The organism is Agromyces mediolanus, assembly GCF_014648575.1.
GTDB lineage: Bacteria > Actinomycetota > Actinomycetes > Actinomycetales > Microbacteriaceae > Agromyces > Agromyces mediolanus.
Window position 1 is genome coordinate 1 of the sequence record NZ_BMRJ01000007.1, and the last position, 56,246, is coordinate 56,246.

Here is a 56,246-nt window from a genome sequence, read left to right on the forward strand (position 1 = left end):
GGACCCTGTGGGAGAGTAGGACACCGCCGGACACCCATTCACGAAAGGCCACCCCGAACCCCGGGGTGGCCTTTCGGCATTTCACCACTGATTTGAGCCCGCCCGATAGCCTCGAGGCGGATGAGACTTCAAGAGACGGCAGGCTGAGCGTGAGCGATTCCAGGAACGATGGGGAGCGGAGCTCCGACGACCGGGGACGCTCAGAACGCCCGAAGCGCGAGTATGGCTCGCGCGACGGAGGCCAGCGTCGCGATGGCGGCGCACCTCGCGGGGATCGCAGCAGCGGCCCGCGCGGTGGCGACCGACGCCCGTCCGAGCGCAAGCCGTGGGACAAGGACCGCGCGTCCGGTCCGCGCTGCGACGGCGCTCGCAAGCCGTGGGAGCGTGACGGTGAGCGTTCCGGCGCTCCGCGCCGTGACGGTGACCGTAAGCCGTGGGAGAAGGACCGCGCGTCCGGTCCGCGTCGTGACGGTGACCGCAAGCCGTGGGAGCGCGACGGCGGTCGCGGCGGTGAGCGTTCCGGCGGCCCGCGTCGCGATGGCGAGCGGAAGTCGTGGGAGCGCGGCGGCGAGCGTTCTGGTGCTCCGCGTCGCGACGGTGACCGTAAGCCGTGGGAGAAGGACCGCGCGTCCGGTCCGCGTCGTGACAGTGACCGCAAGCCGTGGGAGCGCGACGGCGGTCGCGGCGGTGAGCGCGCCGGTGCTCCGCGCCGCGACGGTGACCGCAAGCCCTGGGAACGCGGTGGGGAGCGCTCCGGCGCTCCGCGTCGCGACGGTGACCGCAAGCCGTGGGACAACGATCGTTCCGGCGGCCCGCGTCGTGATGGGGACCGCAAACCGTGGGAGCGCGATGGTGCTCGCACCGGCGGCCCGCGCCGTGATGGCGACCGCGGGCCTCGCAAGCCGTGGGAGCAGCGCGACGATCGGGACCGCGGCGGCCGGCCCGAGGCCGATCGGCCCCGCCCGGATTCGCACGGCGCCTCGATGCGTCAGATCCGCCCGCGTCACGACGATCCGATCGTGCCGGAGCACATTCGCCCGGCGTCGCTCGAGAAGAGCGCTCGCGCCGAGCTGCGCACGCTGACGAAGGAGAACGCCGACTGGGTGGCCGTGCACCTGGCCGCCGCGGCCGAGTTCCTCGACACCGATCCGGAGCTCGCGCACCGGCATGCCCTCTCGGCATCCCGTCGTGGTGGCCGGATCGGCGTCGTCCGCGAAACGCTCGCGATCACGGCGTACGCGACCGGCGACTTCGCGCTGGCGCTGCGCGAGCTGCGCACCTATCGCCGCATCACCGGCAGCGACGAGCAGCTGCCGCTCATGGTCGACAGCGAACGCGGGGTGGGTCGTCCCGACCGCGCGCTGGAGCTCGGACGTTCGGTGGACCGCTCGACGCTGCCGGCGGGAGTGCAGGTCTCGCTCGCGATCGCGATGTCCGGTGCACGGCTCGACCGGGGTGAGACGGAGCTGGCGCTCGCGGAGCTCGAGATCCCGCAGCTCGATCCGGATCGTGCCTTCTCCTACAGCCCCTCGCTGTTCCTGGCGTACGCCGAGGTACTCGACGAGTTGGGCCGTGAGGCGGATGCCGCGGACTGGCGCGCTCGCGCGCTGCGTGCCGAGGCGGCCCTGGCCGGCCCGGCCGAGTCCGAGGTCTTCGAAGTGTTCGTGCTCGACGAGGACGAGGACGAGGACGAGGGCGACGTGCACGTGGAGCCGGGGCCGGCGGAGGAGGAAGCTGCGCCTGAGGCCGGTGCTGAAGCCGAGGTTGGTGCTGAAGCCGATGCCGATGCCAGTGCAGAGGCCGAGGCCGGCGCTGAGCCCGAGAGCACCGAGGTCGAAGGGGAGTCGGACGCCGATGGCGCTCTTCCGCGCGAAGACTGAGCCCGCCACGCCGCTCGACGGCGTGGACGCGGTCTTCGCGGACCTGGACGGTGTCGTCTACCAGGGGCACGGAGCGATCCCGTACGCCGTGGAGAGCCTCAACCTCGCCAAGCACGGCAGCGCCGTCGGCTACCTCACGAACAACGCGTCCCGAAGCGACGTCTCGGTCGCCGCGCACCTGGCCGAGCTGGGCCTGGACGTCGTCCCGAGCGAGGTCGTCACCTCGCCGCAGGCGGCGATGCACCTGCTCGGCGAGCAGGTCGAGCCCGGCGCCCTCGTCCTCGTCGTCGGAGGCGAGGGGATCATCACGGAACTCGAGCGTCGCGGCTACCGGGTCACCCGTTCGGCCGACGACGCGCCGGCGGCCGTGGTGCAGGGATTCGCGCCCGACGTCGGCTGGACGCAGCTCGCCGAGGCCGCGTTCGCGCTGAACGCGCACGGCGGCCCGGACGTCCCCGGGGGGATCCCCTGGATCGCGACGAACATGGATTGGACGATCCCCGTCGCCCGTGGCATCGCGCCCGGCAACGGGACGCTCGTGTCCGCCGTGCACACCGCCGTCGGGCGCTTCCCGCTCGTCGCGGGCAAGCCGGAGCGGGCCATCTTCGACGAAGCCGTCCGCCGATTCGGCGCGTCGGCGCCGCTCATGGTGGGGGACCGGCTCGACACGGACATCCTCGGTGCGCGCCGCGCCGGGATCCGCTCGGCCGTGGTGCTCACCGGCATCGATCGGGCCAAGCAGCTGCTCGCCGCGAAGGCCGACAGTCGGCCCGACTACATTCTCGAGGACCTCCGCGGGCTGCACGAGCCGTACCCGGAGACCGAGGAACGTCGCGGGGGAGTCCTGCGCGTCGGCCGCGCCGCCGTGAAGGTCGACGGTGGGCGCGTCGTCGTGGTCGACGAGGGCGACGGCGGCATCGACCTGCTGCGCGCCGCCTGCGCGGCGATCTGGGGATCGGGGCTGCCGATCCACGCCCTCGACGTTCCCGAGCGGCTGTACGCCTGAGGCGTCTCCTTCGACGGGCTCCCTTCGACGGGCTCAGGGGACCACGGGATGGTTCGCTGAGCCTGTCGAAGCGTTCGGATCCCTTCGACAGGCTCCCTTCGACAGGCTCAGGGAGCCACGGGATGGTTCGCTGAGCTCGTCGAAGCGTTCGGATTCCTTCGACGGGCTCCCTTCGACAGGCTCCCTTCGACAAGCTCAGGGGACCACGGGATGGTTCGCTGAGCTTGTCGAAGCGTTCGGCTCCCTTCGACGGGCTCCCTTCGACAAGCTCCCTTCCACAAGCTCAGGGAACCAGCGGGGATGCGACGGGCTCAGGGAGCCGGCTGGGGGAAACCACGGCCCGTTCGTCGTCGGGTGCCGGTAGCGTTGAGGTCGTGAGCGACGCATCGAACTCCGAGCCCCGAGACCTGAGCGAGGCCACCCGGGCGGCGCTCGACGAGCTCGAGTCGGCCCCGCTCTCCGAGCGCGCCGCCGGGTACCGCCAGCTCGCCGACGCCCTCCGTTCGGAGCTCGAGCAGTCCGACCCGAGCCGCAGCGCGGGGTGAGCATGCCCGATTCCCGCCTCGACGCCGCCCTCGCCGAGCGCGGACTCGCGCGATCCCGCACCCACGCGGCCGCCCTCATCGCCGCCGGTGCGGTCACCGTCGACGGTCGCCCGGTCGTCAAAGCCTCGACGCGGGTCGCCGCGGAGTCCGAGCTCGCCGTCGCGTCCGCCGACCACTACGTGAGCCGGGCGGCCCACAAGCTGCTCGCGGCGCTCGACGAGTTCTCCGTCGGCGTCGACGGACGCCTCGCGCTCGACGCCGGCGCGTCGACCGGCGGCTTCACCCAGGTGCTGCTCGAGCGGGGGGCACGACGTGTGCTCGCGGTCGACGTCGGCCACGGGCAGCTCGCGCCCGAGCTCCTCGGCCATGAGCGCATCGTGCTCGTCGAGGGCTGCAACGTCCGCACCCTCGACGCGGAGGGGCTCGCCGCGCTGACCGGGGTCGCCGAACGCCCCGACCTCGTCACCGCCGACCTCTCGTTCATCTCGCTCACGACGGTGCTGCCGGCGCTCGTCGCCACCGCGGCGCCCGAGGCCGATTTCGTGCTGCTCGTGAAGCCGCAGTTCGAGGTCGGCCGGGGCGGCACCCGTGAGGGCATCGTGCGTGACCCGGCGCGCCGCGCCGACGCCGTGAACGACGTGCTCTGGGCCGCGCACGATCTCGGCCTGCGCACCGCGGGCGTCGCGGCGTCGCCGATCGCCGGAGGGCAGGGCAACCAGGAGTTCCTGGTGCATCTGACGGCGATGCGGGGCTCCGATCCGTCAGAATGGTCGAGTCGCATCGAACGGCTGGCGAGAGGGGGCGCGGCATGAGCGCAGCACGGCACTTCCTCGTCGTCTCCCACACCGGGCGCGCCGCCGCGCTCGAGGCGACGGTCGAGGTCTGCCAGCGGCTGCTCGCCGAGGGGGCGGTGCCGGTCATCGCCGCCGAGCACTGGGACGACGTGCAGGAGGTCGTCCCCGAACTCGACGGCCGGGCGCTCCGCCTCGAGGCGGTCGATCCCGCGGTCATCGAACTCGTCATCGTCCTCGGCGGCGACGGCACGATCCTCCGCGCGGCCGAGCTGATCCGCCCGCACCCGGCGCCGCTGCTCGGCGTCAATCTCGGTCACGTCGGCTTCCTCGCCGAGAGCGAGCGCGACGACCTCGGCCTCACGATCACCAGGGCGCTCGCCCGCGACTACGCCGTCGAGGAGCGCATGACGCTCTCCGTGCGGGCCAAGGTCGGCGCCGAGGTCGTGTACGAGAGCTGGGCGCTGAACGAGGTCACCGTCGAGAAGGCCGAGCGCGAGCGCATGCTCGAGGTCGTGATCGAGGTCGATCGGCGTCCGCTGTCCTCGTTCGGCTGCGACGGCGTCGTGATGTCGACGCCGACGGGCTCAACCGCGTACGCGTTCTCCGCGGGCGGCCCGGTCGTCTGGCCGAGCCTCGAAGCGCTGCTGCTCGTGCCGCTGTCCGCGCACGCGCTCTTCGCACGGCCCCTCGTCGTCGGGCCCGAGTCCTCGCTCGCGGTCGAGATCCTGCAGCGCACCGAGACCAGCGCCGTGATCTGGTGCGACGGCCGGCGCACCTTCGACCTTCCCGCCGGTTCCCGGGTGATCGTGCGGCGGTCCGCGGTGCCGGTCCGGCTCGCGAGGCTCCACGAGGCGCCCTTCACCGATCGGCTCGTGAACAAGTTCCAACTCCCGGTGACCGGCTGGCGGGGGCCGAGCGGCCGTGACTGAGCGCGAACGGAGGCGCACGTGATCGAAGAACTCGGCATCCGCGACCTCGGCGTCATCGCCGAGGCGACGCTGCCGCTCGGACCGGGCTTCACCGCGGTGACCGGCGAGACCGGTGCGGGCAAGACGATGGTGGTGACCGCGCTCGGACTGCTGCTGGGCGCGCGCTCCGACGCCGCGGCCGTGCGGGCGGGAGCGAAGCAGGCCTGGGTCGAGGGGCGCTGGCTGCTCGCCGACCCCGAGGCCGTGGCCGATCGTGTCGCGGAGACCGGCGGCGAGATCGAGGCCGGCGAGCTGCTGCTCGGCCGCTCGGTGTCCGCGGAGGGGCGCAGTCGGGCGGTCGTCGGCGGGCGCAGCGCGCCGGTCGGCGTCCTCGCCGAACTCGGCGAGGAGCTCGTCGTCGTGCACGGTCAGGCCGATCAGCAACGGCTCCGCTCCGCCACCGCGCAGCGCGAGGCCCTCGACCGCTTCGGCGGGGCGCCGCTCGCGGCAGCGCTCGACGCCTACCGTTCCGGATTCGAGGCCTGGCGGGCGGATGTCGCTGAGCTCGCCACACTCCGGTCGGACCATGACGCCCGGGTCCGCGAGGCCGAGGAGCTCCGCGAGGCGCTCGACGAGCTCGAGACCATCGACCCGCAGCCCGGCGAGGACGAGGAGCTGCACGAGCGCTCCGAGCGGCTGACGAACCTCGAGGAGCTGCGGCTCGCCGCCGCCCAGGCCCGCGAGCTGGTGTCCGCCGAGGAGGCCGTCGACGGCACGGCCGACGCCGTCGGACTCGTCGAGGGCGCCCGGCGCCAGCTCGAACGGGTCGCCGGCTTCGATGCGGCGCTCGCTCCGATCGCCGAGGTGCTCACGAACGCGGGCTTCCTGCTCGCGGATGCCGCGGCCGAGCTCTCGGGCTACCTCGCCTCGCTCGACGCCGACGGCGCCCGCGAGCTCGAACTCGTGCAGGAGCGCCGGGCGCTGCTCGCGGGGCTCGTGCGTCGGCACGGCTCCCTCGACGAGGCGATCGAGTTCCGCCGGACGGGCGGGCTGCGGCTCGTCGAGCTCGACGGCGACGACGACCGCATCGCGCTGCTCGAGGCATCCGTCGAGCGTCTCCGCGACGAGCTCGACCGGCTCGCCGACGAGCTCACGGCGCTGCGCAGCTCCGCGGCCGAGCGTCTCGCCTCGGCCGTCACGGCCGAGCTCGCGGCGCTCGCCATGCCCGACGCGGTGCTGAGCGTGTCGGTCGAGCCGCTCGAGGAGCCGGGGGCGCACGGCCGCGACCAGGTGCAGATCCTGCTGCGCCCGCACCCCGGGGCCGAGCCGCGGTCGGTGTCGAAGGGGGCGTCGGGCGGCGAACTCTCGCGGGTGATGCTCGCGATCGAGGTCGTCATCGGCGCGGTCGATCCGGTGCCGACGTTCGTGTTCGACGAGGTCGACGCCGGGGTCGGGGGAGCGGCGGCCATCGAGATCGGCCGACGGCTCGCGAAGCTCGCCGAGCGCTCCCAGGTCATCGTCGTGACCCACCTCGCCCAGGTCGCGGCGTTCGCCGGCAACCACCTGAGCGTCGTGAAGGGCACCGACGGCCAGGTGACGAGTTCGAGCGTGCGCCAGTTGCTCGGGGCCGAGCGGGAGGCCGAGATGGCGCGCCTGCTGTCGGGCCTCACCGACTCCGAGATCGGTCTCGCGCACGCGCGCGAACTGCTCGAGATCGCCGCCGAGCGGGCGGCATGAAGGACGAAGGGGGAGCCATGGGACGGCATGTCGGGCACTCGGAGTCCGAGCGTGGGTTAGACTATAAGCCCGTGGTGGATGAACGCGGCGCACAGCACTCGAATACTGACTTTTCCGACGACACGACCAAGCACATCTTCGTGACTGGTGGTGTCGTTTCCTCATTGGGCAAGGGCCTGACGGCGGCCAGTCTCGGCAACCTGCTCACGGCTCGCGGGCTGCGGGTGGTGATGCAGAAGCTCGACCCGTACCTGAACGTCGACCCGGGCACGATGAACCCCTTCCAGCACGGCGAGGTGTTCGTCACCGACGACGGGGCCGAGACCGACCTCGACATCGGCCACTACGAGCGCTTCCTCGACATCGAGCTCTCCCAGGCGGCCAACGTCACGACCGGCCAGATCTACTCGACCGTCATCGCCAAGGAGCGCCGCGGCGAGTACCTCGGCGACACGGTGCAGGTCATCCCGCACATCACCGACGAGATCAAGCGCCGCATGCGGCTGCAGGCCTCGGAATCGCCCAAGCCCGACGTGATCATCACCGAGATCGGCGGCACGGTCGGCGACATCGAGTCGCAGCCCTTCATCGAGTCCGCACGCCAGGTGCGCCACGAGCTCGGCCGCAAGAACGTCTTCTTCGTGCACGTCTCGCTCGTGCCGTTCATGGGCGCCTCCGGTGAGCAGAAGACGAAGCCGACGCAGCACTCGGTCGCCGCGCTCCGTTCGATCGGCATCCAGCCCGACGCGCTCGTGCTGCGCAGCGACCGGCCCGTCACGGAGTCGAACAAGCGCAAGATCGCGCTCATGTGCGATGTCGACGAGGCCGCCGTGGTGAACGCGGTCGACGTGCCCTCGATCTACGACATCCCGACCTTGCTGAACACGCAGGGCCTCGACGCGTACATCGTCGACGCGCTCGGGCTCGACCGCAAGGCCGGCGAGGTCGACTGGTCGGGCTGGGCGGAGCTGCTGAAGGTCGTGCACGACCCGAAGCACGAGGTCACCATCGGCCTCGTCGGCAAGTACATCGACCTGCCCGACGCCTACCTCTCGGTCACCGAGGCGCTCCGCGCGGGCGGCTTCGGCAACGACGCGAAGGTCCGCATCGAGTGGATCCCCTCCGACGAGTGCGAGACGCCCGAGGGCGCCCAGAAGCACCTCGCGCACCTCGACGGCATCTGCGTGCCCGGCGGCTTCGGCGTGCGCGGCATCGAGGGCAAGCTCGGGGCGCTCCGCTTCGCGCGGGAGAACGGCATTCCCGCACTCGGCCTCTGCCTCGGCCTGCAGTGCATGGTCATCGAGTACGCGCGGAACGTCGCCGGCCTCCCCGGCGCGTCGTCGAGCGAGTTCGACCCCGACACCGAGTTCCCGGTCATCGCGACCATGGAGGAGCAGGTCGAGATCATCTCGGGCGGCGACCTGGGCGGCACGATGCGGCTCGGCCTCTACCCGGCGGCCCTCGCCGAGGGCTCGATCGTCGCCGAGCTGTACGGCTCGACCGAGGTCTCCGAGCGGCACCGGCACCGCTACGAGGTGAACAACGCCTACCGCGACCGGATCGCCGAGGCGGGACTGTCGTTCTCGGGGCTCTCGCCCGACCGCAACCTCGTCGAGTACGTCGAGCTGCCGCGCGAGGTCCACCCGTTCTACGTGGCCACGCAGGCCCACCCGGAGCTGCGCAGCCGGCCGAACTCGCCGCACCCCCTGTTCCGCGGCCTCGTGGCCGCCGCGCTCGAGCGCCAGGCGGCGTCGAAGCTGTTCGACGACGACGTGGACAATGGCTGAGCCCTTCGGCGAGCCGACGGTCGGCGGGACTCCCGTCGGTCCGTCGCTCGCCGACGAGCGAGCCGAGTCGCTGATCCTCAGCTCGGAGCTCGCGTTCGAGGGACGCGTGTGGGACATCCGTCGCGAGACCTTCGAGTTCGCCGGCGCCCCGGTGACCCGGGACTTCATGGACCATCCGGGCGCCGTCGGCGTGCTTGCGCTCGATCGCGACGACCGCGCGCTGCTCATCCGCCAGTACCGGCACCCGGTCCGCCTGAACGACTGGGAGATCCCGGCGGGCCTGCTCGATGTCGTCGGCGAGGACCCGCTCCTCGCGGCGCAGCGCGAGCTCGCCGAGGAGGCCGACCTCGAGGCGGCCGAGTGGGCGGTGCTCGCCGACATCCACACCTCGCCCGGGGGCAGCGACGAGGCCATCCGCATCTACCTCGCGCGCGAGCTGCGCGGCACGCCCGTGCGCTACGAGCGCACCGAGGAGGAGGCGGAGCTCGTGACCGCCTGGGTGGCCCTCGACGACTGCGTCGATGCGGTGCTCGACCGGCGGGTGTCGAACGCCCCGCTCACGGTCGCCGTGCTCGCCGCGGCGGCCTCGCGGGCGCGCGGCTGGGCCAGTCTCGCCCCCGCGGATGCACCGTGGGACTCGAAGCCCGGGCGCGAGGCAGCCGGGGCGTGAGTTCCCGCGAGATCGACGGCTACCTGCGACACCTCGCGGTGGAGCGGGGGCTCGCGCGGAACACCGTCGCCTCGTACCGGCGCGACCTCCGGATCTACGGCGGATGGCTCGAGCAGGCCGGTCACGCCGGCCCCGCGTCCGTCGGAGCCGCGGAGCTCGCCGCCTTCCAGCGCTACCTCAGCGCCGAGCGGCAGCCCGCCCTCGCGAACTCCTCGGTCGCCCGGGTGCTGTCCACGGTGCGCGGCCTGCACCGCTTCCTCGCCGAGGAGGGCCTGACCGAGACCGACGCGGCGCGCGAGCTGAAGCCGCCGAAGCTCCCGGCGCGCTTGCCGAAGGCGATCCCGATCGAAGCGGTCGAGCGGCTGCTCGCGGCGACCGACGGCGACGAGCCGCTGCGGGTGCGCGACAAAGCGCTGCTCGAGCTGCTCTACGCGACCGGTGCGCGCGTGTCGGAGGCGGTCGGGCTGAACGTCGACGACCTCGTCGACGCCGAGGTCGTGCGCCTGTTCGGCAAGGGCGGCAAGGAGCGGATCGTGCCCGTCGGCAGCTACGCCAGGGCCGCGATCGAGGCGTACCTCGTGCGGGTGCGGCCGCAGCTCTCGAGCCGCGGCACGGCGACCCCGGCGCTCTTCCTCGGTGCCCGGGGCGGGCGTCTCAGCCGGCAGGCGGCGTGGGTCGCGATCACGGAGGCCGCGGACCGCGCCGAACTCGGCCTGGAGGTGTCGCCGCACACGCTGCGCCACTCCTTCGCGACCCATCTGCTCTCCGGCGGAGCCGACGTGCGCGTCGTCCAGGAGCTGCTCGGCCACTCCTCGGTGGCGACGACGCAGATCTACACCCTCGTCACGGCCGATACACTCCGGGAGATGTACACGACCGCCCACCCGCGCGCTCGCTAGAATCGACCAAGCATCGCTCGACCCGACGGGCGCCCGCTGAGGAGGAGAGACCACGTGACCGACCAGAAGCGCGACCCCGCGAGCACCACGGCGCCGCAGGAGTCGAAGCTCGGTCCGACCGGTCGACCGCTGCGCGAGTTCCCCACGCCGCCGGCGCTGCGCGAGCACGGCCCCGCCCGGATCATCGCGCTCTGCAACCAGAAGGGCGGCGTCGGCAAGACGACGACGACCATCAACCTCGGTGCGACGCTCGCCGAGTACGGCCGCCGGGTGCTCGCGATCGACTTCGACCCGCAGGGCGCGCTGTCCGCCGGGCTCGGCGTGCAGACCCACGACGTGCCGACGATCTACGACCTGCTGCTCTCCCGCGGCATCGAGCCGGCCGACGCCATCCAGCACACCGCGGTCGCGAACTTCGACGTCATCCCGGCGAACATCGACCTCTCCGCCGCCGAGGTGCATCTCGTCACCGAGGTGGCGCGCGAGCAGATCCTCGCCGGCGTGCTGCGCAAGGTCTCGGCCGACTACGACGTCATCCTCATCGACTGCCAGCCGTCGCTCGGCCTGCTGACGGTGAACGCGCTCACCGCGAGCCACGGCGTGGTCATCCCGCTCGAGTGCGAGTACTTCGCGCTGCGCGGGGTCGCGCTGCTCATCGAGACGATCGACAAGGTGCGCGACCGACTGAACCCCGCCATCACGCTCGACGGCATCCTCGCGACGATGTACGACTCCCGCACGCTGCACTCGCGCGAGGTCCTCGAGCGCGTCGTCGACGCCTTCGGCGACCGGGTGCTCGAGACCGTCATCACGCGCACGGTGAAGTTCCCCGACGCCACCGTCGCGGCGACGCCCATCACGGAGTTCGCGCCCGAGCACCAGGCGTCGAAGGCCTACCGGCAGCTCGCCCGCGAGCTGGTGTTCCGTGGCGCGGTCGCCTGAGGCAGCCGCCCCGGCCGACGCGCAGCCCCCGGCGGAGGGCGCGGCAGAGGGCGACCCGGGATTCCGGGTCGCGCTGACGAACTTCGAGGGGCCGTTCGACCTGCTCCTCTCGCTCATCACGAAGCACGAGCTCGACATCACCGAGGTCTCGCTGTCCAAGGTCACGGACGAGTTCATCTCCTACCTGCGCGGGCTCGACTCCGAGGAGGAGCTCGACCGGGCCAGCGAGTTCCTCGTCGTCGCGGCGACGCTGCTCGACCTGAAGATCGCGGGGCTGCTGCCGCAGGGCGAGCTCGTCGACGCGGAGGACGTGGCGCTCCTCGAGGCCCGGGATCTGCTCTTCGCCCGGCTGCTGCAGTACCGGGCGTTCAAGGAGGCCGCGCGCTGGTTCCAGGCCGGGCTCGAGCGCGAGGGCACGCGGCACGCCCGCACGGTGCGGCTCGAGGAACGGTTCCGCCAGCCCGCCCCGGAGCTGCGCTGGACCCTGTCGGCCGAGGACTTCGCCGCGCTCGCGGTGCTCGCGCTCACGCCGCGCGAGATCCCCGTGGTCGGGCTCGACCACCTGCACGCGCCCGTCGTCTCCATCCGGGAGCAGGCGGCGCACGTCGTGGCCGTGCTGAGGCGCGGCGAGCCCGTCACCTTCCGCCAGCTGATCGCCGGCGTCGACCGGCAAGGCGTCGTCGTGGCGCGCTTCATCGCCGTGCTCGAGCTCTACCGGCACGCGGCGATCGGCTTCGAACAACTGGAGCCGCTCGGCGAGCTGACGCTGCGCTGGGCGACCGACACGTGGAGCGACGACAAGCTCGAGAGCCTGGGAGCCGACTATGACGACTGAGACCGAGCAGACCGAGCAGAGCGAGGGCGTGCAGGATCCGGCCGGGCAAGAGGTCACGACGACGGATGCCTCGGCCGAGGCATCCGCGATCGAGGCATCCGCGATCGAGGCATCCGCGATCGAGGCATCCGGAACGGAGGCGTCCGCCGACGAGGCGCCGGAGCTCTCCGTCGCGACGCCCCTCGACGTGCCCGGCCAGCACCGGCTCGACCTCGACCGCGCCATCGAGGCGATCCTGTTCATCTCCGACGAGCCGCTCGGCGTCGTCCAGCTCGCGGCGACGGTCGCGCGGCCCGTCGCCGAGGTGCGCGCCGCGATCGCCCGCCTCGTCGCCGACTACGACGGCACCGGCACCTCGGGGGAGCCCCGCACCGACGTGGCCGAGGCGCCCGCCCTCGTCGGCGGCGGCCGGCGCGCCTTCGAGCTGCGCGAGGTCGGCGGCGGCTGGCGCTTCTACGTGCGCCAGGAGTACGACGCGCTCGTCGCCGGCTTCGTGCTGACGCAGACCTCGACCAAGCTCTCCCAGGCGGCGCTCGAGACGCTCGCCGTGATCGCGTACAAGCAGCCGATCTCCCGCTCGCAGGTCGCCTCGATCCGCGCCGTGAACGTCGACTCGGTGGTGCGCACCCTGCTCGGCCGCGGCCTCGTGACCGAGGTCGACACCGACCCCGAGACGGGTGCGATCCTCTACGGCACGACCGAGCAGCTCCTCGTCCACCTCGGCATCAACTCGCTCGACGAACTACCGCACATCTCGCCGCTCCTCGACGACGGCCAGGAAGGATTCGATCTCGATGGCTGAGCCCGTCACCCCCACAGAGCCCGCAGCGGGCGGCCCGCAGCGCCTGCAGAAGGTGCTGTCCGCCGCCGGCGTCGCCTCGCGCCGGGTCATCGAGGACTACCTCGTGCAGGGTCGCATCGAGGTGAACGGGAAGGTCGTGACCGAGCTCGGCACCCGGGTCGACCCCGCGATCGACCAGGTGTCCGTCGACGGCGTCGCCGTGCAGCTCGACACGGCGAAGCGCTACTACGTGCTGAACAAACCGACGGGCGTCGTGTCGTCGATGAAGGACGAGCAGGGCCGCCCCGACCTCCGCCGCTTCACCGACGAACTCGACGACCGCGTCTACAACGTCGGCCGCCTCGACGCGGAGACGAGCGGCCTGCTGCTCCTCACGAACGACGGCGAGCTCGCCCACGTGCTCGCCCACCCGTCGTTCGGGGTCGAGAAGACCTACATCGCGAAGGTGCGCGGCCGCGTGACCCCGCAGACGCTGCAGCGCCTGAAGCAGGGGGTCGAGCTCGACGACGGACCCATCCGGGCCGATCGGGCGAAGCTCCTGCAGGCGCAGGGCGACGCGCGGCACAGCATCGTCGAGCTCACCCTGCACTCCGGCCGCAACCGCATCGTGCGCCGCATGCTGAAGGAGGTGGGGCACCCCGTCGTCGAGCTCGTGCGCCGCCAGTTCGGGCCGCTGCACCTTGGTACACTCAGGTCCGGTCAGCTCCGGGAGCTGACGAAGGCCGAGCGCGGCGCACTGCTGACCATCGCCCGTCAGGCCGAGGCGGCGCGCGGAACCGCCGGCGCGAAGGAGGACTGACGTGGTCGAGTCACGACTGACCGGCCCGGTCCGGATCGTCGGCGCGGGCCTGCTCGGCACGAGCGTCGCGCTGGGGCTCCGCTCGCGCGGCATCGAGGTGATCCTCGACGACGCCTCGCCGACGCACGTGGCGATCGCGGCGGACCTCGGCGCCGGCCGCCCCGCCGCGCCGGGCGACGCCCCGCAGCTCGTCGTCGTCGCGGTGCCGCCGGACGTCACCGCCCGCGTCGTCGCGGCCGAGCTCGAGGCGTACCCCGACGCGATCGTCACCGACGTCGCGAGCGTGAAGGCCGGAATCCTGGCCGAGCTCGTCGCGCAGGGCGCCGACGTCTCCCGGTACATCGGCTCGCACCCGCTCGCCGGTCGCGAGCGCGGCGGCCCGCTGTCGGCCCGCGCCGACCTCTTCGTCGGCCGGCCGTGGGTCGTGGCCGCCCACGACGCGATCAGCTACCAGCGTGCGGGCGCCATCGACGACCTCATCCTCGACCTGGGGGCGACCCTCGTCGAGATGACTCCGGAGGAGCACGACCGCGGCGTCGCGCTCATCTCGCACGTGCCGCAGGTGGTGTCGAGCGTCATGGCGCGGCGGTTCATCGACGCGCCGAACGCCGCGCTCGGCCTGGCCGGGCAGGGCGTGCGCGACGTCACCCGCATCGCGGCCAGCGACCCCGACCTGTGGGTGCAGATCCTCGGTGCGAACGCCGAGCCGGTGCACGACATCCTCGTGGCCGTGCGCGACGACCTCGACCGCTTCATCGAGGCGCTCGAGGCCCCGCAGGCGCCCGGGGCGCGGCGCCGCGTCGCCGAGGAGCTCGCCGCGGGCAATACGGGCGTCTCGCGCCTGCCCGGCAAGCACGGCACCGACAAGCGCTTCACGACCGTCATCGTCATGGTCGACGACCGTGCGGGCGAGCTCGCGCGCCTGCTCGCCGAGATCGGCGAGATCGGCGTCAACCTCGAGGACCTGCGCCTCGAGCACTCGCCGGGCCGCCAGGTCGGCCTCGCCGAGGTGCAGGTGGTGCCCGAGGCCGCCGAGCGCCTGAGCGAGGAGCTCGCCGCCCGCGGTTGGCGCATCGCCGGCTGACCCCCGGCCAGGCGTCCGCGCCACCGACCGTTCCCGATCGCACCCGAACCCTGGAGGCATCCCCGTGCAGCACCCCCTCGTCGTCGCCGTCGACGGTCCCGCCGGCAGCGGCAAGTCGAGCGTCTCGAAGGCGGTCGCGCGCCGTCTCGGCTACGGCTTCCTCGACACCGGTGCCGCGTACCGGGCGCTCGCCTGGCATGTAGCCCACTCGGGCGTCGACCCGGAGGACACGGCGGCGGTCGTGGCTTCCCTCGACGCCTTCGACTACGGCATCGGCACCGACCCCGACGGCTACCGGGTCCGGGTCGGCGAGCACGACGTCACCGAGGCGATCCGGGAGCCGCGGATCTCCGGCATCGTGAGCGCCGTGGCGCGCGTGCCCGAGGTGCGGGCGCACCTGATCGGCCTGTTCCGCGCCATCATCGCGGCGGAGCTCCGCCCCGGGATCGTCGTCGAGGGTCGCGACATCACGACGGTCGTCGCGCCCGACGCGCAGGTGCGGATCCTCCTCACCGCGAGCGAGGAGGTGCGGATGTCGCGACGGGCCGCCGAGCTCGCCGGGCACGACGCCGCGGCGACCGGGGCGCAGCTCCGGGCCCGCGACCGGGCCGACTCGAAGGTCGTCGACTTCCTGAACGCCGCCGAGGGCGTCACCCTCGTCGACTCGACCGAGCTGGACTTCGGCCAGACGATCGACGCCGTGATCTCGGTGATCCGCGCGGCCGACGATCGCTAGAGGAACTGCTCGAACAGCCCGAGCTCCGAGGCGGCGCTGCGGGCGAGGATGAAGCCGACGATGCCGACGATCCACGCCGTGTTCTCGCTCGCCGTGCGCTCGAGCCAGGCGGCGAGCCGCTCCAATGGCGCCTTCACGAGCGGCGCCGCGACGATCCGCAGCACGAGCAGCACGAGGGCGGGGGCGATCATCAGCAGGCAGTATCCGGCCAGCGCGCCGAAGCGCAGGGGCATGCTGAGCTCTGCCTCGGCGAGCATGCCCATCGCCACGAGGTAGGGCAGCATCGTCGCGACCTCGATGAGCCCGGCGCCGAGCGCGACGGCCATGACGGTGAGGGGCGACGTGCCGTCGGCGAGCAGCCGGTCGCGCCAGCGGGCGATCCGGCCGCCCGGGGCGGGGTCGACCGCGGCCGGCGTCGCGTCCGAGGCATCCGCCGCCCCTGCGGCAGCGTCCGGCAGCGCGCCGCCGCGCGCCGCGCTCGCCACGCGCTCGGCCGCTGCGGCCTCCCGCTTCTTCTTCGCCTGCTCGTTCGTGGGCATCGCGAAGGCGACGACGAGCAGTCCCGCCCCGAGCAGGAGCCGGATCCACAGCCCCGTCGTCGAGCTCAGGAAGCTCTGCGCCACGTCGACGAGATTCACGAGGCCGAGCATGAAGAGGATGCCGACGAGCAGGTAGAAGACGGCGATCGTCACGAGGTAGAGCAGCACCCGACTGCCGCGCAGGCGCGGCGCGAGCAGCAGGAACACCGGGATGAGCAGCGTGCCGATGCTCAGGCCGTCGACGAGGGCGAGCACCGCGAGGGTGATGGCGAGCGGTGCATCGGTCAGGAGGTCCATGCGACCAGGCTCGCGCGATCTCCGGGCGCGCGGATCGGGCGGAGGACGGAGACGCGCCGATCCGCGCCTCGTCCTTTCGGAGGAGGAGCGGCCGGCCGCGGCATGCTTCGATGGAGGCATGCAGGAGAACGACGACGGCACGGCGCTGCGCTGGGTGCGCCGGCACCGCCCGCTCGTCGACGCCGTCGGCATCGCGGCGATCAGCGCGATCGCGGCCGCCATGGGGCTGAACCAGGTCTGGGACGCGCTCAGCGTGCTCCCGGAGCCGGTCTCCCCGTGGTGGGGCTTCGCCCTGTCGATCCCCGCGTTCATCGCGGTGGCGCTCAAGCAGCGGATGCCGCGCACGGGACTCGCCGTCGCCGCCACGATCAGCGTGATCTCCCTGTTCACGGTCGGCGGCATCGGTGGCCTGATCGCCCTGCTCGACCTGCTCTGGCTCGTTACGGTGCGCGCGACGCCGGCGGCCAGACGGCGCATCCTGATCGGCTGCGGCGTCGTGATCGCGGCGTTCACCGTGCTCACGCTCGTCGTGACCGGCGAGGTGCGCATGGCCGTGCTCGTCGGCCTGCAGCTCGGCGCGCTGCTCGGCACCGACTACTGGTGGGCGACGGCGGTGGCGCAGGCGAACGAGCTCGCCGAGCTCCACCGGCGAGAGGCCGCCGAGCTCGTGCGGCACGCCGAGCGCGACCGTGACACTGCGCTGCAGCACGAGCGCGACGCGATGGCGCGCGAGCTGCACGACCTCGTCGCCGGTCACGTCTCGGCCATGGCGATCCGCGCCGAGGCGGCCCTGTCGGGTCCCCAGGACGGCGAGGGGGATCGGGCGGCGCTCCAGGCCGTGCGGGATTCGAGCCTCGAAGCGCACGAGGCCCTCCGCTCGATGATCGCCGTGCTCCGGGCAGGCGGGGGCGAGCTCGTCGTCCCACCGCGGCTCGACCGGGTGGCCGACTACGTCGATGCCGCGCGTCGCGCGGGACTCGAGGTGCGCTTCGACGGCCCCGCCGCGACCGAGCTGCCCGCGCCCGTCGAACAGCTCGCCGCACGGGTGGTGCAGGAGAGCCTCGCCAACTGCGTACGCCACGCCGCCGGGGGGCGGGTCGCCGTGTCGATCGAGACCGATGCGGGCGGACTGCTCGTGCGGGTCGACTCCCGCGACGGCCGCCCGCTGGAACGGCCGAGCCTGCCGGGCAACGGCTCCGGCCTCGCGATGCTCGCCGAGCGGGTGCGGGCGCTCGGCGGGCGCTTCGACGCGGGTCCCGTCGGCGCCGGCTGGTCGGTGCGCGCCGCGCTTCCGCTGGAGCCCGCCGCATGAGCGCGCCGCGGGTGCTCCTCGTCGACGACCACGGCGCCATCCGGGAGGCGCTGCGGATCATGCTCGAGTCGCACGGCCTCGTCGTCGTGGGCGAGGCGGCCGACGGCGAGACCGCCGTGCGGAACGCGAGCGCGCTGCGGCCGGACGTCGTGCTGATGGACCTCCGCATGCCAGGCATGGGCGGGGTCGCCGCGACCCGCGAGATCCACGAGCAGGGGCTCGCCGACGTGCTCGTGCTCACGAGCTTCGACGAGGACGAGCTCGTGTTCGGTGCGATCCGCGCCGGCGCGGCCGGCTTCCTGCTGAAGACGGCGGATGCCGCGACCCTCGTCGACGCGGTGCACCGGGTCGCGGCGGGGGAGGGTCTGCTCGATCCGCGAGTCACCAGGCGTGCGCTCGCCGCACTCGCCGGAGCGGGCGAGGGGCCGGTCGGCCTCGGCCGGGCGCGGGCCGGGGAACGCGGCGAGCCGGGGGCGCCGGCCCGGGCCGTCCCCGACGCCGCCGGACTGACCGGCCGGGAGCGTGACGTGCTCGACGGCATGGCGCTCGGCCGCTCGAACGCCGAGCTCGCCGAGGCGCTCGGCATCTCGCTGCCGACCGTGAAGACGCATGTCTCGAACGTGCTGGCGAAGCTCGGCGCCCGCAGCCGGAGTCACGCCGTCGCCATTGCGCGGGGGCTCGACGCCGGTCGCTGAGACGGTTCCATGCGGCCAGCAGGCCCCCTCGGGACGGGGTTCTGCGGGGACATCCGGCCTTCCCAGCTCGGGTACGGCAGACTAGAGGGCGCGCGATCGCGCCCACGACGTTTCCAGGAGACCCCATGAGCGACCACGACGACGAGTTCGAGGCCCACGACGACGACCTCGCCGAGCGCCTCGCCGACGTCGACGACGACCTTGCCGAGCAGCGGGCGGCCGCGCTCCGCAGCGGCCTCGACGAGTACGAACTCGACGACGAGGACCTCGACCTGCTCGAGCTCTCCGAGGAGGGCGAGGAGGGCATCCAGTACCTTCCGGCCCTGCCGGTCATCGCCATCGTCGGCCGTCCGAACGTCGGCAAGTCGGCGCTCGTGAACCGCATCCTCGGCCGCCGCGAGGCCGTCGTCGAGGACACGCCCGGCGTCACCCGCGACCGCGTCTCGTACAAGGGCGAGTGGCTCGACCGCCGCTTCACCCTCGTCGACACCGGTGGCTGGGAGCCCGACGCCAAGGGCATCGACGCCTCCGTCGCCGCGCAGGCCGAGGTCGCGATCGACCTCAGCGACGTGGTGCTCTTCGTCGTCGACGCGACCGTCGGCGCCACCTCGACCGACGAGCACGTCGTCCGTCTGCTGCGCAAGACGAAGAAGCCCGTCTTCCTCGTCGCGAACAAGGTCGACGACGCTCGCCAGGAGCCCGAGGCCGCCGCGCTGTGGAACCTCGGCCTCGGCGAGCCGCACCCCGTCTCCGCGCTGCACGGCCGCGGCGTCGCCGACCTCCTCGAGTCGGTCTTCAAGGTGCTGCCCGTGGTCTCGGCCGTCGCGAAGCAGGAGATCGGCGGGCCCCGTCGCGTCGCCATCGTCGGCCGCCCGAACGTCGGCAAGTCGAGCCTGCTGAACAAGACCGCCCGCGAGGAGCGCGTCGTCGTGAACGAGCTCGCCGGCACCACGCGCGACCCGGTCGACGAGCAGATCGAGCTCGCCGGCAAGGTGTGGCGCTTCGTCGACACCGCGGGCATCCGCCGCCGCGTGCACCTGCAGCAGGGCGCCGACTTCTACGCCTCCCTGCGCACGCAGGCGGCGCTCGAGAAGGCCGAGGTCGCGATCGTCGTGCTCGACGTCTCGCAGCCGATCTCGGAGCAGGACGTGCGCATCATCGACCTCGTGCTCGAGTCGGGCCGCGCGCTCGTGCTCGCCTACAACAAGTGGGACCTGCTCGACGACGACCGCCGCCGCTACCTCGAGCGCGAGATCGAGCAGGACATGCACCACGTCGCGTGGGCGCCCCGGGTGAACATCTCGGCGCGCACCGGCCGGCACCTCGAGAAGCTCGTGCCCGCGCTCGAGACCGCGCTCGAGTCGTGGGACACCCGCATCCCGACGGGCAAGTTCAACGCCTTCCTCACCGAGCTCACGCAGGAGCACCCGCACCCCGTGCGCGGCGGCAAGCAGCCCCGCATCCTGTTCGGCACCCAGGTCTCGACCCGGCCGCCGACCTTCGTGCTGTTCACGACCGGATTCCTCGACCCGGGGTACCGCCGCTTCATCCAGCGGCGCCTGCGCGAGATCTACGGCTTCGAGGGCAGCCCGATCGTCGTGAACATGCGCGTGCGGGAGAAGCGGCAGCGCCGCTGAGCCGGTGCGCCGTTCCCCGTCGCCGCCGCGTCGTCGCTGAGTGCGCCCGCGCATGGAGCTCACGGTCCGGGTGAAGCCCGGCAGCCGCAAGGGCCCGCTCGTGGAGCCGTCGCCGGATGATCCGGCGGCGGCGCTCACGGTCTTCGTGCGCGAGCGCGCGGTGGATGGCGCGGCGAACGCCGGGGTGATCCAGGCGCTCGCCGCGCACTTCGAGGTGCCGCGCCGCGATGTGGTGATCGTGCGCGGCGAGACGTCGCGCATCAAGCGGGTGCGGATCGAGGGGCGCTGACACCGGGTGCCCGCTGGCGTCGCCCGCGCCTGCCCGTCAGAACTCGAGCTGCATGACCGCGCGGCTCGGCGAGGGGCGACCCGCCTCGGTGAAGCCGGCTCCCGCGAACATCGACACCGTGCCGTGGAAGAGCTCGGCGGCCGACACCGTGCTCTTCGCGCTCGGGTCGACGGCGTAGGCCTCCAGCACTCGGGCGCCGTGCTCGCGCGCATAGGTGACGGCCGCCTCGGCGAGGGCGGCCCCGACGCCGCGGCGGCGGTACGCGCGGGGGACCACGAAGCAGCTGACGGCCCACACGCGCTCGTCGTCGAGCTCGGGCTGGGCCGAACCGGTGCGCACGATCGTGCTGCGGGCCACGCGCGAGAGGGCCGGGCGCGGTTCGACGGCGCACCAGCCGACGGGGGTCTCGCCGTCGTAGGCGAGGAGCCCGGGCCCCGGGCCGTCGGCCGCGAGCTGTGCCTCGAGCCGGTCGTGGAGCGTCTCTGCGCCGACCTCGCGCCAGTCGCGGCCGGGGATCTTGTACCACTGGCACCAGCAGGTGGCCGGGTCGCCCTTGGTGCCGAACACCGCCTCGACGTCGGCGAAGGGCGCTTCGTCGGCGGGGATGACGGTGAGGCTCGGATGCGTCGTCGGAATCACGGTGGCCATGTCGTCACGCTAGCGGGTGGGGCCGACAGCACGAATATCGTGAAGTGAGGTAATGATGTAGTAACATCACAGTATGGACGTCACGATTCTCGACCGGCTGCTGCAGATCGGCGAGCTGTTCCAGCACGACATGGCCCGTGCCTTCGCCGGCACCGGCCTCACGAGCGCCCGCGTGCGCGTGCTCTGGGTGCTGCAGCACGGCGGCCCCATGACGCAGCAGGCGCTCGCCGCAGCGCTCGAGGTCAGTCCGAGGAACGTCACCGGTCTCGTCGATGCGCTCGAGGCATCCGGCCATGTCCGTCGAACGCCGCACCCGAGCGACCGGCGGGCCGTGCTGGTCGAGCTCAGCGAGACCGCTCGGCGGACGATGGCGCAGATGCAGCGCGATCACGCCGAGCTGTCGGCGACGCTGCTCGACGCCGTCGAGCCGGGGGAGCGGGCCGCCGTGGAGCGCGGCGTCGCCGCGATCGCCGACCGGCTCGCCGTGCTCGTCGCCGAGGCGCGAGAGGCCGAGTCGTGAGCGGGGCGAGCTCCGGTGGCTCGAGCTCCGGCGGCCGGGTCGCCCGTCTCGGAGGGGTGCTGAAGCGCGCGCTCGTGATGGAGCTGCGCGTCTACGAGAGCCTCTGGCGCTTCGTCGCGCGGCGCCCGGCTGTCGCGCCCGGCGCCGTCGGCATCGGCTACCACAAGCCCGTGCTGACGGTGCTCTGGATCTTCATCGTGCTCTCGGCCGTCGAGATCCCGATCATCGACCTCATCGTGCATCGCTGGCCGCCGGTGCGCATCGCGATGCTCGTGCTCGGCATCTGGGGCGTGACGTGGATGCTCGGCCTGCTCTGCGCGATGCTGACCCGCCCGCACGCCGTCGGGCCGGAGGGGATCCGGGTGCGCCAGGGGCTCGAACTCGACGTGCCGCTCAGCTGGGACGACATCGCCTCCGTCGCGATCACGAAGCACGTCGACGAGCCGAAGTCGCCGCGGGTCGCCGGCGGCGTGCTCGCCGTGCGGCAGCAGGACGAGACCAACGTCGAGCTCGTGCTCGAGCGGCCGACCGCCGTCAGGCTGCCGGGCCGGGCGCCCCGTGGTGGTGCGCACGAGGTCGAGGTCGTGCGGTTCTGGGCCGACGAGCCGCGAGCGCTGCTGGACGCTGCGCGAGCGTTCCTCGTGGGGGAGCCGGCCGCGCGGCGCGACTGAGTCGCCCCGGCTCGCGCCCGCTCCGGATGCCTCGGCCGGGTGTGCACGAAGGGCCCTCCGGAACCCGCTATGATGGTCAAGTTGCCTCGGCGGAATCGCCGGAGCATCGGGCTGTGGCGCAGCTTGGTAGCGCACTTGACTGGGGGTCAAGGGGTCGCAGGTTCAAATCCTGTCAGCCCGACCGAGAAGCCCTGGTGGAATGAGTCGGTTCCGCCAGGGCTTCAGTCGTGTTCGAGTGGTCGGTCGCGACTCTCGCTGAGCCCCACGACTACGATGGACCTCCATGGCCGAAGACGACGTGCCCGCCGCCTACGGCGCGCGAGCAGCCGAGTACGTGGAGCTGTTCGGCAGCATCGACGCGGCCGCGGAAGCCGATCGAGACGCCCTTCTCGAGTGGTCGAGGACGGTGGCCGGGCCCGTTATCGACGTCGGCTGCGGGCCGGGCCAGTGGACCGCGTTCCTCGCCGAGCACGGGCTCGACATCGAGGGCATCGACCCCACGCCGGAGTTCGTCGCCGCGGCGCAGCAGCACTACCCGGCCCATCTGTTCCGGCTCGGCCGGGCCGAGGCGCTCGACGTCGGCGACGGTGCGCTCGGCGGCATCCTCTCGTGGTTCTCGCTCATCCACACCGAACCGGCCCGGATCGATCTCGCCTTCGCCGAGTTCGCGCGGGCGCTGCGGCCGGGCGGTGCGCTCGCGCTGGGCTTCTTCGAGGGGCCGCGGCTCGAACCCTTCCCGCACGCCGTCACGACCGCGTACTACTGGCCGATCGCGGAGCTCGCCGCCCGTGTCGAGCGAGCGGGGTTCACGATCGCGGACACCCGTGCCCGCACCGACCCGGGCGTCCGCCGGCAGGCGTTGATCCTCGCCGAGCGCCGGCACAGCACGCCCTGACCAGCGCGAACAAGGTGCACCGGCGCGGTCAGTGCGACCCCGCCGGCACCGTTCCGACGCCGAACTCGTTGCCGTCGGGGTCGATGAACACGGCTTTCCGCGTGCCTCCGCCGTAGTCCTCGATCTCGGTGGGCTCGACGCCCCGACCCGCCGCGGACGCCAGGAAGGCGTCGAGGTCGTCGACGAGGATGGCGGTGAGGGCGCCGCCGACGACCTCGCGCCCGATCTTCAGATAGACGAAGACGTGCTCGTCGAGCTGCCACACCGCCTCGGTGTCGTCCGGGCGGAACGAGACGTCGCGGCCGAGCAGTCGCCGGTACCAGTCGACGGACGGCTCGAGCTTGCGAACGGGGATGCCGGAGAAGAGGTCCACGGTCATGCCCGGCAGTCTAATGAGGAAGCTCCAACCGCATCCGCCCCGACGCCACGAGCGCGAACACCTCCGCGGCGCTCGCCTCGGCATCCATCCGCGTGGTGTCGACTGTGTGGCCCTGCAGCTCGCCGAGCTCGGCGAACTGGTCCCAGAGACCGAGGATCGGCTCGGCGTCCACGAGCGCGTCGGGCGCGGTGCGCTGCTGCGCTCGCCGCAGCGCGGTCTCGCGATCCGGGCGCAGCACGAGGTAGTGCACGGCGACGCCGGGATGCCGCGCCGCCTCGCGGCGGTAGTGGGGGAGCATCCAGGGGCCGACGACGCCGTCCACGATCGTCGGGAAGCCGCCCGCGGCGTACTCGAACGCCGCGGCCGCGATCGCCGCGACCACGGTCTGGTTCTGCGCGTCGGACTCCGACAGGTAGGCGGGGATCGCGCCGCGCACGATGACGTGCCAGAAGTCGTCGGTGTGCAGGTGTACGCAGCGCTCGTACCGTTCGGCGAGGAGCCTCGCCACGGTCGACTTGCCCGAGCCGGGCGAGCCGCTCAGGATGATGAGCTCAGTCATGCGTGCTCCGTTCGTTCGCGGCGGCGTCGAGTGGCTGCAGGTGTTCGAGCAAATCGAGGGCGGCCTGCATGTAGCCGCTGATCCAGCGGTCGTGGATGCGCTTGATCGGCAGGGGAGCGAGCGCGAGGTGGCGCTCCCGCCCGATCCTGCGGCCGGTCACGAGCTCGGCCTCCTCGAGCACGCGCAGGTGCTGCAACACGGTGGTGCGGTCGAGCTCGGGGAAGCGGGCGCAGAGCGCCCCGGTCGTGAGCGAGGACTCGCGCAGGGCGTCGAGCATCCGTCGCCGCACGGGCGCGGCGAGCGCCTTGAAGACGGCGTCGTCGTCCTCAGTGGGGGTGCCGGCATCCTGAGACATGTGATAAAACTACAACATGACTGAGGATGCCGCGCTGCAACGACTCGCCTTCACCGTGTCCGGCCGGGTCGCGAGACCCTGCGCCGAGGTCTACGAGGCCGTCGCCGACCCCGCCCGGCTCTCCCGCTACTTCACGACCGGCGGCGCCCGCGGCCGGCTCGACGCCGGCGCCGAGGTCAGCTGGGACTTCGCGGACTTCCCGGGCCGCTTCCCGGTCCGCGTGATCGAAGCCGAGCCGCCGCGACGCATCGTGATCGAGTGGGATGCCGCGCCGGGCACGGCCGACGGTGACGCCGCCGCGACGCGCACGACCTTCGAGTTCGAACCCGTCGACGACGACACCCGCACGCTCGTGACGATCACCGAGTCGGCGTGGAAGCTCACCGAGGGCGGCGCGAAGCACGCGTTCGGCAACTGCGAGGGGTGGACCGGCATGCTCGCGGCCCTGAAGGCCTGGGTCGAGCACGGCATCAACCTCCGCGAGGGCTTCTACCGCTGACACGGCGAACGCCCCGGCGGATCGTCGATCCGCCGGGGCGCCCGTGCTGCGAGGTCAGGCCGTCTGGCCGGCGTGGGTGCCCTCGCCGATCTCCTCGACGACCTTCGCGTTGAAGGCGGGCAGGTCGTCGGGGGTCCGGCTCGACACCAGGCCCTGATCGACGACGACCTCCTCGTCGACCCAGTTCGCGCCGGCGTTCTTGAGGTCGGTGGCGAGGCTCGGGTAGCTCGTGATCGTGCGGCCGTCGACGACGCCCGCCTCGATGAGGATCCAGGCGCCGTGGCAGATCACGCCGACGGGCTTGTGCTGCTCGAAGAAGGCGCGCGCGAAGCCGATCGAGTCGCGGTCGAGCCGCAGATGGTCGGCGTTCACCACGCCGCCCGGCAGCACGAGCGCGTCGAAGTCCTCGGCGCTCGCGGCGCCGGCCCGCAGGTCGACGCGCTGCACGTGCCCCTTCTTGCCGGTGATCTCCGAGGCATCCGGCGCGACCATCGTCGCGGTCGCCCCGGCGGCCGTCACCGCCTCCCACGGGCTCGTCAGCTCGCTGTCCTCGAATCCGTCGGTGGCCAGGAAGGCCACGCGCTGTCCGCTGAGGTGCGTCATCCGTCCGTCCTTTCGTCGGTGGTGGTCAGGGAATCCCCGGCGATCGTGTCGCGGGGACCATTCCACCCTCCGACGTCGGCGGCGCCGCGTCGAGGGGGTGGCCGATGCGGGCCGAGGATGCTACGCGCGCGCTGGCCGCCGAGGCTCAGGCGGCAGGGGCCGCCGCTGCGCGGATGACGCCGCCCAACGTTGCAGCCGCCGCGCGAATCGGCTCCTCGTGCGAGGCGACGATCGAGGCCGCGTCGCGCAGCCGCCCGTCGTCGCCGTAGCCGTCGCGGGGGATCGTCAGCTCGACGTTCGACCCGGCCAGCCGCAGCCCGATGAACTCGAGCACACCGCGTAGCTGGGCGCCGGAGAGCCCGCCGCCGTGCCCGCCATAGCTCACGATCAGCGCCGGCTTGCCGCGCCACTCCTGGAAGAGGAAATCGATCGCGTTCTTCAGCGACGCCGGGTAGCCGCCGTTGTATTGCGGCGTGACGAAGACGACGGCGTCGCTCTCGGCGACGATCCGGCTCCAGGCCTTCGTGTGCTCGCGCTGGTAGTCGCCCATCGCGGGCATGCGCGGCTCGTCGAGGAGCGGGAGGCCGAGCTCGGCGAGGTCGACGAGCTCGACTCGGGCGTCCGCCGACTCGGCGACGATCGGGGCGAGCGCCTCGGCGAGCTGGTCGCCGACGCGGATCGGGCGCACGCTCCCGACGATGAGGCGGACGAGCGGGCGTTCGGGGGATGCGGGCATCGGAGTTCCTTCGAGAGTGAGGTGGTCAGGCGGGCTCGGTCGCGGGGCGACGCACGAAGAAGGCGCCGACGACGACGAGCAGGGACAGCACGGCGCCGATGAGGAAGGCGGTCTGGATGCCGCCCGCCTCCGCCGTGACGGCGTCGGCGCCGGCGGAGCTGAGCTCGACCGTGCGCGCCGACAGGATCGTCACGAACAGCGCCGTCCCCGCGGCGCCGGCGACCTGCTGCACGGCGCCGACCGCCGCCGAGCCGTACGAGTACAGTGCGGGGGTCAGGGAGCCGAGCGCCGAGGTGAACAAGGGCGTGAACATCAGTGCGAGCCCGCTCGAGAGCAGCACGTGCGCGACGACGATGAGCCACGGCGGCGTCTCCGGGGTGAGCGTCGCGAGCGCCCAGAGCGCGGCGCTCACGACGATGCTGCCCGGCACGACGAGCGGTCGCGGACCGTAGCGGTCGAACAGCCGCCCGATCGTCGGCGCGACGAGCCCCATCACGAGGCCGCCGGGGAGCATCAGCATGCCCGTGACGACCGGCTCCAGCCCGAGCACGTTCTGGAGGTAGATCGGCAGCAGGATGAGGGTGCCGAACATCGCGGCCATCATCATCGTCATCAGCGAGATCGCGATGGTGAAGGTGCGCGAGCGGAAGATCCGCAGATCGAGCAGCGCGGCGTCGCGGCGCTGCAGCACGAGCTGGCGCCAGACGAACGCGCCGATGCTGACGGCCCCGACGCCGAGTGCCACCCACATCTGCGCGCCCGTCGCGCCGCCACTGCCGGCGGCCCCGATGAGGCTGAGGCCGTAGACGAGGCCGCCGAAGCCGAGCGCGGACAGCACGACGGAGGTGAGGTCGATGGGTGCCCGGCGCGTCTCGCCGACATTGCGGATCCGTCTCGCACCGATCACGAGCATGACGACGGCGATCGGCAGCACGAGCCAGAACAGGAAGCGCCACGAGGCGAGACTCAGGATCGCACCGGAGATCGTCGGCCCGAGGGCGGGCGCCACCGACATCACGATCGAGATGCGACCCATGAAACGCCCGCGCGAATTCGCGGGGACGAGCGTGAGGATCGTCGTCATGAGCAGCGGCATCATCATGGCGGTGCCGCCCGCCTGCACGATGCGTCCCGCGAGGAGCAGCTCGAAGCCAGGCGCGAGGCCGGCCACCAGGGTGCCGATGGAGAACAAGGTCATCGCGGCGATGAAGATCTGCCGCGTCGTGAAGCGCTGGATCAGGAAGCCCGTGATCGGAATGATGACGGCCATCGTCAGCATGAACGCGGTGGTGAGCCACTGCGCCGCGGCGATCGTGATGCCGAGGTCGACGACGAGCTGGGGGATCGCGACGCCCATGATCGTCTCGTTGAGGATCACCACGAAGGCGGCGCCGAGCATCAGCCAGATGACGCGCAGCTGCGTCGGCTCGGCCGCGGCCGTGGTCGCGGGGCCGTCGACGGCGTCGGTCGTGCTCATCCGAACACCAGCCAGCCGATGCCGACCAGGAGGGCCGCGATGCCGAGCGGCAGGCTCGGCAGGACAGGCTCGTGCCGGCGCGCGTGCAGCCGCACCGCGACCGCCATCATGATGGCGAGGCCGAAGGCCGCGACGGGGGTGAGCCACGGGGCGATGCCGGTCGCGGCGGGGAGGATCATGCCGATCGCGCCGAGCACCTCGAGCGCGCCGATGGTCTTCAGCTGCGGGGCGGTGACCTCCTCGACCCACGCCATGCGCTCGTGGACGCGCTCGCGAGGGGTCACCACCTTCATGGCTCCGGCCATGGCGAAGAGGGCGGCGAGCAGGCCGGTGACGACCCAGAGTGCGATGATCATGCGGAGGACTCCTAATAGTTACTGTGCGTGTGTAACGCACGATCTGTTACTGTATTCCGAGGAGTCCCGGCACTTCCTGGTGCGTCACGCACCCCGGTGTGCGTAACAGCGCGCGGGCGTGTCGCCACGGCGGCACCGCGCGGGGACGCCCCGAGGAGGGAGTCGGCATGACCACCGAACAGTCCGCGCGCCCGGCGTTGCGCCTGCCGCCGCTGCACCCCGACGGCGAGGGCGCCGCCTCGTGCAGCACCGACAACCCGGCCAGCCGGGTCATCCGCGAGATCCTCTCCCGCGTCGGCGACAAGTGGAGCCTGCTCGTCATCGGACTGCTGCACGACGGGCCGCTGCGCTTCACCGAGATCCAGCGTCGGGTCGACGGCATCTCCCACCGCATGCTCACGCAGACGCTCCGCAGCCTCCAGCGCGACGGGCTCGTCTCGCGCACGAGCTACGCCGAGATCCCGCCGCGCGTCGAGTACGCGGTCACCCCGCTCGGACGCTCGCTCTCCGAACCCGCGATCGCCCTGGCCGCGTGGGCGGCCGAGCACCACCGCACCATCCTCGACGCGCGCGCCGAGTTCGACGGCGACGAGGCCTGAGCCCCGCCGCCGCCCGGTTCAGGCGATGATCCGGAGCGGATGCTCCAGCAGTCGCGTGAGCGTCGCGAGGAACTCCGCGGCCAGGGCTCCGTCGATGATGCGGTGGTCCGAGGTGAGCGTGTACCGCAGTCGGCGTCGCTCGACCGGGCGCCCCTCGACGAGTGCGAGCTCGGGACGCGCCGCGCCGACGGCGAGGATCGCGCCCTGCGGCGGGTTGATGATCGCCGTGAAGTGCTCCACGCCGTACATGCCGAGGTTGCTGATCGTGAAGGTGCCGTCGGCGAGCTCGTCCGGTGCGAGCGTGCGGGCTGCGGCGCGACGACCGAGCTCGCGCGTCGACGCCGCGATGCTGCGCACGGCGAGGCGATCGGCGTCGCGGACCACGGGCACCACGAGGCCGGCGGGGGAGGCGACGGCGATCCCGAGGTGGATCGCGTCGTGCCGCACCGTCGCGCCGCCGCCCTCGGCGGAGTACGAGGCGTTCACGCCCGGATGGGTGCGCAGCGCCAGCGCCACGGCGCGCACGAGCAGGTCGTTGACGCTGATCCGCGGCTCCTCCTCGTCCGCCGCCTCGTTCAAGCGGGCGCGGAGCCCGAGCAGGTCCTCGACGTCGGCCGAGGCCGTCGCGGTGAAGCTCGGCACCGTCGTCGCGCTCTCGGTGAGGCGGGCGGCGATCGTGCGGCGGATGGCGTCGAAGGGGACCGTGGCGGGCGAGGGAGGCTGGGGTGGCGGGGTTCCCTTCGACGGGCTCAGGGGACCAGGGGTCCTCGGGGGACCAGCGGTTCCCTTCGACGGGCTCAGGGAACCAGTGGGGCTCGGGGAGCCAGGGGTTCCCTTCGACGGGCTCAGGGAACCAGTGGGGCTCGGGGAGCCAGGGGTTCCCTTCGACGGGCTCAGGGAACCAGGCGGGCTCAGGGGGCCAGGGGTTCCCTTCGACGGGCTCAGGGGACCAGTCGGGCTCGGGGAGCCGGCGGGGTCGAGGTCGGCGCGGACGATGCGGCCGCCCGGGCCCGAGCCGCGGACCGCTGCCAGATCGAGGCCGCGCTCGCGGGCGATGCGGCGCACGAGCGGGCTCGCCGCCCGGCGCGCGGCGTCGGGCTGGGGCGCCGGGTCGGCGGGCTCCCGGCCGTCGTCGAGGCGCGCGATCGGCGTGCCGATCGGCACGTTCTCGCCGACCTGCACGAGGATCTCCGCGAGCGTGCCGGCCTCGTAGGCCTCCTGCTCCATGAGGGCCTTGTCGGTCTCGATCTCGACGAGCAGCTCACCGGGCGAGACGGCGTCGCCGGGCTGCTTGTGCCAGGCGGCGATGGCGCCCTCGGTCATCGTGTCCGAGAGGCGGGGCATGAGGATGTCGATCATGGCGGTCTTCCTGCTCAGCGGCGCCGGGCCACGGCGTCGACGGTCTCGCGGATGGCGGCGGCCGCGTCCTCGGCCGAGGGGAGGGCGGCGAGCTCGAGGCTCTTGGCGTAGGGCATCGGCACCTCGGCCATCGCGACGCGGCGCACCGGGGCATCCAGCCAGTCGAACGCGCCGTCGCTGATGGTGGCGGCGATCTCCGCCCCGATGCCGTAGGTGAGCCAGTCGTCCTCGAGCACGACGGCGCAGTTCGTCTTTTGCACCGAGGCGACGATGGTGTCCCGGTCGAGGGGGCGCAGGCTCCGCAGGTCGACGACTTCGACGTCGATGCCCTCCGCGGCGAGGCGCTCGGCGACGTCGAGGGCGACGACCGCCATCCGCGAGTAGGCGACGACGGTCACGTCGCGCCCCGTCCTGGTGACGGCGGCCCGGCCGATCTCGGCGGGCTCGAGGTCCTCGGGCACCTCGCCGCTCGTGTTGTAGAGCGCGAGGTTCTCGAGCACCAGCACGGGGTCGTCGTCGCGGATCGCGGCGAGCATCAGGGCCTTCGCGTCGGCCGGCGTGGCCGGGGCGACGACCTTGAGCCCCGGCACGAAGGCGTAGTACAGCTCGATGTTCTGCGAGTGCGTCGCGCCGAGCTGCTGTCCACCGCCACCGGGGGTGCGGATGACGAGCGGCACCTTCGCCTGGCCGCCGAACATGCCGTAGATCTTCGCCGCGTGGTTCACGATCTGGTCGATCGCGAGCAGCGAGAAGTTGATGGTCATGATCTCGACCACGGGGCGCAGCCCGAGCATCGCGGCGCCGACGGCCGCGCCGGTGAAGCCCTCCTCGGCGATCGGGGTGTCGCGGACGCGCTTCGCGCCGAACTCGGCGAGGAGCCCGGCGGTGATCTTGTACGAGCCCTCGAAGCGGCCGATCTCCTCGCCCATGAGCAGCACGTCCTCGTCGCGGAGGAGCTCTTCGCGGAGGGCGTCGTGCAGGGCCTGGCGGTAGCTGATGACGGTCACGCGGCGGCTCCGTTCGTGGACGGGGCGGTCGACACCGCTGGCATCGTGGGGAAGAGCGGCTCGCCCGGCCGTCGCCGCGAGTCGTTCGGCACGGGCGTCGCGTAGGTGTAGTCGAACAGGGTGTCCGGGTCCGGATGCGGGCTGGCCTCGGCGAAGGCGACGGCGGCCGCGACGGTGCGATCGGCATCCCGCTCGGCGTCCTCGATCTGCTGCTCGCTCAGGCGGCCGGCCTCGAGGAGCCGGGCCGCGTAGCCGGCGATGGGGTCGGCGGCCCGCGCGGCCTCGACCTCTTCGCGGCTGCGGTAGCGCGCGGGATCCACGACCGAGTGGCCTTTCAGACGGCCGGACACCGCCTCGAGGAGGAACGGCGCTCCGGCCCGCGCGCTCGCGAGGGCCGCCGCGGCGGCGGCGCGGACCGCGACGGGGTCGTTGCCGTCGACCCGGGCCGACGCCATCCGGTAGGCGGCCGCGCGTCGATGCAGCTCGGGCTCCGCCGAGGCCTCCTCGACCGTGGTGCCCATGCCGAGTCCGTTGTTCACGATCACGTAGACGATGGGGAGCTTCCAGATCGCCGCCAGGTTCAGCGACTCGTGGAACGCGCCGATGTTGGTGGTGCCGTCGCCCATCAGGCAGACCACGGCCTCGTCGCCGCCGCGGGAGTCGATCGCGAGGGCGGCGCCGGTCGCGAGCGGGAGCTGCCCGCCGACGATGCCGTAGCCGCCCATGAAGCGGGCCGCGAGGTCGAACAGGTGCATCGAGCCGCCCCAGCCCTTCGAGACGCCGTCGGCGCGGCCGTAGAGCTCGGCCATGATCCGCTCGGGGGCGATGCCGCGGGCGAGGGCGTAGCCGTGCTCGCGGTAGTTCGTGAAGACGTAGTCCTCAGCGCGGAGGGCGGACATGAGCCCGGTGACGGTGGCCTCCTCGCCGAGGTTGAGGTGGCAGTAGCCGCCGATCCGCGCCTCGGAGTAGGCCCGGGCCGCGCGTTCCTCGAAGCGCCGGATGAGCACCATCTGGCGATAGAACGCGAGCTCCTGCGCCTCGCTCGGCGTATCGCTCGGTGCCGCCGCCGTGGGCTTCGATCGGGGGCGAGCGCGGCTCGTCGTGGTCCGGGGCATGGGGGTTCTCCTTCTCGCCCGAGCGCGGGCCGCGCACGCCGAGGTGTCGGCGGCGGTCCCGCGGATGAATGATACGAACTTCGGATCATTATAGGATGGTGGCATGAGACGCAACGACGGCAGACGCGGATGACGGGGGAGCCCACGACCGCTCCCCGCAAACGCGGGCGGCCGACCGAGTCCGAGCGCGCCCAGCGCCGCGACGACATCCTCGACGCCGCCGTGCGGCTGTTCGTCGCGCGCGGATTCGCGCAGGTGAGCCTCGACGACCTCGCCGCCGAGGCCCGGGTCACCAAGCGCACCATCTACGCCTACTTCGGCGATCGGACCGAGATCTTCCTCGCCGCGGTCGCACGCCTGCGCGAGCGCGCCCTGCGGCGCCCGACGAGCGAGCAGGGACTGGCCGCGCTCGCCGCGGACATCGTCGCCGTGCTGCACTCCGACGAGGCGGTCGGCCTGCACCGGCTCATGATCACCGAGGCCGGTGCGTTCCCCGAGCTCGCCGCAGGGTTCTACCGGGACGGCCCCGAGGCGTACATCGACGCCCTCCGCGGGCGGCTCGACTCGAGCGGGCTGCCCGAGGAGCTCGCCGAGCCGCTGTTCGCCCTCCTCCTCGGCGAGCCGCACCGACAGCGGCTGCTCGCCCTCCGCCCGGCGCCCCATCGCGAGGCCGCTGCGGCGCACGCCCAGCGCGCGCTCACGGCGCTCGGGCTCACGGCCTGACGGGGCCGGCGTGACCGCTCAGTCGTTCCAGGCGTCGGAGATCGGGATCGCCCGGCCGAGCACCCGCTCGGCGGCACGATGGCCGGAGTACATCGCCGCAGGGACGGTGGCCGGATCGTCCGTCCACGTCGCCTCGCCCGCGAGGTGCAGCACGCCGCCGACCGGCGTGGCGAGCAGGTCGTGGTCCGCGGTCGTCGACCCGAGCGTCATGTACGCGTACGAGCCCCGGGCGAAGGGATCGTCCTGCCAGGCCGTGCGGTGCAGCCGAGTGGGCTGTTCGACCCGCTCGCCGTAGAGCCGCCGCAACTGCGCGAGCACCGATTCGACGAGCTCTTCATCCGTCCAGGACCGCGTCGCCACGGCCGCCGGGCCCGCGGCGAACGTCAGCAGCGTCGGCACGCCGTGCAGCCCGGTGAGGTCGTACCAGGAGTGCCACCAGCGGCTCTCGGGACCCTGCTGCCGCACCGCGTAGACGCCCTCGTCCCAGAACCGCGACGGGAAGCTCAGGAAGACCTTCTCGAAGGCGTTCATCTCGAGCCGGCCGAGCGCGCCGGCGACCGGCTCGGGCAGCGGCGGCTCGATTCGGAACGCGTCGGACTTCAGCACGCCGACCGGCACGGTCACGATGGCCGTGCCCGCCGCGAAGCTCGCGTCGCCGCACCGCACCACGACCCCGCCCTCGCTCCATTCGACGTGCGTCACCACATGCTCGAGACGCACATCGAGTCCCTCCGCCAGACGGGCCGGCAGCACGTCGTAGCCGTCGGGGAAGACGACCTCGTCGCCGTCGATCGCATCGTCGTCGAGGCCGTGCGCCGCGAGATCCTCGATCCACGCGCCGTACTGCTCCTCGCTGCGGTGCTCGAGGTACTCGCGCACCCGCTGGCTCCGTTCCGGCCCCCAGCCCTGCGCGGCGAGGGCGGCCTCAGTGACGTCGCGGTACGAGGCCTCCGCCGCCGAGTCGGCGATCGCCTGCACAAGGGCTGCGTCGACCGTGCGGACGTCGTCGGCGAACGCCCGGGCGGCGGGCTCGTCGAGGCGGCGCCCGTCCGGCCCGTAGTAGGCGATGGGGCGGCTGTCGGGCTGGTACCCGCCGACGGTGAACTCCACGGTGCGCATGCCGAACGCCTCCGCCGCCTCGGCGACGGCGCTCCCGGTCACGCCGTGGATCCACGAGGCCCCGAGATCGGTGCTCACGCCGTCGCCGCGCTCGGTGCGGACCCGCCCGCCGACGCGGTCTCGCGCCTCGAGCACGAGCACCCGCGCTCCCGCGCGGGCGAGCAGCCGCGCCGCGGTCAGGCCCGAGACTCCGGCCCCGATCACGATCGTGTCGATGTGCTCCATCGCTGTGCTCCTCGCCGCGCGTGCTCTGGCGCGCGATCCGACGCTACCGGCATCCGCGCGCCCACGGCGACTCGGAGGCGTCGGGAGACGGGGCCGTCGGGGACGGGATGCCTCGCGCGCTGGAGTCGCGCGAGGCATCCCCGGTCCGGCGCCTACTCCTCAGAGCGCCGGACGCTGCGGCGCCGACGGAGCGGCAGCAGCAGTGCGCCGGCCGCGAGCAGGAACGCCGCGAGCACGCCGGCGCCGAGCGAGACGCCCGTCGCGGGCAGCCCGCCCACGACGACCGTGGTCTCGTCCGAGGTACGCGGAGGAGTCAGCGAGCCCGGCGGCGTGCCCGTCGCGCTCGCGGCATTGTGCACGCGGCCGCGCTCGACGTCGGCGGCCGTCAGCCGATAGCTGGCCGTCGCGGTCGCCGACTCGCCCGGAGCCAGCACACCCGGCGCCGAGTCATCCGGCCAGTCGAAGCGCAGCGTCGACAGCCCGGGCAGAGGGTCGTCGATCGCCACCTCGCGGAGGGTGACCGTGCCCGTGTTGGTGACGAGGAAGCGGAACTCCACGAGCTCGCCCGTCCGGTCGCCGCTTGCCCGGCCAGTCTTCTCCAGCGCGACCGTCGCGCGTTGCTCCGCGGGCGTGCTCGTGCCGTCCTCGTCGGTGACGAGCGGCGTGCCGTCGCCCGGCGGGGTGCCGGTGACCGTCGCCGTATTGCGTACGGAGCCGGCATCGACGTCGGCCTGCGTGAGCGTGTACGACGCGCTCGCCGTGGCCGTCTGCCCGACCTCGAGCACGCCCGGCGCCCCGGGGTCGGGCCATGCGTAGCTGAGCTCGCCGAGCCCGGGGAGGGGATCGCGGAGCACGACATCGTCGAGCCGCGTGCCGCCGGTGTTCGTGATCGTGAAGGTATAGTCGATCACGTCGCCGGCGACGCCGGACCCGGCGAGCTCGGCGCGCTTGGCCAGCTCGATTGCCGGGATCGGATGGCTCGTCGAACGCTCCCCGGACTCGATCCGCGGCCCGCCGGGCGGCGTCGCCGTCGACGTGGCGGTGTTGCGGAGGCGGCCCGCCGCCTCGTCGGAGACGGTCACGGTGTACGTGATCTCGACGCGCTGCCCCGGCTCGAGGGCGCCGGTCCAGCGCAGCAGCTCGCCCTCGACGACGGGGGCCGGAGCCGGGGCCCCGTCGATCGTCGCTTCCGGCGCGGCCGCGAGCGCCGCGTTCGCCAGGACCCCGGCGAGCTCGTCGCGGATCTCGACGGGGTCGAGCAGGGTCTCGCCGGTGTTCACCCCGCTCAGGGTGTAGCGCAGCTGCTCGCCGCGGGAGACCACCGAGCCGTCGGCCGGGCTCGCCGTCTTCTCGAAGCGGTAGCCCGACACGGGGACCTCGTGCGTGGTCGCGACCTCCGGAGCCTCGAGCACCGGCCCGCCGGGCGGGGTCGCGGTGCCGCTCGCCGAGTTGCGCAGCGTCACCCCGGCCGCGGACTCGTCGACGACCACGGTGTAGCGGATCGTGACGGTCTCGTTCGGGCGGAGCGCGCCCGACCACCGCAGCACCGTGCCGTCGAGCGTCGGCGTCGCAGCGGGCGAACCGTCGATGCTCGCCGTCGCCGCTCCGCGCAGCGCGGCGTGCGCGAGCACCTCGGCGAGCTCGTCTCGGATCTCCACCGGGTCAAGCACCGTCTCGCCCGTGTTCGTGCCCGTGAGGGTGTACTCGATCGACTGCCCCGGGTGGACGGTGCTGCCGGGCGCGGGGTCGGCGGACTTCGCCAGGCTGAAGCCGGGCACCGGCACGGCGTGGACCGTCTCGTGTCGACCGCCGTCGAGCGCCTGCCCGGTGCCCGGGGGCTGCGCGGCGCCCGTCGCGACGTTGCGGAGCCGCTCGCCCGCGGCGTCGTCGGCGACCGCGACCGTGTAGCTGAGCGTCACGGCCTGGCCGACCGCCAGGGTGCCGGTCCAGCGGAGCGTGGAGCCGTCGAGCACGGGAGCGGGCGCGGGCTCGCCGTCGATCGTCGCGGTCGGGGCGTCGACGAGCTCGGCGTGGTCGAGCACTCCCGAGAGCTCGTCGGCGATGGTCACCGGGTCGAGCGGCGTCGCTCCGGTGTTCCGGCCGACGACCGTGTAGCTCACGCGCTCGCCCGGGTTCACCGTCGTCCCGGAGGCGGGCTCGGCGGCCTTCGCGAGGGCGAAGCCCGGGACCGGCACGGGGTGGGTGGTCGTCTGCTGCGGGGGTGCGAGCGCGGGGCCGGTGCCCGGCGGCTGGGCGGTGGAGCGGGCGGCGTTGCGGAGAGTGGCGCCGGCGGCGTCGTCGTGCACGGTGACGGTGTAGCGGAGTTCGACGGTCTGGCCGGGTCGCAGGCTGCCGGTCCAGCGCAGGGTCGTGCCGTCGACGGCGGGGGCGGCGGCGGGTTCGCCGTCGATGGTCGCCGCTGGGTCGCCGGTGAGGTCGGCGTTCGCGAGGACCTCGGCGAGCTCGTCGGTGACCGTCACCGGGTCGAGCGGGGTGTCGCCGGTGTTGCGTCCGACGAGGACGTAGTCGATCTCGTCGCCGGGGTTCACGGTGCTGCCGGTGACGGGGTCCGCCGTCTTGGTGAACTCGTACGCCGGCGTCGGCACCTCGTGCGTCGTCTGCTGCGGATCGGGCGCGAGTGCGGGGCCGGTGCCCGGCGGTTGGGCGGTGGAACTCGCGACGTTGCGGAGCGTGGCCCCCGCCGCGTCGTCGTGCACCGTGACCGTGTAGCGCACGGTGACGACCGCACCGGGACGCAGACGGCCCGCCCAGCGCAGCGTCGTGCCGTCGACGACGGGGGCCGCGGCGGGCTCGTCGTCGATCGTCGCGCTCGGCGCTTCGGAGACCGTCGCGTTCTCGAGCACCTCGGCGAGCTCGTCACGCAGCGCGACGTCGAGCGGGGTGTCGCCGGTGTTGCGTCCGACGAGGACGTAGTCGATCTCGTCGCCGGGGTTCACGGTGCTGCCGGTGACGGGGTCGGCCGTCTTGGTGAACTCGTACGCCGGGGTCGGCACCTCGTGCGTCGTCTGCTGCGGATCGGGCGCGAGTGCGGGGCCGGTGCCCGGCGGTTGGGCGGTGGAACTCGCGATGTTGCGGAGGGTGGCGCCGGCGGCGTCGTCGTGCACGGTGACGGTGTAGCGGATCGCGACCGTCTGGCCGGGTCGCAGGCTGCCGGTCCAGCGCAGGGTCGTGCCGTCGAGGACGGGAGCGGCGGCGGGCTCGCCGTCGATGGTCGCCACGGGGTCGCCGGTGATGCTGGCGTTCGCGAGGACCTCGGCGAGCTCGTCGGTGACGGTCACCGGGTCGAGGGGCGTCTCGCCGGTGTTGCGTCCGGTGAGCACGTAGTCGATCTCGTCGCCGGGGTTCACGGTGCTGCCGGACTCGGGGTCGGCGGTCTTGGTGAACTCGTACGCCGGGGTCGGCACCTCGTGCGTCGTCCGTCGCGGCCCCTGGGTGAGCGCGGGGCCGGTGCCCGGCGGTTGCGCCGATGCCGTCGCCGAGTTCCGGAGGGTGTTGCCGGCGGCATCCGCGGCGACGACGACTGTGTACCGCAGGATCACCGTCTGGCCGCGCTCGAGCCGGCCCGTCCAGCGCAGTTCGGTGCCGTCGAGGGTCGGCGCGGCGGCCGGGCTGCCGTCGATCTCCGCGCTCGGCGTGCCGCTCAGCGTCGCGGCGTTCAGCACCTCGCCGAGATCGTCCACGACCGTCGTGGGGTCGAGCACCGTCTCGCCCGTGTTCTCGGCGCTGACCGTGTACGTGATCTCGTCGCCCGGGCGTACCGTCGTGCCGCTGTCGGGGGTCGCGCGCTTGCGGAGTTCGAGCGCGGGCTCCGGCACCGGGTGGAACGTCTGCACCTCGGGCGCCGTGAGCACCGGGCCGCCCGGGGGAGCAGCGGTGCCGCTCGCGCGGTTCTCGAGCATCGCCCCTGCGGCCTCGGCGTCCACCGTCACCGTGTAGCGCACGGTGACGGTCTGCCCCGGGTCGAGCGCGCCGGTCCAGCGCAGTCGGGTGCCGTCGATGGTGGGATCCGTCGTCGCGGTGCCGTCGATCGAGGCGCTCGGCGTGCCGCTCAACGACGCGGAGCTCAGCACCTCGTCGAGTTCGTCGACGAGCTCGACGGGATCGAGGCGGGTCTGCCCGGTGTTCTCGCCGCGCAGCGTGTACGTGATGGTGCCGCCCGGATGCACCTCCGTCCCGGACACGGGATCGGCGGACTTCGACAGCTCGAAGCCCGGAACGGGCACGGCATGACTCGTCTCGCGCCGACCCGGGTCGATCGCGGGGCCGGTTCCCGGCGGCTGCACCGTGCCGGTGACGACGTTGCCGAGCTCGGCGCCGGCGGCATCCTGGTTCACCGTCACGGTGTACTCGAGCCGCACCACCTGGTCGGGCTGCAGCTCGCCGCTCCACTCCAGCACGGTGCCGGTGAGCGTGGGGGCGGGCGCCGGGGTGCCGTCGATCGAGGCGGTCGGCCCGCTCGTCAGCGCGGCGTGCTCCAGGACCTCGGCGAGCTCGTCGCGGAGCTCGACGTCGAGCGGGGTCTCGCCGCTGTTCGTGCCCGTGACGACGTAGGTGACCGTCTGGCCGGGGTCGACCGTCGAGCCGGACGGGGGCGTTGCGCTCTTCGCGAGATCGAACCCGGGTCGCGGCACCTCGTGCGTCGTCTCGACCTCGCTCGCGACGATCGGCGGCGCGGAGCCCGGCGGTTGCGCCGTGGCCCTGGCGTGGTTCGCGAAGCTGCTCCCGGCCGCATCGTCGTCCACGCGGACGGTGTACTCGATCGTCACGGTCGCGCCCGCCGGCAGGGCGCCGGACCAGGCCAGGCGGGTGCTGGTGAGGGTCGGCTCGGCAGCGGGCGCGCCGTCGATCCGGGCGCTCGGGGAGCCGACGAGCGAGCTCGCCGCGAGCACTTCGCTGAGGTCGTCGCTGATCTCGACGGGATCGAGCAGCGTCGCGCCGGTGTTCCGGCCGGTCACGGTGTAGGTGATCTCCGATCCGGGCGCGACGGTGGAGCCGGATGCCGGGTCCGCGCTCTTCGCGAAGATGAATCCCGAGGCGGGCACCGGATGCGAGGTGGACTGCTCGCCGCTCTCGATCGGCGGGAATCCGCTCGGCGGCGTCGCCGTCGCGTCGGCGACGTTCGTCAGCGTCACGCCGGAGGCGTCGTCGTGCACGGTCACCGTGTACTCGATCGTCACGCGCTGCCCGGCGTTCAGCACGCCCGTCCAGCGCAGCGTCGTGTCGTCGAGGACCGGATCCGTGGTGGCCGTGCCGTCGATGGTCGCGGTCGGCGAGCCGGTCAGGGAGGCGTGCTCGAGGACGCCCGCGAGGTCGTCGGTGACGGTGACCGGGTCGAGCGGGGCGTCGCCGGTGTTCTCCGCGACGAGGGTGTAGGCGATCTCGTCGCCGGGGTGCACGGTCGCGCCGTCGGCCGGGGCGGACCGCTTCTCGAAGTCGAGGCTCGCGCTGCGGATCGGCGTCTCGACGGCGTCCTCCTGCCGGATCGGCTCGGAGCCGGGCGGCTGCGCCACCCCGGTCGCCGTGTTGCGCAGCACTCCGCCGCTCGCATCGGCGTCGACGAGGACGGTGTAGGTGATGCGCACGAGCTGATCGGGTTCCAGCCGCCCGCTCCAGCGCAGCGTCGTGCCGTCGATGACGGGGTCGCTCGCGCGGACCGAGCCGATCCAGGCCTCGGGGCCGGTGACGACGGTGCCGTCGTCGAGGACGTCCGACAGGTCGTCGGTGATGGTCACCGGGTCGAGCGCGGTGCCGCCGGTGTTCGTGCCGGTCAGCTGGTACTCGACGCGGTCGCCCGGGTCCGCGGTCCGGGCGGCGAAGGGAGAGGCCACCGCGTCGGCGGCGGCGCGGAGGCCGGCCATGAAGAGGTCGCCGAAGTTCACGACCATGTTGTCCTTGCGCAGTTCGAAGCCGGGCGTCGGGATCGGATGCGTCGTGGTGGATTCGGGCGATTCGATCACGGGCCCGGCGGGCGGGACCGCGCGGCCGTCGGCACGGTTCTCGAGTCGCTGCCCTTCGGTGCCCTGGTTCACGCGGACGGTGTAGGCGATCGTGACGATCTCGTCGGGGTCGAGCACTCCCGACCAGCGCAGCACCGTGCCGTCGACGGTCGGCGCCGTGGCGGGCTCGCCGCCGATCGTCGCCGTCGGGCCGTCCACGATGGCGGCGTCGTCGAGCACACCCGCGAGCTCGTCGGTGACGGTCACGGGGTCGAGTCGCGTCTCGCCGGTGTTCGTGCCCGTGATCGTGTACCGGACCTCCTCGCCCGGGTGCACCGCCGTGCCCGAGGCGGGCGCGGCGGACTTGCCGAGCTCGAAGCCCGGCTCGGGCACCGGATGGCTCGTGGAGACGCCCTCGGGCACGATCGGCGAGCCGCCGACGGGCGTCGCCGACGCCGAGGCGTCGTTGCGGATCGTGGCGCCCGCGGCATCCTGGTCCACCGTCACCGTGTAGCGGACGGTGACCCGCTGCCCCGGCTGCAGCACCCCCGTCCAGCGGAGCTCGGTGCCCGCGAGCGTCGGCGCGGCGGCCGGCTCGCCGTCGATGTCCGCGGTCGGCTGGACGGTCAGCGTGGCGTGGTCGAGCACCTGGGCGAGCTCGTCGGTGAGCCGCACCGGGTCGAGCGGCAGTTCGCCGGTGTTCTCGCCGACGAGCGTGTAGCTGATCGTGCGGCCGGGTTGGACGCGCGTGCCGGTGGCCGGGTCGGCGGTCTTCGTGAGCTCGAAGCCGGGATCGCGGCGAATCAGCCCGGCATCCTGGTCGAAGTTCCGCGGCGTCGCGGCGTCGAGACGGATCGGGTCGGTGAGGCCGTTGCTCGGGTCCGCGGCGGAAGAGGAGTCGGGCGCGCCCGCGCCGCGCGCGGTGAAGAACCAGCCGTTCGGCATCCCGGAGAAGCGCACCCGGTACTCGCCGTACGCGAGTTCGCCGAAGAGATAGTCGCCCGAGGCGTCCGTGGTCGTCGTGATCGGCGTGCCGTCGGCCGCGAGCACCGGCTCCCCGGCACCGTCGAGGAGCTCGACGGTGATGCCCGCCACCCCGGTCTCGCCGACGTCCTGCAGCCCGTTCTCGTTCTCGTCGACCCAGACGCGATCGCCGAGCTCGGCGTGCTGCGGCAGCCGCACGGACAGGATCGAGTAGTCGGACTGATCGCCGTCGCTCGGGCCGGTGGGCAGCCGCATCCGCTCGCCCCACACGACGTTGAGGCCGTTCTGGCCGTCGGCGAAGATGTCGCCGTCGTTGCGGAAGTAGTTCGCCCCGGTGCGGTGCGTGCTCGTCGGCCAGCCGCTGAACCGGGAGATGAAGGTGTCCATCTCGAACGACACCTCGGTGAAGGTGCCGTGCAACTGCACCGATCCGCAGCCCGCGAGCGCCATGTTCGGCGATTCGAAGCGCGTTCCGGCGGCCGCCTTCTCGGCGACCCCGCAGCTGCCGGAGGTGTTGTCGGCGATCGTCCGGAGTCGCCCTCGGTCCACGACGAGGTTCGTCGGGGCCTCTCCGGCGAGGGTCATCGTCACGCCCGGGGTGGTGATGACCCACTCCTGGGAGTTGAACGAGCCCTTCGCGTACTCGACGCCGTCCTCGGTCGTCCAGCCGTAGTAGCCCCAACCGCCGATGCCGCCGAGGTCGAGGACGGGGTCGGTGACGGCGCGGTCGAAGGCGAGCGTCACGGTCGTCGTCGAGGGGCAGAGGCCGTTGAAGTTCTGATGCCCGGCGCTCCCGAGCGCGCCGTCGCAGGTCGAGGCGTTCGTGAGGACGCCGAGCCCGGGCACGTTCGACGGCGTCGGCGCCCCGAGGAACATGCCCGACGTGGCGCCGTGCCCGCCCCAGCCCTGCGAGTTCGTGTTGGTGAGGATGTTGGTGCCGGCCACCTGCCCGGGCGCGGTCATCGTGGCGGTGACGCCGATCGGACCCGAGCGGGTCTGGAGCTGCGAGGTCGCGCGCATCGTGGCCGCCGTGCGGTGCGCGCCGGGCGTGTTCGCCGTCGTCGCGGAACCCGGGCTCACGAGCTGCCACGGCTCGTTGATGACGTAGCCGTTCTCCTCCGCGGCGGACGCCGGGCCCGTCGGCGCCATCAGCTGCGGGGCCACGAGCCCCGTGAGCGCGACGACGCTCGCGGTGAGTACCGCCAGTGCTCGCGCGATCCACCCCTGTTGCACGGCTGCCTCGTTCCCCTCGGACCGGTTCTTGGAATCCCAGTATCGTATCGGGAGGATTCGCCTGGCAATTCCCTCGGGCGAAAATGGCCCCCAAGTCTTCGTATGATGCCCGCTATTGCAGGGAATACTGCGAACGCCTCGCGACCGCCCATCGCACTGCAGCGTGGTCGCCCGAACGCGTCGTCACGAGCTCGCCGTGGTCGGCTTCGTAGACTGATCGGGTGTGGTGCTCCCAGTCGGATCGCTCGCGATCGCGGGCGCGCACCGGTCGAGCGCTCGCGCGGATCGGCGCCGGGGCGCTCGTGCTCGGCGTCCTCGTCGGCCTGCTCGCGATGCACGTGCTCGCAGGCTCGGGAGCGGTCGGTCCGTCGGTGACCGCCTCGCACGCCTCGATGGCGACCGCGCCCGGGCCGGCCACGGCATCCGACGCAGACCGGGACGCCTCGCTCGGCGCGGACACGGCGCCTCCGATGTTCGCCGCGGAGCCGCACTGCCCGTCGTGCGCGGGCGACGAGGCGGCGGGCGGCGCGGCGGTGGCGTGCTTCCTCGCCCTGCTGCTCATCGCCGTCGCGCTCGGCGCGCCGGCCAGGTGGCCCGGACTCGCCGCAGCCGCCGGGGTGCTCCGAGTGTCCGCGCGCCGGGGCGAACCCACGGGACCGCACCGGGTGCCGCTTCGCGTGCTGCTCTGCGTCAGTCGGACCTGAACGGGGCCGGAGCCGCGGCGCGCACCGTGCGCGTCGTCGACCGTGACACCCAGACTCCCGTTCCACTGACCCTCGAAGGATCCTCCATGCCGTTTTTGACCCGCTCCATCCGCGCCCGCCGCGTCGCACTGCCCGCCCTCGGGGCGCTCCTCGTCTCGCTGCTCGCGCTCACCGCCTGCGCCGCGCCCGCCCCGGCGTCGTCGCGCCCGGACACCGCCGACCCGTCGTCCCAGGCCCAGGGTGCCCTCCTCGCCGATCACGGGCTGGACGGGCTCGACGCGCGCCAGATCATCGACCGCCTCGATGCGATGCCCGTCGCGGACCGCCCCGCAGGGCTCATCGCTTCCGTCCGCCCAGACGTGCTCGCCCTGTCCGACGGCGAGCGGGAACTGGCGCTCCCGATGCCCGAGGAGTTCTACGTCTCGATCGCCCCGTACCGCTCGCAGACCCACGACTGCGTCTTCCACAGTCTGACGAGCTGCATCGGGGAGCTGGGGAACGAGGAGTTCCGGGTCGTCGTGAGCGAGCCCGCCACGGGGGTGACGGTGCTCGACGAGACGCGGACGAGCTTCGACAACGGCTTCATCGGCCTCTGGCTGCCGCGCGGAACCCGGTTCGAGGTGCGGATCACGGATGCCTCGGGGGCGACGGCGGCGGCCGCGCTCGACACGGCCGCGCTCGATGCCGCGAGCTGCATCACGACGATGCGGCTGGGCTGAGCCGCACGCGCGGGGCGTCCGGTCCGTCGTTCGACGTCGGCGGGCGCCCCGCGTGCCTCAGCGGGCGCCGCCGAGGTCGGCTTGCGCGGGCCGCACGGCATCGAGCGCCGCGGCGATGATGGTCCGCCGGACGGCGATCGGCTGGTCCTCGGACGAGAGCGTCACCTCGTTGACCACCGCGAGGAAGCCGCTCACGAGCGCCCGCAGCACGAGCCGGGCGTCGGGTTCGCTCGCGGCGTCATCGCCGTGGTCGGCCTGCCACCGCTCCAGCAGCGCGTCGGCGAGGGTGCGCTGGAAGAGCTCGATGCGCGCCAGGTGGCCGGCCAGCAGGTGCGGAGACGAGTCGATGATCTGCCTGAACAGCGTGGCCCGCTCTTCGGCGGCCCGTTCGTCGAGCTCGTCGAAGGTCGCGTCGAGCGCGTGCTGCAGCGACGTCCACGGTGCTTCGCCCGCGGGCCGCGCCCGGATCGCTTCGACGAGGCCCTGGAGCTCGGTCTCGAATCGGCCGAACAGCACCTCGTCCTTCGTCGCGAAGTAGCGGAAGAAGGTGCGCTCGGAGATGCCGGCCTCGTTCGCGATGTCCTCGACCGTGGTCTCGTCGTATCCGCGGGCCAGGAAGAGCCGCTCGGCGATCTCGCTGATCCGCACTCGTGCGGCTCGACGGGAGACCTCCCGCAGCGTGCTGTTCGGCATCCTCTCAGGATAGTGGGGTGCGACTGTCATAGAGTGACAGTCGTGTCAGTCACTGACACATGAGCGAGAGGGGCGCGATGAGTTCGACCATGCAGGCGCAGGGGAATCAGCGGGCTGAGGCGCCACGGGCGCCGATGCGCGCCGGCGCGCTCATCGCGGTCCTCCTCGCCGGGGCGTTCGTGATGATCCTCAACGAGACGGTCATGGGCGTCGCCCTGCCTGCGGTGATGCGGGAGTTCGAGATCACCGCGGCGGCCGGGCAGTGGCTCACCACCGCCTACATGCTCGTCATGGCCGTCCTGATCCCGATGACCGGCTTCCTGCTGCAGCGCTTCTCGCCGAGGGTGATCTTCGTCGCCGCGCTCCTGCTGTTCAGCGTCGGGACCGCAGCTGCCGCCATCGCCCCGTGGTTCTCCGTCCTCGTCGTCGCGCGCATCGCCCAGGCGGCCGGCACGGCGATCATCATGCCGCTGCTCACGACGACGATCCTCACGCACGTCCCCGCCGCCCGGCGCGGACGCACCATGGGCCTCATCGCCATCGTGATGTCGGTCGCCCCGGCGCTCGGCCCGAGCTTCTCCGGCCTGATGATCACCGCCTTCGGCTGGCGCTCGGTGTTCCTCGTCGTCCTGCCGATCGCCGTCGCCGTGCTCATCGCCGGTTCGGTGCTCATCCGCGGCGGCGGGGCGGGATCGGCGGTGCGGTTCGACCTCGGCTCGGCCGTGCTGTCCGTGCTCGCGTTCGGCGGCATCGTCTTCGGGCTCGGCAGCATCGGCGAAGCGGTCGGCGGTCACGCCCTCCTGCCGCCCGCGGTGCCGATCGTCGTCGGCCTGCTCGCGCTCGCCGCGTTCGTCTGGCGCCAGCTCGCCCTGCAGCGCCGCGACGCGGCCTTCCTCGACCTCCGGCCGTTCCGCTCCCGCCCGTTCTGGGTCGGCGTGGTGCTGCTCGCGGTCGCGATGTGCTCGATGTTCGGGGCGCTCATCCTGCTGCCGCTGTACATGCAGAACGTGCTCGGCCTCTCCGCGCTCGCCACGGGCCTCGTCGTCCTGCCCGGTGGGCTGCTGATGGGGCTCGCGGCGCCGGTCGTCGGGGCGATCTTCGACCGCGTCGGCGCTCGCCCGCTCGTGATCCCCGGGGTGCTCGTCGTCTCGGCCTCACTGGCGATGCTCGCGTTCCTCGGCGACGACAGCCCCGTCTGGTATCTCGTCGTCGCCACGCTCGTGCTCGACCTCGGACTGGCGATGCTCATGACCCCGCTCATGACGAGCGCGCTCGGCTCGCTGGCCCCGGAGCTGTACTCGCACGGCAGCGCGATCGTGAGCACGATGCAGCAGCTCGCCGGCGCCGCCGGCACGGCCGTCTTCGTGACGGTCATGTCGCTCGGTGCGGCGTCGGCCGCGGCCGAGGGGGCGAGCGCGACCGCCGCGGCGGCGAGCGGCATCCACCTCGCCTTCGTCGGCGCCGCGCTCGCCTCCCTCGTCGCGGTCGCGCTCGCCTTCCTCGTGCCGCGCCGCACCTCCGTCGAGCCCCCCGGCGGCGGGGAGCGCGGCGGATCCGCCGACCCCGCTTCCGACTGACCCGATCTGGTATTCCGAATCTGCCCGCTATACCAGAGCATGCTCGATAAACTCCTCAGTATCGTGAGCTAGCGTCGATTCCGAATGGCATCCCAACGATGCGTTCGATCGACCACGGCCATCTCGACCGAAGGAGACCCGGTGAACACCGCTACGCACGATCGCCCCGTCCGACCGCGTTTCGCCGACGCCGACCTCGCACTGCTCGTGCTGCGGCTCGTGGCCGGCGTCGTGTTCTTCGCACACGGGTTCCAGAAGGCGTTCATCTTCACGATCCCCGGTGCGAGCGCGGCATTCGCCGAGATGGGCGTGCCGTTCGCCGCGGTGGTCGCGCCCGTGCTCGCCATCGTCGAGCTCGCGGGCGGCGCTCTGCTCGTGCTCGGGGTGCTGTCGCGGCCCGTCGCCGCGTTCCTCGCTCTGAGCATGCTCGGCGCGGCCGTGTTCGGGCACCTCGGCTCGGGCTTCTGGGTGGAGGACGGCGGCTACGAGTACGTCGCGGTCCTCGCCGCCGTCGCCGGGGCGATCGCCATCGCGGGCCCCGGACGGTACGCGCTGTCGCGCGCGGTGCTGCCCGAGCGCGCCGCGGCGCTCGTCGGCTGAGCAACGCGCTCGTCGACGACCCGCCGGCGCCGGGCGGTGTCGGCGGACGCCTCCGCCCGACCGGGCGGCGGCCGGCGCGGAGGCCCGCACGGGGCCGCCGCCGAACAGGGAGGAAACGAGTTGGAACTCGAATCGAAAGCGGTCATCGTCAGCGGCGGCGCCCGCGGACTGGGGGAGGTCTACGCCAGAGGGATCGTCGAGGCCGGCGGGTCCGTCGTCATCGGCGACCTCCTCGAGGCCCAGGGGCGGGCCGTCGCGGACGAGCTCGGCGATCGCGCGCGTTTCGTGCGACTCGACGTCACGCAGCCCGAGTCCTGGGCCGAAGCGGTCGCCGTGGCGGAGCGCGAGTTCGGCGCCCTGCACGGACTCGTGAACAACGCCGGCATCTCCGCGCCCAGCGTGCCGGTCGTCGAGGAGTCGCTCGAGTCGTTCCGCCGGGTCATCGAGACGAACCTCGTCGGCGTCCAGCTCGGCATGCAGCACGCGGTGCCCGCGATGCGTCGCGCCGGCGGCGGCTCCATCGTGAACATCTCCTCGATCGCCGGGATCGTCGGCATGGCGGCGTCGGGCTCCTACGGCGCGGCCAAGTGGGCCGTGCGCGGGCTCTCGAAGGTCGCCGCGGTCGAACTCGCCGCAGAGCGGATCCGGGTCAACTCGGTCCATCCCGGCGTGATCTTCACGCCGATGACGGCGCCCACCGGCGTCACCATCGGCGAGGGCGGCTACCCGCCGGCGGCGATGGGACGGGTCGGCGAGCCCGAGGAGCTCGTCGGTGCGGTGGTGTACCTCCTCAGCGATCGCGCGAGCTACACGACCGGCTCGGAGCTCGTCGTCGACGGCGGGCACACCGCGGGACCCTCGGGCGCCTCGCTCGCCCTGGGCTTCCAGCGCTAGCTCAGAGCCGGGCGGGGGAGCGCCCCGCCCGGCCCGGTCGCCTCACCCGTCCGATGCCGCTGCGACCGCGTTCGCCGCGACCAGGACCGCCCCGAGGCTGGCCCCGAGTACGGAGGCGCCGCGGCCGGCGGCCCAGCGCACTCCCGCGGGATGGCGGAACTCGAGGAGCGTGAGCGCGTCGCTGTCCTGCCCGTGTCCGAGGCTCGTCTGATGGAGTCCGAGCACCTCGACCTCGATGCCGAGCTCGGCGAGCGCCGCGACCAGCGCCTCGACCGGGCCGTCGCCGTCGCTCACGCGTTCGGTCCGCTCCCCGTCCCGATCGAGCACGATGCGGGTCTGCGTGCGCCCGTCCGCCTCGCCGATCTCGTAGCCACCGAGCTCGACCGCCATGGGCGCGTCCGCGCCGCCGAGGTACACCTCCTCGAAGAGCGCCCAGAGCCTCGTCGCATCGAGCTCGTCGCCGGACTCGTCCGCCAGCCGTTGCACGTGCCGGGCGAAGTCGATCTGCAGCCGCCTCGGCAGCTCGAGGCCGAACTCCCGCTCGAGCACGTAGGTGGCGCCGCCCTTGCCCGACTGCGAGTTCACCCGGATGACCGCGTCGTAGCTGCGCCCGAGGTCGGCGGGATCGACCGGGAGGTACGGCACGCGCCACGGGATCTCCCGCTCCGGCCGCCCCTCGGCCTCGGCCCTGGCGCGATGCTCGGCGAAGCCCTTCCGGATCGCGTCCTGGTGCGTCCCGCTGAACGCCGTGTGCACGAGGTCGCCGGCGTAGGGATGCCTCGGGTGCACCTCGATCCGGTTGCAGTACTCCACGGTGCGGCGGATCTCGTCGAGCTCGGAGAAGTCGATCATCGGGTCGACCCCCTGGGCGTGCAGGTTGAGCGCGAGGGTGACGAGGTCGACGTTGCCCGTGCGCTCACCGTTGCCGAAGAGGCATCCCTCCACCCGCTGCGCGCCCGCGAGCACGGCGAGCTCCGCGCACGCGACGCCCGTGCCCCGGTCGTTGTGCGGATGCACGGAGAGGATGACGCCGTCGCGCCGGGCCAGGTTCCGGTGCATGTACTCGATCTGGTCGGCGTAGACGTTCGGCGTCGCGATCTCGACGGTCGCCGGCAGGTTCAGGATCACCGGCCGCTCGGGACTCGCGTCCCACAGCCGCGTCATGGCGTCGCAGACCTCCAGGGCGTAGTCGGGCTCCGTGAGGTTGAACACCTCCGGGGAGAACTCGAAGCGCACGTTCGGCAGCGCGCCGGCGAGCTCGAGGACATCGCGGCCGCCCCCGAGGATGAGCTCGAGCAGCTGGGCCCGGTCGCGGCCGAGCACGAACTCGCGCCAGATCGGCGCGGTCGCCGTGTAGAGATGGATGACGACGGGGTTGCGGATGCCTCGGATGGACTCGACCGTGCGCTCGATGAGCTCGCGGCGGGCCGGGGTGAACACCACGATCGTCACGTGCTCGGGGGCGAGCTCGGTTTCGGCGATGAGGCGCACGAAGTCGTAGTCGGTCTGAGAGGCGGAGGGATAGCCGACCTCGATCTCGGTGTACCCCATGGCCACCATGAGCTCGAAGAAGCGGCGCTTGCGCTCGGGGTCCATCGGCTCGGCGAGGGCCTGGTTGCCGTCGCGGAGGTCGACCGGCACCCAGAGCGGGGCGGCGGTGAGCTGCCGGGCCGGCCAGGCTCGGTCGACGAGCGGGAGCTCGACGCGCTCGGTGACGGCGCGGTAGCGATGGGACGGCATCTGCGAGCGCCGTTGGCGGTTCCAGTGCGGTGCATCCGCCGGCACGGGGCCGGCGGGGGAGTCGAAGCGGCCGAACGGATTCGGGGCGGCGGGGGTGGTCGGTACGGCGATGCCGGTCATGGCGGGTCCTTCTGGCTCATCGGAGTCGACCGGCACGCGAAGCGGCTCCACGTCGGGGAGCCGGCCAGGCTAGGCCCCGACGTGGCGGCGAAGGAGGAGGCCGCGCGCGAACATGGCTAGACTGTACCACGACTCCTCAGACAAGTAGAGAGGCGAGTCGATGGAACAGGTGAAGCGGGCCCCGCTCGCAGACCAGGCGGCAGAGCTCATCCTCGAGCGCATCCGCACCGGCGAGTGGGAGCTCGGGCAGAAACTGCCCGGCGAGACGACCCTCGCCCCGCAACTCGGCGTCGGCCGTTCGACGGTCCGGGAGGCCATCCGCCAGCTCGCCGGACGGGGCGTCCTCGCCTCCAGGCAGGGCGCCGGCGTCTTCGTCACGGCGCTCGACGCGCCCGAGGAGTGGGACGCGGTGCTCCGCCGAGCCGACCTCGTCTCGGTCATCGAGGCGCGCATCGCGATCGAGGCGGAGGCCGCCGCGCTCGCCGCGGAGCGCCGCACACCGAGCGACCTCCGCGCTATCCGCCGCGCCCTCGACGATCGCGCCGCGAACCGGGCCGACGTCGAGGCGCACGTCGACGCCGACACGCGCTTCCACCGCAGCATCGTCGCCGCCGCGCACAACCCGATCCTCGCGGAGCTGTTCGACGGCTTCACCCCGCGGATGCGGCAGGCGATGGTCGACATGCTGCGCCTGCGCGGCGAGTTCGGCGACGACGCCGACCACGGCGCGCACGAACGGCTGGCCGAGCGCATCGCCGAGCGCGACGGCGACGGCGCGGCGCGCGAGAGCCGCAGCCACCTTGGCGCGATGAAGGCGGCGCTCGCGTGACGGCACCGGTGCTGCAGCTCGCCGGCGTGACCTTCCGCCGCGACGGGCGGCAGATCCTCGACGGCATCGACCTCCGCGTCGAGCAGGGGGAGCGCTGGGCGCTGCTCGGGCCGAACGGTGCGGGCAAGAGCACCATCCTCGGTTTCTGCGGCGCCGTCACCTTCCCGAGTTCCGGGACCGTCGACGTCCTCGGCGCCCGGCTCGGCCGCGTCGAGCTGCAGGAGCTCCGCCGGCACATCGGGCATGTGAACCCGAGGCATCCGCTCCGCTCCAGGCTCACCGTCACGCAGGTCGTGCTCACCGGGCTCACCGCCACCATCGAGACGCCGATGCGCTGGGTTCCGACGCCCGAACAGCTCGACGCCGCCCGCCGGGTGATCGCGGAGCTCGGCCTCGACCACCGGCGCGACGCGATCTGGCCGACGCTCTCCCAGGGCGAACGGGGGCGCGCGCTCATCGCGCGAGCCCTCATCGCAGAACCGAGCCTGCTGCTCCTCGACGAGCCCACGACGGGCCTCGACGTGGCCGCGCGCGAGCAGTTCCTCGAGACGGTCGACGCGCTGGCCGAGCGCGCGCCGCAGCTGTCCACCATCCTCGTCACCCACCACCTGGAGGAGCTCCCGGAGACCACGACCCACGCGATCGCGATCTCGCACGGGGCGACCGTGGCGTCCGGGCCGGTCGCCGAGGTCGTCACGACCGAGGTGATCTCGCGGGCCTTCGAGCATCCGATCGTCGTGGGCCACGACGGCGGACGCTGGTCGGCCCGCGCCGCGCGGGTGCGCTGATCGCGCGACGGCGCGGACCGCCCGGATGCCTCAGCGCCGGGCGGCCGCGCCGAGGAACGGCGCCGGGTCGAAACGTCCGTTCAGCGCCCGGAAGCGGGAGGCGCGCTCCGGCCAGATCACCGTCAGCCTCCCGGAGCGCGGATCCACGTACCGGTTGCCGCAACCGGCCGCCCACACGGTGCGCGCCGCCATCCGTTCGATGCGCGCCGTGTAGGCGGCTTCCGCCTCCGGCGACACCTCGAGCGCCCCGCCGTGCCTGCGCAGGTGGTCGAGTGCGCCGAGCACGTAGTCGATCTGGGCCTCGATCACCTCGAACGCGGAGTGGTGGCCGAGCGCGGCGTTCGGCCCGTCGAGGACGAACAGATTGGGGAACCCGGAGACGACCACGGAGGCGTAGCTCGTCATCCCGTCGCGCCAGTGCTCGTCGAGCGAGCGTCGCCGGGCGCGGATCAGTCGTGCGAACGGCGGGCGCACCGTCTCGAAGCCCGTCGCCAGGATCAGCGCATCGAGGCGGTACTGCGCGCCGGACGCCGCCAGCGCCGTACGCCCGTCGTCCGCGATGCCGGCGAGCGCGCTCGCTTCGAGCGTCACGTCGTCGCGGGCGAGCGCCGGATAGAACCGGTCGCTGAAGACCGCGCGCTTGCAGCCGATCTCCGCGGTCGGGGCCAGGCGCCGCCGGAGCTCCTCGTCGGCGACCTGGCGGCGGAGGTGCTCGCGCGCACGTCGTGCGAGTGCGGCCCCCTCGGGCGAGCCCCGCAGCCTCGCGGCGAAGAGGCCCTCCGCCTGCGCCGCGAGCTCCCGCCTCGAGGGGCGCGGCTCGGACGGGGCGTAGGCGGCGTCCTCGCGGGGCAGCACCCAGGCGGGCGTGCGTTGGAAGACGATGAGCCGAGCCGCCCGCCCGGCGAGCTCGGGCACCAGCTGGACGGCGCTCGCCCCGGTCCCGACGACGCCGACGCTGCGGCCCTCGAGCTCGGGAGCGGTCCAGTTCGCCGAGTGCGCCACGGGGCCGGCGAACCCATCGAGTCCGGCGACGTCCGGCATCCGCGGCTCGCTCAGCCGCCCCGCCGCCATCACGAGCGCCCGGCTCCGCACCGTGCCGGTCGACGTGCGAAGCAGCCAGCACCCGCGCTCCTCCAGCCACTCCGCCCGTTCGAGCGCCGTGCCCAGGCGGAGGTGCGCGTCGACCCCCTCGGCGACCACCGTGGCGTCGAGGTACTCGAGCAGCTCGGCCCCGGGGGCGAAGCGTCGCGTCCAATCCGGCTTCGGGCGGAACGAGTACTCGTAGAGGTGGCTCGGGATGTCGCAGGCGACGCCCGGGTAGACGTTGTCGCGCCAGGTGCCGCCGATGCGCTCGGCCCGCTCGAGCACCAGGAAGTCGCGGATCCCCGCCCTCCGGAGCCTCGCGGCCATGCCGATCCCCGCGATGCCGGCGCCCACGATCACCGCTTCGCGGATCGGCGCGCTGTCCACGGTCATCTCGTCCCGTAGTCGGTCGTGCGTTCGCGCACCGGGCGTCCGAGCTCGCCGGCGAGGGCCTCGGCGTCCGTCGTCGTCAGTCGGCGTCCCGACTCCGGGGCCGGCGCCCCGCGTCCCGGGACGAGCAGTCCGCCGAGGTCGTCCGCCCCGCCCGCGAGGGCGAGCTGCGCCGCGCGGAAGCCGAGCTTCGGCCAGGCGGCCTGCACATGGTCGACGCTGCCGCTCAGCACCAGCCTCGACACCGCGACGACCGCCCGCACCTCCCGGAGCGACGGCCCCGGGCGCGCGCCGGCGACCGGTACCGGCGAATCCGCGGGCACCCACGGCATCGGGATGAACTCGGTGAACCCGCCGGTCTCGCGCTGGATGCCGGCGATCCGCCGCAGGTGGGCCAGTTGCTGCGTCGGCGTCTCGACGTGCCCGAACACCATCGTCGCGGTCGAGCGGAGCCCCGCGCCGTGCGCCGTGCGGATCGCGCGCTCCCACTCGGCCGACGAGATCGCACCGCCCCCGCTCAGCGCGGCCCGCACCGGGTCGTCCAGGATCAGCGCGCCCGTCCCGGGGACGGTGTCGAGCCCCGCCCTCCGGAGCCGCCGCAGCCACGCGTCGAGCGGGGTCCCCGCACGATGCGCCGCGGCCAGCAGCTCGCCGGGCCGGAACGCGTGCAGATGCACCGGCCCGCCCCGCTTGACCGCCATGACGAACGACTCGACGTCGCCGCCCGCGACCTCGCCCTGTGCGCAGATCTCGGTGACCCCGAGTTCGACGGCCTCGGCGACCGCGGCGCTGAGCGCGGCCTCGGTCCAGGCGACGGCCGGGTCCAGGTTCTGGTTGACGACGTAGCTGACCTCGTCGCCGACGGAGCGGCGACGCACCTCGTCGGCGACGGCGGCGAGCGCGTCGAGATCGTCGCCCTCCGCGTGCAGCAGCGCCAGGTACTCGGCGTCCTCGAGGTCGGCGGGGTCGGCGAGGGCCCGGCGCAGCACCGCGTCGAGCCAGGCATCGCGGCGCGCGAGCCCGGACGCGCTCGCGAGCCCGAGCACCGCCGGGGCGAGGCGGTCGTCGAGCCAGTCGCCATCCGGCAGTCCGTCCGCACCTCGATCTCCACGGGAGGCGCGGACGTATTCGGGATGAGCGGTCAGCCGTTCGCGCAGCACGAAGCCCTGCGCGGCGGTGAGCCGTGCGAGTTCCTCGATCTGCGGCCAGGGGCGCTCGGGATTCACGTGGTCCGGGGTGAGCGGGCTGACCCCGCCCCAGTCGTCGACGCCGGCGCGGAGCAGCAGCGCGAGTTCCGGCTCGTCGGTGAGGTTCGGCGGCGCCTGGAGCCGCATCGACGGGCCGAGCAGGAGCCTGGTCACCGCGACCGCCGCGGCGTACTCCTGCGTCGCGAGGTCCGCGGTGTCCCGCATCGCAGTCGACGGCTTGGCCCGGAAGTTCTGCACGATCACCTCCTGCACGTGGCCGAAGCGCTCATGGAGTTCGCGGAGCGCCACGACGGCGTCGACGCGCTCGGCCGGGGTCTCGCCGATCCCGAGCAGGACGCCGGTCGTGAAGGGGATGCGGGCCCGCCCCGCGTCCTCGATGACTCGGAGCCGGAGAGCGGGGTCCTTGTCCGGCGATCCGTAGTGCGCGGCTCCGCGGGTCTCCCACAGGCGGCGCGACGTCGTCTCGAGCATCATCCCCATCGACGGGGCGACCGCGCGCAGCCGCTGCAGCTCCGCCCAGCTCATCACCCCGGGGTTCAGGTGGGGGAGCAGCCCGGTCTCGTCGAGGATGCGACGGGCGACGGTCGCGACGTAGTCGAGCGTCGAGGAGTGCCCGTGGGCGTCGAGCCAGTCGCGGGCTTCCGGCCAGCGGTCCTCCGGACGGTCGCCCAGGGTCAGCAGCGCCTCCTTGCAGCCGAGCTCGGCGCCGGCGCGCGCGATCTCGAGCACACGGTCCTCGTCGAGGAACATCGTCTCGCCGGCGCGGGCGAGCTGGCGGGGCGTCTCGACGAAGACGCAGTAGTGGCAGCGGTCCCTGCACAACCGTGTGAGCGGGATGAAGACCTTCCGGGAGTAGGTGACGACGCCGGGGCGGCCGGCCGCGCGGAGGCCGAGGTCGCGCACCGCGCCGGCGGCGGCGAGCAGGCGATCGAGGTCTTCGCCGCGGGCGTCGAGCAGGAGTTCGGCGTCGGCGCGGCCGGGCGGCCGGACGGCGTCGAGGCGGTGGAGCGCGCCGTCGAGGGCGGCGGAGCGCTCGGGGGAACGCAGGAGCGGGACGGGCGTGGGCACGTGACCTCCGGTCGTGTCGCGGATGCGGCGGCTGGCGCACGGGCGCGCCGCGCCCGATGCGAATCGGACGGGCCGCGCGCTCGCCAACCCCGGCGAACGCGTCCCGGCGGCCCAGCTCCGGGCCGGAGAACGTCTCGGGGGCAGCCTAGCCGAGCCGATGCCGCGTCGGCACGACGCGGATGCCGCGTACCCTTGGAGGGTGACGAACTCGAGCGACTCCACCACGACCCCCGTGCGCCGACCGCAGGTCCGCCCGGCGACCGAGGGCTGGGAGCAGAAGAAGGGCCCCGACGGGCGTCCGATGCTCCAGTTCGCCTCGCCCAAGCGCGGCAAGCCTCCGGTGCACCTCGCCGACCTCGCGCCGGCCGACCGCAAGGCCCACGTCGCGGAGCTCGGCTTTCCCGGCTACCGGGCTGCGCAGCTCGCGACGCACTACTTCGTGCACCACACGAACGACCCGGCCGAGATGACGGACCTGCCCGCCGCGTCGCGCGAGGAGCTCGTCCGGGCCGTGCTGCCGCCGCTGCTCACCGAGGTGCGCCGATTCACGACCGACAACGGCGACACCATCAAGTTCCTCTGGAAGCTGCACGACGGCGCCCTCGTCGAGTCGGTGCTCATGCGCTATCCGGGCCGGATCACCCTCTGCGTCTCGAGCCAGGCCGGATGCGGCATGAACTGCCCGTTCTGCGCCACGGGGCAGGCGGGCCTCACCCGCAACATGTCGGCGGCGGAGATCGTCGAGCAGGTCGTGCTCGCGAACGCGGCGCTCGCCCGTGGGGAGCTCGGCGGCCGGAAGCACGGCGACCACACGCCCGACCGGGTGTCGAACATCGTGTTCATGGGCATGGGGGAGCCGCTCGCGAACTACGCCCGGCTGATGCAGGCGGTGCGCACGATGCTCGCCCCCGCGCCCGACGGTCTCGGCATGTCCGCGCGCGGCATCACCGTGTCGACCGTGGGCCTCGTGCCCGCCATCCGCAAGCTCGCCGCCGAAGACCTGCCCGTGACCTTCGCGCTCAGCCTGCACGCGCCCGACGATCAGCTCCGCGACGAGCTCATCCCCGTGAACTCCCGCTGGAAGGTCGACGAGGCGCTCGACGCGGCCCGCGAGTACTTCGAGAAGACCGGACGACGTGTCTCGATCGAGTACGCGCTGATCAAGGACATGAACGACCACGGATGGCGCGCCGACCTGCTCGCCGAGAAGCTCAACGAGCGCGGCCGCGGCTGGGTGCACGTCAACCCGATCCCGCTGAACCCGACGCCCGGCTCCATCTGGACGGCCTCGGAGTCCGAGGTGCAGCAGGAGTTCGTGCGCCGGCTGGAGGCCGCCGGCGTGCCGACGACGATCCGCGACACCCGCGGCAAGGAGATCGACGGCGCCTGCGGGCAGCTCGCGGCGGCCGACGGCTGAGGCGCGCGGGCGGCCGATCGGCTCAGCGGATGAGGAACTGCACGAGTGCGCCGATCGCCGTCAGCACGATGAGGGCGAGCAGCCCCCAGCGGCGGGCGACGACGGCGAGTCGTGCGGTCGACATGCGGCGTCGTCGTCGACGCGGCCTCGGGGGCGTCGGGGTCTCGCTCATGGCAGCGGAGTCGCTCCCACGAGGCTGAAGAA

Annotated in this window: 52 protein-coding genes and 1 tRNA gene (1 of these 53 running past the window's edge); 34 read left to right on the top strand and 19 right to left on the bottom strand. The window is 73.0% G+C overall.

All coding sequences use genetic code 11. The annotated features are described in order from the left end of the window. From IEY71_RS18465 to cmk, 15 genes are all read left to right on the top strand, one after another. Positions 1–1,880 (top strand): primosomal protein (locus tag IEY71_RS18465; protein WP_308426167.1); only part of this gene is annotated, 1,880 nt, incomplete at its 5' end. Then, positions 1,855–2,886, top strand: coding sequence for an HAD-IIA family hydrolase (locus tag IEY71_RS17255; RefSeq protein ID WP_189086624.1), 1,032 nt, complete (start codon positions 1,855–1,857; stop codon positions 2,884–2,886). The genes IEY71_RS18465 and IEY71_RS17255, both read left to right, overlap by 26 nt. Positions 2,887–3,260: 374 nt before the next feature. Then, positions 3,261–3,431: a hypothetical protein gene (locus tag IEY71_RS17260; RefSeq protein ID WP_189086625.1), complete on the top strand. Its 171-nt coding sequence runs from the start codon at positions 3,261–3,263 to the stop codon at positions 3,429–3,431. Between the two features lie 2 nt (positions 3,432–3,433). Beyond that, a complete protein-coding gene (locus tag IEY71_RS17265) occupies positions 3,434–4,243 on the top strand; it encodes a TlyA family RNA methyltransferase (RefSeq protein WP_189086626.1) in 810 nt (269 codons plus the stop codon). Further along, on the top strand, positions 4,240–5,154 hold the full coding sequence (locus IEY71_RS17270) for an NAD kinase (protein ID WP_189086627.1): 915 nt from the start codon (positions 4,240–4,242) through the stop codon (positions 5,152–5,154). Before IEY71_RS17265 ends, IEY71_RS17270 begins: the two co-directional genes overlap by 4 nt. A gap of 18 nt (positions 5,155–5,172) precedes the next feature. Next, complete coding sequence (gene recN, locus IEY71_RS17275) at positions 5,173–6,870, top strand: DNA repair protein RecN (RefSeq protein WP_189086628.1); 1,698 nt, start codon at positions 5,173–5,175, stop codon at positions 6,868–6,870. A gap of 17 nt (positions 6,871–6,887) precedes the next feature. Next, entirely contained in the window at positions 6,888–8,657 is a 1,770-nt protein-coding gene (gene pyrG, locus IEY71_RS17280; protein ID WP_189086629.1) for a CTP synthase, read from the top strand. Next, positions 8,650–9,327 carry an NUDIX domain-containing protein gene (locus tag IEY71_RS17285; protein ID WP_189086630.1) on the top strand — a complete coding sequence of 226 codons (678 nt, stop codon included), beginning with the start codon at positions 8,650–8,652 and terminating at the stop codon, positions 9,325–9,327. The genes pyrG and IEY71_RS17285 overlap by 8 nt, the downstream gene beginning before the upstream one ends. Beyond that, positions 9,324–10,226, top strand: a complete 903-nt coding sequence (gene xerD / locus IEY71_RS17290; protein WP_229781830.1) for a site-specific tyrosine recombinase XerD — start codon at positions 9,324–9,326, stop codon at positions 10,224–10,226. The genes IEY71_RS17285 and xerD overlap by 4 nt, the downstream gene beginning before the upstream one ends. A 54-nt stretch (positions 10,227–10,280) precedes the next feature. Beyond that, positions 10,281–11,168 carry a ParA family protein gene (locus IEY71_RS17295; RefSeq protein WP_189086632.1) on the top strand — a complete coding sequence of 296 codons (888 nt, stop codon included), beginning with the start codon at positions 10,281–10,283 and terminating at the stop codon, positions 11,166–11,168. Continuing rightward, positions 11,152–12,003 (top strand): segregation and condensation protein A, encoded by an 852-nt coding sequence (locus IEY71_RS17300; RefSeq protein WP_189086633.1) that lies wholly within the window; start codon positions 11,152–11,154, stop codon positions 12,001–12,003. Before IEY71_RS17295 ends, IEY71_RS17300 begins: the two co-directional genes overlap by 17 nt. Positions 12,004–12,121: 118 nt before the next feature. After that, entirely contained in the window at positions 12,122–12,805 is a 684-nt protein-coding gene (scpB, locus tag IEY71_RS17305) for an SMC-Scp complex subunit ScpB (protein WP_416358609.1), read from the top strand. Further along, positions 12,798–13,604 (top strand): pseudouridine synthase, encoded by an 807-nt coding sequence (locus tag IEY71_RS17310; RefSeq protein ID WP_189086635.1) that lies wholly within the window; start codon positions 12,798–12,800, stop codon positions 13,602–13,604. Before scpB ends, IEY71_RS17310 begins: the two co-directional genes overlap by 8 nt. A 1-nt stretch (position 13,605) precedes the next feature. Beyond that, positions 13,606–14,688, top strand: a complete 1,083-nt coding sequence (locus IEY71_RS17315) for a prephenate dehydrogenase (RefSeq protein ID WP_229781831.1) — start codon at positions 13,606–13,608, stop codon at positions 14,686–14,688. A 64-nt stretch (positions 14,689–14,752) separates the two neighbouring features. Further along, on the top strand, positions 14,753–15,424 hold the full coding sequence (cmk, locus tag IEY71_RS17320) for a (d)CMP kinase (protein ID WP_189086636.1): 672 nt from the start codon (positions 14,753–14,755) through the stop codon (positions 15,422–15,424). On the opposite strand, the gene IEY71_RS17325 is transcribed toward cmk, so the two are convergent. Then, the gene (locus IEY71_RS17325; RefSeq protein ID WP_189086637.1) at positions 15,421–16,260 is read right to left on the bottom strand and encodes a GAP family protein; all 840 of its coding nucleotides are present in this window, start codon (positions 16,258–16,260) and stop codon (positions 15,421–15,423) included. The genes cmk and IEY71_RS17325 overlap by 4 nt on opposite strands. Before the next feature lie 118 nt (positions 16,261–16,378). Between IEY71_RS17325 and IEY71_RS17330 the strand changes: the two genes are divergently transcribed. From IEY71_RS17330 to IEY71_RS17345, 4 genes are all read left to right on the top strand, one after another. Beyond that, positions 16,379–17,572 (top strand): sensor histidine kinase, encoded by a 1,194-nt coding sequence (locus IEY71_RS17330; RefSeq protein ID WP_189086638.1) that lies wholly within the window; start codon positions 16,379–16,381, stop codon positions 17,570–17,572. Further along, a complete protein-coding gene (locus IEY71_RS17335) occupies positions 17,569–18,267 on the top strand; it encodes a response regulator transcription factor (protein WP_189086639.1) in 699 nt (232 codons plus the stop codon). The genes IEY71_RS17330 and IEY71_RS17335 overlap by 4 nt, the downstream gene beginning before the upstream one ends. A gap of 125 nt (positions 18,268–18,392) precedes the next feature. Beyond that, positions 18,393–19,904: a ribosome biogenesis GTPase Der gene (gene der, locus IEY71_RS17340; protein ID WP_189086640.1), complete on the top strand. Its 1,512-nt coding sequence runs from the start codon at positions 18,393–18,395 to the stop codon at positions 19,902–19,904. 52 nt (positions 19,905–19,956) lie between these two features. Beyond that, a complete protein-coding gene (locus IEY71_RS17345; protein WP_189086641.1) occupies positions 19,957–20,193 on the top strand; it encodes a DUF167 domain-containing protein in 237 nt (78 codons plus the stop codon). Between the two features lie 36 nt (positions 20,194–20,229). Here IEY71_RS17345 and IEY71_RS17350 read toward each other — a convergent pair whose 3' ends face one another. After that, complete coding sequence (locus tag IEY71_RS17350) at positions 20,230–20,841, bottom strand: GNAT family N-acetyltransferase (protein WP_189086642.1); 612 nt, start codon at positions 20,839–20,841, stop codon at positions 20,230–20,232. A 73-nt stretch (positions 20,842–20,914) separates the two neighbouring features. On the opposite strand from IEY71_RS17350, the gene IEY71_RS17355 reads away from it, so the two are divergent. From IEY71_RS17355 to IEY71_RS17370, 4 genes are all read left to right on the top strand, one after another. Further along, entirely contained in the window at positions 20,915–21,361 is a 447-nt protein-coding gene (locus IEY71_RS17355) for a MarR family winged helix-turn-helix transcriptional regulator (protein WP_189086643.1), read from the top strand. Further along, entirely contained in the window at positions 21,358–22,032 is a 675-nt protein-coding gene (locus IEY71_RS17360) for a hypothetical protein (protein WP_189086644.1), read from the top strand. The genes IEY71_RS17355 and IEY71_RS17360 overlap by 4 nt, the downstream gene beginning before the upstream one ends. Before the next feature lie 107 nt (positions 22,033–22,139). Further along, positions 22,140–22,213, top strand: a tRNA-Pro gene (locus tag IEY71_RS17365). A gap of 102 nt (positions 22,214–22,315) precedes the next feature. Beyond that, complete coding sequence (locus IEY71_RS17370; protein WP_189086645.1) at positions 22,316–22,927, top strand: class I SAM-dependent methyltransferase; 612 nt, start codon at positions 22,316–22,318, stop codon at positions 22,925–22,927. A 28-nt stretch (positions 22,928–22,955) separates the two neighbouring features. On the opposite strand, the gene IEY71_RS17375 is transcribed toward IEY71_RS17370, so the two are convergent. From IEY71_RS17375 to IEY71_RS17385, 3 genes are read right to left on the bottom strand one after another with little or no spacing between them, the layout of a single operon-like run. Continuing rightward, positions 22,956–23,306: a VOC family protein gene (locus IEY71_RS17375; RefSeq protein WP_189086646.1), complete on the bottom strand. Its 351-nt coding sequence runs from the start codon at positions 23,304–23,306 to the stop codon at positions 22,956–22,958. Between the two features lie 10 nt (positions 23,307–23,316). After that, a complete protein-coding gene (locus IEY71_RS17380) occupies positions 23,317–23,865 on the bottom strand; it encodes an AAA family ATPase (RefSeq protein ID WP_189086647.1) in 549 nt (182 codons plus the stop codon). Beyond that, positions 23,858–24,220, bottom strand: a complete 363-nt coding sequence (locus tag IEY71_RS17385) for an ArsR/SmtB family transcription factor (protein ID WP_189086648.1) — start codon at positions 24,218–24,220, stop codon at positions 23,858–23,860. Before IEY71_RS17385 ends, IEY71_RS17380 begins: the two co-directional genes overlap by 8 nt. Positions 24,221–24,236: 16 nt before the next feature. Here IEY71_RS17385 and IEY71_RS17390 point away from each other — a divergent pair, with 16 nt between their 5' ends. After that, a complete protein-coding gene (locus IEY71_RS17390) occupies positions 24,237–24,719 on the top strand; it encodes an SRPBCC domain-containing protein (RefSeq protein ID WP_189086649.1) in 483 nt (160 codons plus the stop codon). Positions 24,720–24,773: 54 nt separating this feature from the next. On the opposite strand, the gene IEY71_RS17395 is transcribed toward IEY71_RS17390, so the two are convergent. The 4 genes from IEY71_RS17395 to IEY71_RS17410 form a co-directional block, all read right to left on the bottom strand. Then, positions 24,774–25,322 (bottom strand): type 1 glutamine amidotransferase domain-containing protein, encoded by a 549-nt coding sequence (locus IEY71_RS17395; protein ID WP_189086650.1) that lies wholly within the window; start codon positions 25,320–25,322, stop codon positions 24,774–24,776. Between the two features lie 145 nt (positions 25,323–25,467). After that, entirely contained in the window at positions 25,468–26,058 is a 591-nt protein-coding gene (locus IEY71_RS17400; protein ID WP_189086651.1) for an NADPH-dependent FMN reductase, read from the bottom strand. A gap of 25 nt (positions 26,059–26,083) precedes the next feature. Next, positions 26,084–27,535, bottom strand: coding sequence for an MDR family MFS transporter (locus tag IEY71_RS17405; protein WP_189086652.1), 1,452 nt, complete (start codon positions 27,533–27,535; stop codon positions 26,084–26,086). After that, positions 27,532–27,891 (bottom strand): DoxX family protein, encoded by a 360-nt coding sequence (locus tag IEY71_RS17410; protein ID WP_189086653.1) that lies wholly within the window; start codon positions 27,889–27,891, stop codon positions 27,532–27,534. The genes IEY71_RS17405 and IEY71_RS17410 overlap by 4 nt, the downstream gene beginning before the upstream one ends. Positions 27,892–28,058: 167 nt before the next feature. Here IEY71_RS17410 and IEY71_RS17415 point away from each other — a divergent pair, with 167 nt between their 5' ends. Further along, positions 28,059–28,490, top strand: coding sequence for a winged helix-turn-helix transcriptional regulator (locus IEY71_RS17415; protein WP_189086654.1), 432 nt, complete (start codon positions 28,059–28,061; stop codon positions 28,488–28,490). 18 nt (positions 28,491–28,508) lie between these two features. On the opposite strand, the gene IEY71_RS17420 is transcribed toward IEY71_RS17415, so the two are convergent. Genes IEY71_RS17420 through pdhA form a run of 3 tightly spaced genes read right to left on the bottom strand, consistent with a single transcriptional unit; the run spans position 28,509 to position 31,971 of the window. After that, the gene (locus IEY71_RS17420; protein WP_189086655.1) at positions 28,509–29,849 is read right to left on the bottom strand and encodes a dihydrolipoamide acetyltransferase family protein; all 1,341 of its coding nucleotides are present in this window, start codon (positions 29,847–29,849) and stop codon (positions 28,509–28,511) included. A 14-nt stretch (positions 29,850–29,863) separates the two neighbouring features. Then, the gene (locus IEY71_RS17425; RefSeq protein WP_189086656.1) at positions 29,864–30,856 is read right to left on the bottom strand and encodes an alpha-ketoacid dehydrogenase subunit beta; all 993 of its coding nucleotides are present in this window, start codon (positions 30,854–30,856) and stop codon (positions 29,864–29,866) included. After that, a complete protein-coding gene (gene pdhA, locus IEY71_RS17430; RefSeq protein ID WP_189086657.1) occupies positions 30,853–31,971 on the bottom strand; it encodes a pyruvate dehydrogenase (acetyl-transferring) E1 component subunit alpha in 1,119 nt (372 codons plus the stop codon). Before pdhA ends, IEY71_RS17425 begins: the two co-directional genes overlap by 4 nt. Positions 31,972–32,100: 129 nt before the next feature. On the opposite strand from pdhA, the gene IEY71_RS17435 reads away from it, so the two are divergent. After that, entirely contained in the window at positions 32,101–32,694 is a 594-nt protein-coding gene (locus IEY71_RS17435) for a TetR/AcrR family transcriptional regulator (protein ID WP_189086658.1), read from the top strand. Positions 32,695–32,712: 18 nt separating this feature from the next. Here the strand turns inward: IEY71_RS17435 and IEY71_RS17440 are convergent, their stop codons facing one another. Together IEY71_RS17440 and IEY71_RS17445 are read right to left on the bottom strand one after the other, a co-directional pair. Beyond that, positions 32,713–34,038, bottom strand: coding sequence for a flavin monoamine oxidase family protein (locus tag IEY71_RS17440; RefSeq protein WP_189086659.1), 1,326 nt, complete (start codon positions 34,036–34,038; stop codon positions 32,713–32,715). Positions 34,039–34,190: 152 nt separating this feature from the next. Then, complete coding sequence (locus tag IEY71_RS17445) at positions 34,191–42,212, bottom strand: DUF7927 domain-containing protein (protein ID WP_189086660.1); 8,022 nt, start codon at positions 42,210–42,212, stop codon at positions 34,191–34,193. 221 nt (positions 42,213–42,433) lie between these two features. On the opposite strand from IEY71_RS17445, the gene IEY71_RS17450 reads away from it, so the two are divergent. Together IEY71_RS17450 and IEY71_RS17455 are read left to right on the top strand one after the other, a co-directional pair. Beyond that, positions 42,434–42,916 (top strand): DUF6153 family protein, encoded by a 483-nt coding sequence (locus tag IEY71_RS17450; RefSeq protein ID WP_189086661.1) that lies wholly within the window; start codon positions 42,434–42,436, stop codon positions 42,914–42,916. An 86-nt stretch (positions 42,917–43,002) separates the two neighbouring features. Beyond that, on the top strand, positions 43,003–43,635 hold the full coding sequence (locus IEY71_RS17455; RefSeq protein WP_189086662.1) for a CueP family metal-binding protein: 633 nt from the start codon (positions 43,003–43,005) through the stop codon (positions 43,633–43,635). 57 nt (positions 43,636–43,692) lie between these two features. Here the strand turns inward: IEY71_RS17455 and IEY71_RS17460 are convergent, their stop codons facing one another. After that, positions 43,693–44,328 carry a TetR/AcrR family transcriptional regulator gene (locus IEY71_RS17460; protein ID WP_189086663.1) on the bottom strand — a complete coding sequence of 212 codons (636 nt, stop codon included), beginning with the start codon at positions 44,326–44,328 and terminating at the stop codon, positions 43,693–43,695. A gap of 77 nt (positions 44,329–44,405) precedes the next feature. Here IEY71_RS17460 and IEY71_RS17465 point away from each other — a divergent pair, with 77 nt between their 5' ends. From IEY71_RS17465 to IEY71_RS17475, 3 genes are all read left to right on the top strand, one after another. Beyond that, the gene (locus IEY71_RS17465; RefSeq protein WP_229781832.1) at positions 44,406–45,905 is read left to right on the top strand and encodes an MDR family MFS transporter; all 1,500 of its coding nucleotides are present in this window, start codon (positions 44,406–44,408) and stop codon (positions 45,903–45,905) included. A gap of 141 nt (positions 45,906–46,046) precedes the next feature. Beyond that, positions 46,047–46,505 (top strand): DoxX family protein, encoded by a 459-nt coding sequence (locus IEY71_RS17470; protein WP_229781833.1) that lies wholly within the window; start codon positions 46,047–46,049, stop codon positions 46,503–46,505. Positions 46,506–46,625: 120 nt separating this feature from the next. Next, positions 46,626–47,399 (top strand): glucose 1-dehydrogenase, encoded by a 774-nt coding sequence (locus IEY71_RS17475; RefSeq protein ID WP_189086666.1) that lies wholly within the window; start codon positions 46,626–46,628, stop codon positions 47,397–47,399. A 42-nt stretch (positions 47,400–47,441) separates the two neighbouring features. On the opposite strand, the gene IEY71_RS17480 is transcribed toward IEY71_RS17475, so the two are convergent. Further along, positions 47,442–49,259 (bottom strand): 2-isopropylmalate synthase, encoded by a 1,818-nt coding sequence (locus tag IEY71_RS17480; protein ID WP_444541822.1) that lies wholly within the window; start codon positions 49,257–49,259, stop codon positions 47,442–47,444. A 160-nt stretch (positions 49,260–49,419) separates the two neighbouring features. Here IEY71_RS17480 and IEY71_RS17485 point away from each other — a divergent pair, with 160 nt between their 5' ends. Both IEY71_RS17485 and IEY71_RS17490 read left to right on the top strand, forming a co-directional pair. Then, positions 49,420–50,088 carry a FadR/GntR family transcriptional regulator gene (locus IEY71_RS17485; protein ID WP_189086667.1) on the top strand — a complete coding sequence of 223 codons (669 nt, stop codon included), beginning with the start codon at positions 49,420–49,422 and terminating at the stop codon, positions 50,086–50,088. After that, complete coding sequence (locus tag IEY71_RS17490; RefSeq protein WP_189086668.1) at positions 50,085–50,876, top strand: ABC transporter ATP-binding protein; 792 nt, start codon at positions 50,085–50,087, stop codon at positions 50,874–50,876. Before IEY71_RS17485 ends, IEY71_RS17490 begins: the two co-directional genes overlap by 4 nt. A gap of 30 nt (positions 50,877–50,906) precedes the next feature. On the opposite strand, the gene IEY71_RS17495 is transcribed toward IEY71_RS17490, so the two are convergent. Together IEY71_RS17495 and cofG are read right to left on the bottom strand one after the other, a co-directional pair. After that, positions 50,907–52,352, bottom strand: coding sequence for a flavin-containing monooxygenase (locus IEY71_RS17495; protein ID WP_189086669.1), 1,446 nt, complete (start codon positions 52,350–52,352; stop codon positions 50,907–50,909). Continuing rightward, positions 52,349–54,625 (bottom strand): 7,8-didemethyl-8-hydroxy-5-deazariboflavin synthase CofG, encoded by a 2,277-nt coding sequence (gene cofG / locus IEY71_RS17500; protein WP_229781834.1) that lies wholly within the window; start codon positions 54,623–54,625, stop codon positions 52,349–52,351. The genes IEY71_RS17495 and cofG overlap by 4 nt, the downstream gene beginning before the upstream one ends. 199 nt (positions 54,626–54,824) lie before the next feature. On the opposite strand from cofG, the gene rlmN reads away from it, so the two are divergent. Then, positions 54,825–56,042, top strand: coding sequence for a dual-specificity RNA methyltransferase RlmN (gene rlmN, locus IEY71_RS17505; RefSeq protein WP_229781835.1), 1,218 nt, complete (start codon positions 54,825–54,827; stop codon positions 56,040–56,042). A gap of 168 nt (positions 56,043–56,210) precedes the next feature. Here the strand turns inward: rlmN and IEY71_RS17510 are convergent, their stop codons facing one another. Further along, positions 56,211–56,246, bottom strand: partial view of a flavin reductase family protein gene (locus IEY71_RS17510; RefSeq protein WP_189086671.1) — the final stretch only. The gene runs 468 nt beyond the window's last position; only the last 36 of its 504 coding nucleotides appear in the window; its start codon lies off the right edge, out of view; its stop codon occupies positions 56,211–56,213.

Bases quoted from the DNA above. Each gene is read 5' to 3' on its own strand.
- IEY71_RS17255 (WP_189086624.1), top strand. From the start codon at position 1,855: ATGGCGCTCTTCCGCGCGAAGACTGAGCCCGCCACGCCGCTCGACGGC.
- IEY71_RS17265 (WP_189086626.1), top strand. From the start codon at position 3,434: ATGCCCGATTCCCGCCTCGACGCCGCCCTCGCCGAGCGCGGACTCGCG.
- IEY71_RS17270 (WP_189086627.1), top strand. From the start codon at position 4,240: ATGAGCGCAGCACGGCACTTCCTCGTCGTCTCCCACACCGGGCGCGCC.
- pyrG (WP_189086629.1), top strand. From the start codon at position 6,888: ATGGGACGGCATGTCGGGCACTCGGAGTCCGAGCGTGGGTTAGACTAT.
- IEY71_RS17285 (WP_189086630.1), top strand. From the start codon at position 8,650: ATGGCTGAGCCCTTCGGCGAGCCGACGGTCGGCGGGACTCCCGTCGGT.
- IEY71_RS17310 (WP_189086635.1), top strand. From the start codon at position 12,798: ATGGCTGAGCCCGTCACCCCCACAGAGCCCGCAGCGGGCGGCCCGCAG.
- IEY71_RS17325 (WP_189086637.1), bottom strand. From the start codon at position 16,260: ATGGACCTCCTGACCGATGCACCGCTCGCCATCACCCTCGCGGTGCTC.
- IEY71_RS17330 (WP_189086638.1), top strand. From the start codon at position 16,379: ATGCAGGAGAACGACGACGGCACGGCGCTGCGCTGGGTGCGCCGGCAC.
- IEY71_RS17335 (WP_189086639.1), top strand. From the start codon at position 17,569: ATGAGCGCGCCGCGGGTGCTCCTCGTCGACGACCACGGCGCCATCCGG.
- der (WP_189086640.1), top strand. From the start codon at position 18,393: ATGAGCGACCACGACGACGAGTTCGAGGCCCACGACGACGACCTCGCC.
- IEY71_RS17345 (WP_189086641.1), top strand. From the start codon at position 19,957: ATGGAGCTCACGGTCCGGGTGAAGCCCGGCAGCCGCAAGGGCCCGCTC.
- IEY71_RS17350 (WP_189086642.1), bottom strand. From the start codon at position 20,841: ATGGCCACCGTGATTCCGACGACGCATCCGAGCCTCACCGTCATCCCC.
- IEY71_RS17355 (WP_189086643.1), top strand. From the start codon at position 20,915: ATGGACGTCACGATTCTCGACCGGCTGCTGCAGATCGGCGAGCTGTTC.
- IEY71_RS17370 (WP_189086645.1), top strand. From the start codon at position 22,316: ATGGCCGAAGACGACGTGCCCGCCGCCTACGGCGCGCGAGCAGCCGAG.
- IEY71_RS17375 (WP_189086646.1), bottom strand. From the start codon at position 23,306: ATGACCGTGGACCTCTTCTCCGGCATCCCCGTTCGCAAGCTCGAGCCG.
- IEY71_RS17380 (WP_189086647.1), bottom strand. From the start codon at position 23,865: ATGACTGAGCTCATCATCCTGAGCGGCTCGCCCGGCTCGGGCAAGTCG.
- IEY71_RS17385 (WP_189086648.1), bottom strand. From the start codon at position 24,220: ATGTCTCAGGATGCCGGCACCCCCACTGAGGACGACGACGCCGTCTTC.
- IEY71_RS17390 (WP_189086649.1), top strand. From the start codon at position 24,237: ATGACTGAGGATGCCGCGCTGCAACGACTCGCCTTCACCGTGTCCGGC.
- IEY71_RS17395 (WP_189086650.1), bottom strand. From the start codon at position 25,322: ATGACGCACCTCAGCGGACAGCGCGTGGCCTTCCTGGCCACCGACGGA.
- IEY71_RS17400 (WP_189086651.1), bottom strand. From the start codon at position 26,058: ATGCCCGCATCCCCCGAACGCCCGCTCGTCCGCCTCATCGTCGGGAGC.
- IEY71_RS17405 (WP_189086652.1), bottom strand. From the start codon at position 27,535: ATGAGCACGACCGACGCCGTCGACGGCCCCGCGACCACGGCCGCGGCC.
- IEY71_RS17410 (WP_189086653.1), bottom strand. From the start codon at position 27,891: ATGATCATCGCACTCTGGGTCGTCACCGGCCTGCTCGCCGCCCTCTTC.
- IEY71_RS17415 (WP_189086654.1), top strand. From the start codon at position 28,059: ATGACCACCGAACAGTCCGCGCGCCCGGCGTTGCGCCTGCCGCCGCTG.
- IEY71_RS17420 (WP_189086655.1), bottom strand. From the start codon at position 29,849: ATGATCGACATCCTCATGCCCCGCCTCTCGGACACGATGACCGAGGGC.
- pdhA (WP_189086657.1), bottom strand. From the start codon at position 31,971: ATGCCCCGGACCACGACGAGCCGCGCTCGCCCCCGATCGAAGCCCACG.
- IEY71_RS17435 (WP_189086658.1), top strand. From the start codon at position 32,101: ATGACGGGGGAGCCCACGACCGCTCCCCGCAAACGCGGGCGGCCGACC.
- IEY71_RS17440 (WP_189086659.1), bottom strand. From the start codon at position 34,038: ATGGAGCACATCGACACGATCGTGATCGGGGCCGGAGTCTCGGGCCTG.
- IEY71_RS17455 (WP_189086662.1), top strand. From the start codon at position 43,003: ATGCCGTTTTTGACCCGCTCCATCCGCGCCCGCCGCGTCGCACTGCCC.
- IEY71_RS17460 (WP_189086663.1), bottom strand. From the start codon at position 44,328: ATGCCGAACAGCACGCTGCGGGAGGTCTCCCGTCGAGCCGCACGAGTG.
- IEY71_RS17465 (WP_229781832.1), top strand. From the start codon at position 44,406: ATGAGTTCGACCATGCAGGCGCAGGGGAATCAGCGGGCTGAGGCGCCA.
- IEY71_RS17480 (WP_444541822.1), bottom strand. From the start codon at position 49,259: ATGACCGGCATCGCCGTACCGACCACCCCCGCCGCCCCGAATCCGTTC.
- IEY71_RS17485 (WP_189086667.1), top strand. From the start codon at position 49,420: ATGGAACAGGTGAAGCGGGCCCCGCTCGCAGACCAGGCGGCAGAGCTC.
- IEY71_RS17495 (WP_189086669.1), bottom strand. From the start codon at position 52,352: ATGACCGTGGACAGCGCGCCGATCCGCGAAGCGGTGATCGTGGGCGCC.